At 64.6% G+C, this 55,269-nt stretch carries 55 protein-coding genes and 1 tRNA gene (1 of these 56 cut by a window edge); 28 read left to right on the top strand and 28 right to left on the bottom strand.

What is annotated here, in order from left to right; all coding sequences use genetic code 11:
- The first annotated feature begins 194 nt into the window (after positions 1–194).
- From B5V03_RS10950 to B5V03_RS10940, 3 genes are all read left to right on the top strand, one after another.
- On the top strand, positions 195–974 hold the full coding sequence (locus B5V03_RS10950; RefSeq protein WP_129270012.1) for an SDR family NAD(P)-dependent oxidoreductase: 780 nt from the start codon (positions 195–197) through the stop codon (positions 972–974).
- Positions 975–1,103: 129 nt separating this feature from the next.
- Positions 1,104–1,898 (top strand): glutamine amidotransferase, encoded by a 795-nt coding sequence (locus B5V03_RS10945; RefSeq protein WP_129270010.1) that lies wholly within the window; start codon positions 1,104–1,106, stop codon positions 1,896–1,898.
- A gap of 126 nt (positions 1,899–2,024) precedes the next feature.
- Entirely contained in the window at positions 2,025–2,837 is an 813-nt protein-coding gene (locus B5V03_RS10940) for an enoyl-CoA hydratase (RefSeq protein ID WP_129270008.1), read from the top strand.
- A gap of 73 nt (positions 2,838–2,910) precedes the next feature.
- Here B5V03_RS10940 and B5V03_RS10935 read toward each other — a convergent pair.
- A tRNA-Ala gene (locus tag B5V03_RS10935) sits at positions 2,911–2,986 on the bottom strand.
- A gap of 202 nt (positions 2,987–3,188) precedes the next feature.
- Between B5V03_RS10935 and B5V03_RS10930 the strand changes: the two genes are divergently transcribed.
- From B5V03_RS10930 to folD, 3 genes are read left to right on the top strand one after another with little or no spacing between them, the layout of a single operon-like run.
- Complete coding sequence (locus B5V03_RS10930; RefSeq protein ID WP_007598721.1) at positions 3,189–3,479, top strand: YggT family protein; 291 nt, start codon at positions 3,189–3,191, stop codon at positions 3,477–3,479.
- Between the two features lie 15 nt (positions 3,480–3,494).
- A complete protein-coding gene (locus B5V03_RS10925; RefSeq protein ID WP_129270006.1) occupies positions 3,495–3,842 on the top strand; it encodes a DUF167 domain-containing protein in 348 nt (115 codons plus the stop codon).
- A 10-nt stretch (positions 3,843–3,852) separates the two neighbouring features.
- Positions 3,853–4,737 (top strand): bifunctional methylenetetrahydrofolate dehydrogenase/methenyltetrahydrofolate cyclohydrolase FolD, encoded by an 885-nt coding sequence (gene folD, locus B5V03_RS10920; protein ID WP_129270004.1) that lies wholly within the window; start codon positions 3,853–3,855, stop codon positions 4,735–4,737.
- A gap of 128 nt (positions 4,738–4,865) precedes the next feature.
- Here the strand turns inward: folD and ppa are convergent, their stop codons facing one another.
- Both ppa and B5V03_RS10910 read right to left on the bottom strand, forming a co-directional pair.
- Positions 4,866–5,402: an inorganic diphosphatase gene (gene ppa / locus B5V03_RS10915; protein WP_129270002.1), complete on the bottom strand. Its 537-nt coding sequence runs from the start codon at positions 5,400–5,402 to the stop codon at positions 4,866–4,868.
- A gap of 178 nt (positions 5,403–5,580) precedes the next feature.
- On the bottom strand, positions 5,581–6,090 hold the full coding sequence (locus tag B5V03_RS10910) for a GNAT family N-acetyltransferase (RefSeq protein ID WP_014490714.1): 510 nt from the start codon (positions 6,088–6,090) through the stop codon (positions 5,581–5,583).
- Positions 6,091–6,356: 266 nt separating this feature from the next.
- Between B5V03_RS10910 and B5V03_RS10905 the strand changes: the two genes are divergently transcribed.
- From B5V03_RS10905 to B5V03_RS10890, 4 genes are read left to right on the top strand one after another with little or no spacing between them, the layout of a single operon-like run.
- On the top strand, positions 6,357–7,259 hold the full coding sequence (locus tag B5V03_RS10905; RefSeq protein WP_129270000.1) for a dienelactone hydrolase family protein: 903 nt from the start codon (positions 6,357–6,359) through the stop codon (positions 7,257–7,259).
- On the top strand, positions 7,256–7,723 hold the full coding sequence (locus tag B5V03_RS10900) for a DUF2269 family protein (protein ID WP_129269998.1): 468 nt from the start codon (positions 7,256–7,258) through the stop codon (positions 7,721–7,723). Before B5V03_RS10905 ends, B5V03_RS10900 begins: the two co-directional genes overlap by 4 nt.
- 8 nt (positions 7,724–7,731) lie before the next feature.
- Positions 7,732–9,051, top strand: coding sequence for an SDR family oxidoreductase (locus tag B5V03_RS10895; protein WP_129269996.1), 1,320 nt, complete (start codon positions 7,732–7,734; stop codon positions 9,049–9,051).
- A complete protein-coding gene (locus tag B5V03_RS10890; RefSeq protein WP_129269995.1) occupies positions 9,051–9,458 on the top strand; it encodes a thiol-disulfide oxidoreductase DCC family protein in 408 nt (135 codons plus the stop codon). The genes B5V03_RS10895 and B5V03_RS10890 overlap by 1 nt, the downstream gene beginning before the upstream one ends.
- 92 nt (positions 9,459–9,550) lie before the next feature.
- Here the strand turns inward: B5V03_RS10890 and B5V03_RS10885 are convergent, their stop codons facing one another.
- The 3 genes from B5V03_RS10885 to B5V03_RS10875 form a co-directional block, all read right to left on the bottom strand.
- The gene (locus tag B5V03_RS10885) at positions 9,551–10,798 is read right to left on the bottom strand and encodes a flavin monoamine oxidase family protein (protein WP_129269993.1); all 1,248 of its coding nucleotides are present in this window, start codon (positions 10,796–10,798) and stop codon (positions 9,551–9,553) included.
- A 170-nt stretch (positions 10,799–10,968) separates the two neighbouring features.
- Positions 10,969–12,795, bottom strand: a complete 1,827-nt coding sequence (typA, locus tag B5V03_RS10880; protein WP_129269991.1) for a translational GTPase TypA — start codon at positions 12,793–12,795, stop codon at positions 10,969–10,971.
- 291 nt (positions 12,796–13,086) lie between these two features.
- Positions 13,087–13,863 (bottom strand): Crp/Fnr family transcriptional regulator, encoded by a 777-nt coding sequence (locus B5V03_RS10875; protein WP_129271176.1) that lies wholly within the window; start codon positions 13,861–13,863, stop codon positions 13,087–13,089.
- Positions 13,864–14,059: 196 nt separating this feature from the next.
- Here B5V03_RS10875 and B5V03_RS10870 point away from each other — a divergent pair, with 196 nt between their 5' ends.
- Positions 14,060–14,440, top strand: coding sequence for a response regulator (locus B5V03_RS10870; protein WP_129269989.1), 381 nt, complete (start codon positions 14,060–14,062; stop codon positions 14,438–14,440).
- 4 nt (positions 14,441–14,444) lie between these two features.
- Here B5V03_RS10870 and B5V03_RS10865 read toward each other — a convergent pair whose 3' ends face one another.
- The 3 genes from B5V03_RS10865 to B5V03_RS10855 form a co-directional block, all read right to left on the bottom strand.
- Positions 14,445–15,158, bottom strand: coding sequence for a hypothetical protein (locus B5V03_RS10865; protein ID WP_129269987.1), 714 nt, complete (start codon positions 15,156–15,158; stop codon positions 14,445–14,447).
- 167 nt (positions 15,159–15,325) lie between these two features.
- Positions 15,326–16,867, bottom strand: a complete 1,542-nt coding sequence (locus B5V03_RS10860; protein ID WP_129271175.1) for an alkaline phosphatase D family protein — start codon at positions 16,865–16,867, stop codon at positions 15,326–15,328.
- A gap of 105 nt (positions 16,868–16,972) precedes the next feature.
- Positions 16,973–18,418: a TAXI family TRAP transporter solute-binding subunit gene (locus B5V03_RS10855; RefSeq protein WP_129269985.1), complete on the bottom strand. Its 1,446-nt coding sequence runs from the start codon at positions 18,416–18,418 to the stop codon at positions 16,973–16,975.
- Positions 18,419–18,568: 150 nt separating this feature from the next.
- On the opposite strand from B5V03_RS10855, the gene B5V03_RS10850 reads away from it, so the two are divergent.
- The gene (locus B5V03_RS10850) at positions 18,569–18,871 is read left to right on the top strand and encodes a 4a-hydroxytetrahydrobiopterin dehydratase (protein WP_129269983.1); all 303 of its coding nucleotides are present in this window, start codon (positions 18,569–18,571) and stop codon (positions 18,869–18,871) included.
- Positions 18,872–18,960: 89 nt separating this feature from the next.
- Positions 18,961–19,347, top strand: a complete 387-nt coding sequence (locus B5V03_RS10845; protein ID WP_164987929.1) for a YkvA family protein — start codon at positions 18,961–18,963, stop codon at positions 19,345–19,347.
- Positions 19,348–19,518: 171 nt separating this feature from the next.
- On the opposite strand, the gene B5V03_RS10840 is transcribed toward B5V03_RS10845, so the two are convergent.
- The 3 genes from B5V03_RS10840 to B5V03_RS10830 form a co-directional block, all read right to left on the bottom strand.
- Entirely contained in the window at positions 19,519–20,670 is a 1,152-nt protein-coding gene (locus B5V03_RS10840) for a TAXI family TRAP transporter solute-binding subunit (protein ID WP_129269980.1), read from the bottom strand.
- Positions 20,671–20,688: 18 nt separating this feature from the next.
- The gene (locus B5V03_RS10835) at positions 20,689–21,525 is read right to left on the bottom strand and encodes a hypothetical protein (protein ID WP_129269978.1); all 837 of its coding nucleotides are present in this window, start codon (positions 21,523–21,525) and stop codon (positions 20,689–20,691) included.
- Between the two features lie 423 nt (positions 21,526–21,948).
- Positions 21,949–22,923 carry an NADPH:quinone oxidoreductase family protein gene (locus tag B5V03_RS10830; RefSeq protein ID WP_129269976.1) on the bottom strand — a complete coding sequence of 325 codons (975 nt, stop codon included), beginning with the start codon at positions 22,921–22,923 and terminating at the stop codon, positions 21,949–21,951.
- Between the two features lie 216 nt (positions 22,924–23,139).
- Here B5V03_RS10830 and B5V03_RS10825 point away from each other — a divergent pair, with 216 nt between their 5' ends.
- The 6 genes from B5V03_RS10825 (at position 23,140) to argG (ending at position 29,083) form a co-directional block, all read left to right on the top strand.
- On the top strand, positions 23,140–23,979 hold the full coding sequence (locus B5V03_RS10825; protein ID WP_129269974.1) for an SDR family oxidoreductase: 840 nt from the start codon (positions 23,140–23,142) through the stop codon (positions 23,977–23,979).
- Between the two features lie 116 nt (positions 23,980–24,095).
- Positions 24,096–24,758: an invasion associated locus B family protein gene (locus B5V03_RS10820; RefSeq protein WP_129269972.1), complete on the top strand. Its 663-nt coding sequence runs from the start codon at positions 24,096–24,098 to the stop codon at positions 24,756–24,758.
- 198 nt (positions 24,759–24,956) lie between these two features.
- Positions 24,957–26,159, top strand: a complete 1,203-nt coding sequence (rlmN, locus tag B5V03_RS10815) for a 23S rRNA (adenine(2503)-C(2))-methyltransferase RlmN (RefSeq protein ID WP_129269970.1) — start codon at positions 24,957–24,959, stop codon at positions 26,157–26,159.
- A 166-nt stretch (positions 26,160–26,325) separates the two neighbouring features.
- A complete protein-coding gene (locus B5V03_RS10810) occupies positions 26,326–26,820 on the top strand; it encodes a hypothetical protein (protein WP_129269968.1) in 495 nt (164 codons plus the stop codon).
- A 55-nt stretch (positions 26,821–26,875) separates the two neighbouring features.
- Positions 26,876–27,652 carry a phosphatase PAP2 family protein gene (locus tag B5V03_RS10805; RefSeq protein WP_129269966.1) on the top strand — a complete coding sequence of 259 codons (777 nt, stop codon included), beginning with the start codon at positions 26,876–26,878 and terminating at the stop codon, positions 27,650–27,652.
- A gap of 93 nt (positions 27,653–27,745) precedes the next feature.
- Positions 27,746–29,083, top strand: a complete 1,338-nt coding sequence (gene argG, locus B5V03_RS10800; protein ID WP_129269964.1) for an argininosuccinate synthase — start codon at positions 27,746–27,748, stop codon at positions 29,081–29,083.
- A 164-nt stretch (positions 29,084–29,247) separates the two neighbouring features.
- On the opposite strand, the gene B5V03_RS10795 is transcribed toward argG, so the two are convergent.
- The 10 genes from B5V03_RS10795 to sdhC form a co-directional block, all read right to left on the bottom strand.
- Positions 29,248–31,392 (bottom strand): OmpA family protein, encoded by a 2,145-nt coding sequence (locus B5V03_RS10795; protein WP_129269962.1) that lies wholly within the window; start codon positions 31,390–31,392, stop codon positions 29,248–29,250.
- 186 nt (positions 31,393–31,578) lie between these two features.
- The gene (locus B5V03_RS42245) at positions 31,579–31,821 is read right to left on the bottom strand and encodes a hypothetical protein (RefSeq protein WP_164987928.1); all 243 of its coding nucleotides are present in this window, start codon (positions 31,819–31,821) and stop codon (positions 31,579–31,581) included.
- A gap of 72 nt (positions 31,822–31,893) precedes the next feature.
- A complete protein-coding gene (locus B5V03_RS10785) occupies positions 31,894–32,280 on the bottom strand; it encodes a VOC family protein (protein WP_129269958.1) in 387 nt (128 codons plus the stop codon).
- A 21-nt stretch (positions 32,281–32,301) separates the two neighbouring features.
- Positions 32,302–33,126 carry an FkbM family methyltransferase gene (locus B5V03_RS10780; protein WP_164987927.1) on the bottom strand — a complete coding sequence of 275 codons (825 nt, stop codon included), beginning with the start codon at positions 33,124–33,126 and terminating at the stop codon, positions 32,302–32,304.
- Between the two features lie 113 nt (positions 33,127–33,239).
- Positions 33,240–35,198: an ABC transporter ATP-binding protein/permease gene (locus B5V03_RS10775; RefSeq protein ID WP_129269956.1), complete on the bottom strand. Its 1,959-nt coding sequence runs from the start codon at positions 35,196–35,198 to the stop codon at positions 33,240–33,242.
- A gap of 52 nt (positions 35,199–35,250) precedes the next feature.
- A complete protein-coding gene (locus B5V03_RS10770) occupies positions 35,251–37,389 on the bottom strand; it encodes a hybrid sensor histidine kinase/response regulator (protein ID WP_129269954.1) in 2,139 nt (712 codons plus the stop codon).
- 194 nt (positions 37,390–37,583) lie between these two features.
- Positions 37,584–38,366 (bottom strand): succinate dehydrogenase iron-sulfur subunit, encoded by a 783-nt coding sequence (locus B5V03_RS10765; protein WP_129269952.1) that lies wholly within the window; start codon positions 38,364–38,366, stop codon positions 37,584–37,586.
- Between the two features lie 25 nt (positions 38,367–38,391).
- Positions 38,392–40,227: a succinate dehydrogenase flavoprotein subunit gene (sdhA, locus tag B5V03_RS10760; RefSeq protein ID WP_129269950.1), complete on the bottom strand. Its 1,836-nt coding sequence runs from the start codon at positions 40,225–40,227 to the stop codon at positions 38,392–38,394.
- A 3-nt stretch (positions 40,228–40,230) separates the two neighbouring features.
- Positions 40,231–40,635: a succinate dehydrogenase, hydrophobic membrane anchor protein gene (sdhD, locus tag B5V03_RS10755; protein ID WP_129269948.1), complete on the bottom strand. Its 405-nt coding sequence runs from the start codon at positions 40,633–40,635 to the stop codon at positions 40,231–40,233.
- Entirely contained in the window at positions 40,632–41,030 is a 399-nt protein-coding gene (gene sdhC, locus B5V03_RS10750) for a succinate dehydrogenase, cytochrome b556 subunit (protein ID WP_129269946.1), read from the bottom strand. Before sdhC ends, sdhD begins: the two co-directional genes overlap by 4 nt.
- A gap of 493 nt (positions 41,031–41,523) precedes the next feature.
- On the opposite strand from sdhC, the gene B5V03_RS10745 reads away from it, so the two are divergent.
- Positions 41,524–42,384, top strand: a complete 861-nt coding sequence (locus B5V03_RS10745) for a sulfite exporter TauE/SafE family protein (RefSeq protein ID WP_129269944.1) — start codon at positions 41,524–41,526, stop codon at positions 42,382–42,384.
- A 173-nt stretch (positions 42,385–42,557) separates the two neighbouring features.
- On the opposite strand, the gene B5V03_RS10740 is transcribed toward B5V03_RS10745, so the two are convergent.
- Positions 42,558–44,087 (bottom strand): malonate--CoA ligase, encoded by a 1,530-nt coding sequence (locus B5V03_RS10740; RefSeq protein WP_129269942.1) that lies wholly within the window; start codon positions 44,085–44,087, stop codon positions 42,558–42,560.
- 94 nt (positions 44,088–44,181) lie between these two features.
- Here B5V03_RS10740 and B5V03_RS10735 point away from each other — a divergent pair, with 94 nt between their 5' ends.
- The 4 genes from B5V03_RS10735 to B5V03_RS10720 all read left to right on the top strand — a co-directional run bounded on the left by B5V03_RS10735 (position 44,182) and on the right by B5V03_RS10720 (position 47,495).
- Positions 44,182–44,943 carry an SDR family oxidoreductase gene (locus B5V03_RS10735; RefSeq protein ID WP_129269940.1) on the top strand — a complete coding sequence of 254 codons (762 nt, stop codon included), beginning with the start codon at positions 44,182–44,184 and terminating at the stop codon, positions 44,941–44,943.
- Positions 44,944–45,330: 387 nt separating this feature from the next.
- The gene (locus tag B5V03_RS10730; RefSeq protein WP_014490676.1) at positions 45,331–45,885 is read left to right on the top strand and encodes a fasciclin domain-containing protein; all 555 of its coding nucleotides are present in this window, start codon (positions 45,331–45,333) and stop codon (positions 45,883–45,885) included.
- A gap of 183 nt (positions 45,886–46,068) precedes the next feature.
- The gene (locus B5V03_RS10725; RefSeq protein WP_129269938.1) at positions 46,069–46,698 is read left to right on the top strand and encodes a cytochrome b/b6 domain-containing protein; all 630 of its coding nucleotides are present in this window, start codon (positions 46,069–46,071) and stop codon (positions 46,696–46,698) included.
- A 14-nt stretch (positions 46,699–46,712) separates the two neighbouring features.
- The gene (locus B5V03_RS10720) at positions 46,713–47,495 is read left to right on the top strand and encodes a molybdopterin-binding protein (protein WP_129269936.1); all 783 of its coding nucleotides are present in this window, start codon (positions 46,713–46,715) and stop codon (positions 47,493–47,495) included.
- Positions 47,496–47,556: 61 nt separating this feature from the next.
- On the opposite strand, the gene B5V03_RS10715 is transcribed toward B5V03_RS10720, so the two are convergent.
- Positions 47,557–48,759 (bottom strand): YbfB/YjiJ family MFS transporter, encoded by a 1,203-nt coding sequence (locus tag B5V03_RS10715; protein WP_164987926.1) that lies wholly within the window; start codon positions 48,757–48,759, stop codon positions 47,557–47,559.
- Between the two features lie 133 nt (positions 48,760–48,892).
- On the opposite strand from B5V03_RS10715, the gene leuB reads away from it, so the two are divergent.
- Both leuB and B5V03_RS10705 read left to right on the top strand, forming a co-directional pair.
- Positions 48,893–50,005: a 3-isopropylmalate dehydrogenase gene (leuB, locus tag B5V03_RS10710; protein ID WP_129269934.1), complete on the top strand. Its 1,113-nt coding sequence runs from the start codon at positions 48,893–48,895 to the stop codon at positions 50,003–50,005.
- Positions 50,006–50,161: 156 nt separating this feature from the next.
- A complete protein-coding gene (locus B5V03_RS10705; protein ID WP_129269932.1) occupies positions 50,162–50,797 on the top strand; it encodes an acetyltransferase in 636 nt (211 codons plus the stop codon).
- A gap of 207 nt (positions 50,798–51,004) precedes the next feature.
- Here B5V03_RS10705 and B5V03_RS10700 read toward each other — a convergent pair whose 3' ends face one another.
- Both B5V03_RS10700 and B5V03_RS10695 read right to left on the bottom strand, forming a co-directional pair.
- Positions 51,005–51,388: a hypothetical protein gene (locus B5V03_RS10700; RefSeq protein ID WP_129269930.1), complete on the bottom strand. Its 384-nt coding sequence runs from the start codon at positions 51,386–51,388 to the stop codon at positions 51,005–51,007.
- A 181-nt stretch (positions 51,389–51,569) separates the two neighbouring features.
- A complete protein-coding gene (locus B5V03_RS10695) occupies positions 51,570–52,355 on the bottom strand; it encodes a hypothetical protein (RefSeq protein WP_129269928.1) in 786 nt (261 codons plus the stop codon).
- A gap of 116 nt (positions 52,356–52,471) precedes the next feature.
- On the opposite strand from B5V03_RS10695, the gene B5V03_RS10690 reads away from it, so the two are divergent.
- Positions 52,472–53,506 carry an aspartate-semialdehyde dehydrogenase gene (locus B5V03_RS10690; RefSeq protein WP_129269926.1) on the top strand — a complete coding sequence of 345 codons (1,035 nt, stop codon included), beginning with the start codon at positions 52,472–52,474 and terminating at the stop codon, positions 53,504–53,506.
- A gap of 111 nt (positions 53,507–53,617) precedes the next feature.
- On the opposite strand, the gene B5V03_RS10685 is transcribed toward B5V03_RS10690, so the two are convergent.
- A complete protein-coding gene (locus B5V03_RS10685; protein ID WP_129269924.1) occupies positions 53,618–54,262 on the bottom strand; it encodes a carbonic anhydrase in 645 nt (214 codons plus the stop codon).
- Between the two features lie 109 nt (positions 54,263–54,371).
- Here B5V03_RS10685 and B5V03_RS10680 point away from each other — a divergent pair, with 109 nt between their 5' ends.
- The gene (locus B5V03_RS10680; protein ID WP_129269922.1) at positions 54,372–55,253 is read left to right on the top strand and encodes an HpcH/HpaI aldolase/citrate lyase family protein; all 882 of its coding nucleotides are present in this window, start codon (positions 54,372–54,374) and stop codon (positions 55,251–55,253) included.
- Positions 55,254–55,264: 11 nt separating this feature from the next.
- Here B5V03_RS10680 and B5V03_RS10675 read toward each other — a convergent pair whose 3' ends face one another.
- Positions 55,265–55,269, bottom strand: the final stretch of a protein-coding gene (locus B5V03_RS10675) for a CopD family protein (RefSeq protein WP_129269920.1). 409 nt of this gene lie beyond the right edge of the window; 5 of the gene's 414 nt are visible here — the last part of the coding sequence; the start codon falls outside the window, past its right edge; the stop codon is at positions 55,265–55,267.

Here is a 55,269-nt window from a genome sequence, read left to right as displayed (position 1 = left end):
GCCACATGACGAAACTTTAATGTAAGTCCCGGCCGGCTGGTTTTCGAATTCGCCCGTAAATCCAGGGGCTTCCTGCTCTCCCTGTCGCGCGCTCAGGCCGCCATGCCGCCAGCGCCGCTTGCCTGTCGCGCACGGCCTATGCTCTCGTTCCGCCATTGCGGGGCCAAAAAACTTCAATTCAAGAGACTGCTATCGTGACTGAGCGGGTAACGTTGATCACCGGTGCGTCGGCGGGCATCGGCACGGAGCTGGCGCGTGTGTTCGCCGCCAACGGGCATCGTCTCGCGCTGACGGCGCGGCGGGCGGATCGTCTTGAGGCGCTCGCGAACGAGCTCGCCGCCAAGGGCGGCAAGAAGCCGATCGTGATCGCTTGCGATCTCCAGGAGCTAGATGCCGGCGACAAGATCGCCGCCGCACTCGCGGCCGAAGGCGTCGAGCTCGACAATCTCGTCAACAATGCCGGCTTCGGTGTGTTCGGCGACGCCATCGAGCGCGACCGCTGCGAGCAAGTCGGCATCGTGGATGTCAACGTCCGGGCTCTGACCGATCTGTCGCTGCGCTTTGCCGATCAGCTCATCAGGAACAAGGGCGGCCTTCTCAATGTCGGATCGGTCGCCGGCTTTCTGCCCGGCCCCGGCATGGCCGTCTACTACGCCTCCAAGGCCTATGTGATCTCCTTCACCGAAGCGTTGCGGGCGGAGCTCGCGCCGCGCGGTGTTCGCGTCACCGTCCTTTGCCCGGGCCCCGTGCCCACCGAATTCCAGGCGCGGGCCCGCGTTGGATCCGGGCACGATACGGCCATTCTCAACGTCTCTGCCGCCGACGTTGCACGAGAGGGCTATCGCGGCCTGATGGCCAACAAACGGGCAGTGCTGCCCGGCCTCGGCATCAAGATTGTGCCGTTCGCGCTGCGTTTCTTCCCGCGCGGCTTCATCCTGTCCGCCACCAGCCGATTCCAGCGGCAGCGGCAGTAAAGAACGATCGAAGCCTCCGTAGTGGCCCGGAGCTTGCTTCTATATCGGCGCGTGTGTGCGCAAACTCACGCGATGTTAACCAGCGCTTAGCTACGCTGGCGGCTTGAACCGATAGCACTCGCAGAGGCCATGTCGTTTCGGACGAACAGGTTTGGTGGCGCAGAAGTGGTGCCCTTCCCCAGAAGGACGCCGAGCGCCCCCGCCTCCGAAACCCGGTTGCCGGTTCTGATCGTCCTGCATCAGGAATCCTCGACGCCCGGCCGCGTCGGCAATGCACTGCGCGCGCTCGGCCATCGTCTCGACATCCGCCGTCCCCGCTTCGGTGATCCCCTGCCCGAGACGCTCGACCGGCACGCCGGTGCCGTGGTCTTCGGCGGCCCGATGAGCGCCAATGATTCCGACGACTACATCCGCCGCGAGATCGACTGGATCGAAATTCCGCTCCGCGAACAGCGGCCGTTCCTCGGCATCTGCCTGGGGGCGCAGATGCTCGCGATGCAGCTCGGCGCGCGTGTCGCGCCGCATGCGCAGGCGCTGACCCAGATCGGCTACTACCCGATTCGCCCGACCGCTGCGGGACACGCGCTCTGCCCGGATTGGCCGGCGCAGGTCTATCACTGGCATCGCGAGGGATTTGAGCTGCCGCGAGGTGCTGAATTGCTTGCGGAAGGCGATGACTTTCCGAACCAGGCGTTCCGCACGGGCAATGCTTTCGGCCTGCAATTTCACCCTGATGTGACCTACGCGATGATGCATTGCTGGACCACGCGCGGCTATGACGGCCTCAGCGCGCCCGGCGCGCGCGAGCGGCATCATCATTTTGCGGATCGCGCCGTCTACGATGCGGCGGAACGCGCTTGGCTTGATCATTTCATCGACGGCTGGCTGGCGCACCGGCCGGTGCTGGCGCAAGCCGCCGAGTAATCGCGCCTTCGCGCAGGTCCTTTGGCGCAGATCCTTGGCGCAAGTCCTTGCCTCATCCCTGAATATGCTAGGCTCGCTGCCAACGAGCGCGCGCGAACGCGTGCCGGCAAACAAAGGGAGAGCGCTGTGGCCTATGAACACATTCTCTATGACGTCAGCGACAAGGTCGCGACCATCACGCTCAATCGCCCGGATCGCATGAATGCGTGGACGCCGATCATGGAGCGCGATGTGCGCCACGCGATGGAAGCATCGAGCAACGATGACAATGTCCGCGTCATCGTGCTCACAGGCGCCGGCCGCGCCTTCTGCGCCGGTGCCGATATGGATGCGCTGAAAGGACTCGATCCCAACGACGTCAGGCGCGCATCGCATTTGCCGCCCTTCGACATGAACCGCCGCCCGGACTGGCAGACGCGCTACGGCTTCTATCCGTCGATTGGAAAGCCCGTGATCGCGATGCTCAACGGGGCGACCGCCGGCATCGGCCTCGTCCACGCACTCTATTGCGACCTGCGCTTTGCCGCCGACAACACCGTCTTCACGACAGCTTTCGCGCGGCGCGGCCTGATCGCCGAACATGGCATGTCCTGGATGCTGCCGCATATCGTCGGTCATGCCAATGCGATGGATCTCTTGCTCTCGGCCCGGCGCGTGTCGAGCGAGGAGGCGTTGCGGATCGGATTGGTCAATCGGCTCTGTTCGCCCGAGAAACTGCGCGAGGAGACCTATGCCTATGCGCGCGACCTCGCGGACATGGTTTCTCCGAGCGCGATGGCCGTGATCAAGCGGCAGCTTTACGAGGTTCCGTTCCAGACGCTGGCCGAGGCGACGATCGAGGCCAACCGGGAGATGATGGTGGCGTTGAACGGGAGTGATTTCCGGGAGGGGGTTGCGAGCTTCATGGAGAAGCGGCCGCCAAGGTTTACGGGGAGGTAGGGGCTGAGGGAGAGAAAAGAAGTCCGCCGTCGCCCTTCGGGCTATGGCAGGACAGCCTTCGCTACGCGAAGGCTGGTGGAGCCAGGCGGGATCGAACCGCCGACCTCGTCATTGCGAACGACGCGCTCTCCCAGCTGAGCTATGGCCCCTTTGCTGGCCGCTCTGGTAAACGCGGCCGACAACCGGGCGCCATTTAAGTCCCCGGAAAGGTCAAGTCAAGGACGGCTGTAACCCGGTTTTAGCCATCCGGGCACGGACTTCACTTGTTTGGGTCGGGGGGAACCGATATCTAGCAAAGGCGTCAATCCCGGCCGCCGCCAGAGTCTTCAAAAGCCAGAGTCTTAAAAAATCATGCGTGCCGTTCTCGACATCGTCATCATCGTGCTCGATCTCTACGTCTGGCTGCTGATCGCCTCCGCGATCCTGTCCTGGCTGATCGCCTTCAATGTGGTGAACACCCGCAACCAGTTCGTGTCTGCGGTGGCGGAGTTCCTGTACCGGATCACCGAGCCGGTGCTGGCGCCGATTCGCAATTTCCTGCCCAGCCTCGGCGGCCTCGACATCTCGCCGATCATCCTGATCCTGCTCATCATGTTCATCGAGCGGGTGATCCTGTATTACATCTACCCCAACGTGATCTAAGCGGGCGGGAGCGCCTTGGTCGCCAAAGAACCCTGGCGCTATGCGGCCTCTGGCATCAGCATCGCGCTGCGGGTGACGCCGCGCGGCGGCCGCGACGACATCGACGGGATCGAGCAATTGGCCGACGGCCGCAGCGTGCTCAAAGTGCGGGTGCGCGCCATTGCCGATGGCGGCGAGGCCAACAAGGCCGTTCTGGTGCTGTTGGCGAAATCGCTGGGCGTGCCCAAGGCGAGTGTAAAGCTACTATCCGGTGCCACCTCGCGGCTGAAGCAGATCGCGGTCGACGGCGATCCGGTGCGGCTCGGCGAAACCCTGCGCCGGCTCGCATCAGCCAAATCGACAGACGCCAAATCGATAGACTGAGGGAACTGACATGACCGCCAAAATCATCGATGGAAAAGTCATCGCAGCGGAACTCCGCGCCCGCGTCGCCGACGAGGTCGCCCGGGTCAAGCGCGAGCACAATCTGGTGCCGGGCCTTGCGGTCGTCCTGGTCGGCAACGATCCGGCCAGCGAGGTCTATGTCCGCTCAAAACACACCCAGACGCAGGCGGCCGGCATGGCCTCGTTCGAGCACAAGCTACCGGCCGACGTCTCGCAAGCGGATCTCCTGGCGGTCGTCGCCAAGCTGAACCGTGATCCCGCCGTGCACGGCATTCTGGTGCAGCTGCCGCTGCCGAAGGGGCTGAACACGGAGGCCGTCATCAATGCCATCGATCCGGCCAAGGATGTCGATGGCCTGCACCCGAACAATGCCGGCCGGCTCGCTGGCGGTTTCGAGGCGCTGTCGCCCTGCACGCCGCTCGGCTCCATCATCCTGACCAAGAGCGTGCATGCCTCGCTCGAAGGCATGAACGCCATCGTCATCGGCCGCTCCAATCTGGTGGGCCGTCCGCTGGTGCAGCTGCTGCTGAACGAGAACGCAACGGTGACCATCGCGCATTCCCGCTCGCGCGACTTGCCCGGGCTCGTGAAGCGCGCCGACCTCGTCTACGCCGCGGTCGGCAAGCCTGAGATGGTGCGTGGGGACTGGCTGAAGCCGGGCGCGACCGTGATCGACATCGGCATCAATCGTATCCCCAAAGAGGATGGCAAGACGCGTCTCGTCGGCGACGTCGCCTATCAGGAAGCGCTTGAAGTGGCGGGCGCCATCACGCCGGTGCCGGGCGGCGTCGGCCAAATGACGGTAGCCTGCCTGCTGGTGAATACGCTGCGTGCGGCGTGCGCGATCGCAGGGCTGCCGAAGCCGGCGGTGTAGTGAGCTCGCGTGCCCCGGACGCAGCGCAGCGTGAAACGGTGCGCTGCTGAGCCGGGGCCCAATGGGCGGCGTGGGTCCCGGCTCTGCGGCGCACCACTTCGTGATGCACCGCGTCCGGGCCGAAGAGCTCAGCCCTTCTTTTTCTTCTCGCGCTCGATGCCTTCGAGGATCAGCTTCTGCGCGTCATCCGGGCCGCCCCAGCGCAAAATCTTCACCCACTTGCCCGGCTCGAGATCCTTGTAGTGCTCGAAGAAGTGCTGGATCTGCTGCAGCGTGATGTCGGGCAGGTCGGAATAGGACTTCACTTTGTCGTAGCGCTGGGTGAGCTTCGACGAGGGCACGGCAAGAATCTTCTCGTCGCCGCCGGCTTCGTCTTCCATGAACAGCACGCCGACCGGGCGCACGCTCATGACGGCGCCGGGGATGATGGCGCGGGTGTTGATGATCAGCACGTCGCAGGGATCGCCGTCATCGGACAGCGTGTGCGGGATGAAGCCGTAGTTACCGGGGTAACGCATCGGCGTGTACAGGAAGCGATCCACCACCAGCGTGCCGGCTTCCTTGTCCATCTCGTATTTGATCGGCTCGCCGCCCACGGGGACTTCGATGATGACGTTAACGTCGTGGGGGACGTTTTTTCCGATCGAGACCGCATCGATACGCATTCAAGGCTCCGTTGTTGCCGAGGTTAAATCGCGCCCGGCAGCGATTTTGGCGCTGTCATACGCGGGCTTGGCCCGCCAATCCATCGCGTTTTTGTGAAATAATGAATCCAGCGATCACCGGCTGAGGAGGCGACGGTATCGACGGAAGGGAAGCGCTGCCGGTTAAGGTTTCAGCAGCTCAATTGGTCCAAGCGAAGGCAACCTTGTCGAGCGACTTCGGCCCGAAACGCTCGGAGGAGCGCGCCACCATGCGGCCACCCAGGGCGCGGTAGAACTCGGTGGCGGGATCGTTGTCCGAAAGGGCCCACACCACCATGCTCTTCAAGCCGCTCTGCATCAGGTCGCGGCGGGCGGCTGTGAACAGGCGACGGCCGAAGCCGAGACCCTGAAACTCGGGGCGCAGATAGAGCTCGTAGATCTCACCGTCGAAATGCAGGCTGCGGGCGCGGTTGCGACCATAATTGGCGTAGCCCGCGATCTTGTCGCCGAACACCAGCACGCTGACGCGGCTGCCCTTGCGGATCGCACTGTCCCACCACTGCGGACCGCGGCGGTTGATCAGCTTCTCCAGCTCGCCGCCGGGAATGATACCCTGATAGGCGGAGCGCCAGGCTTCGTCATGGGTGGACGCCACCGCAGTTGCATCTGCGGCTTTGGCCGGCCGGACCTCGATCAGGGTTGTGCTCATGGACGCGATCAAACCAAGTCGCCGCGCCGGCGGCAAGACCTATCGTTAATTATCGGTTAACCTGTGGACTTTCTGCATCAGTATTTTACCCATGTTGTACCGAAAAAAGACAAGACGCCATTTCGAATGGCACCGGCCTGCCACGCGTCGGTGCAAAACTGCCTTTCGGCAACCAATGAACCGCGATGGCAACGCAGAAAGTCCGCCGATAATGATTCGTTCCGACTAGTTTGGTCGTCACTCTCCGTGTTCGCCTTCGGCAATTCATGCGGCTCTTCAACACCCTTTTCAGCACCCTTGCGCTCCTGCCTCTGCTGTCCCTGCTGACCGCGCCGCCTCTGTGTGCGCAGGTCACGTTCGGTGCATCGGGCGAGGAAGGCGAGCCGTTTCGCCGGCAGCAATGGCGCGTGCCGTCGCCGGATACCGATATTGCCGCGCATGCGCTGCTGTTTCGCCCCGCAGGCGCAGGTCCGTTCCGGCTTGCAGTCATCGCGCATGCCTCGACGCAGAACGTATTGCGTCGCGCGCAAATGCCGCAGCCGGAATACCGCGCGCTTGCTGCTTTCCTGGTCACGCGCGGTTTCGCCGTGCTGGTGCCGGAACGGCTCGGCCATGGCGCGACCGGCGGCCGCTATCTCGAAGACCAAGGTGGATGTGACGAAGCGGATTACGCGCGCTCGGGCCGTGTGACCGCCGAAGAAATTTCGCTGGCGCTCGAATTTTTGCAAAAGCAGGATTTCATCCGCAAGGATGCCACGGTCGTGATCGGCCATTCCGCCGGTGGCTGGGGCGCGCTTGCACTTGCGAGTGGAAATCCGAAGATGATCTCGGCGATCACAGTGTTCGCACCGGGGCGCGGTGGCCACGCCAATGACGAGCCGAACCGGATCTGCGCGCCGCAGACGCTTCTTGCCGCGGCGGCCGGATTCGGCAAAGCCGCGCGCATTCCTGTCACATGGCTCGTTGCCGCCAATGATACTTACTTTGCGCCGAAGTTTTCGCAGTCGCTGGCGGATGCGTTTCGCGGCAGCGGCGGCAAGGTCGACTTCCACACGTTGCCGGCTGTCGGCAGCGAAGGGCACTGGATGATCGAGACTGAAACGGGTGTCAAAGCCGCCAGCAGCGAGCTCGATCGCGTGCTGAAACCGGTGGCGGTGAAGAAGCCATGACGCTGTATTTCCTGGTCAAATATCTGCATGTGCTCGGCGCCATCGTCATCCTCGGCACCGGAACCGGCATCGCCTTCTTCATGCTGATGGCGCATCGCACGAACGACGCGGCGTTCATCGCGCGCACAGCATCGGTGGTGGTGACCGCGGATGCGATCTTCACGTTCTCGGCCGTGATCTTCCAGCCGGTCACGGGCGGCCTGCTGATGATGCTCTCGGCGACGTCGATCATGGAACGCTGGATCCTTACCTCGCTGGCGCTCTACGTCATCGCAGGCTTGTTCTGGATCCCCGTCGTCTTCATGCAGATCGAGATGCGCGATCTCGCGCGCAAGGCGGCCGAGCAACGCATCGCGCTGCCGGAGCGCTACTTCGTGCTATTCCGCCGCTGGTTCGCGTTCGGCTTCCCCGGCTTCGGCGCGACCATGCTGATCCTCTGGCTGATGATCGCAAAACCGTTCTGAGGAATACGATGGGTCAGCGAACCATTTTGGTGCTTGGCGCCTCTGGCCTGATCGGCCGCTTCGTCACCGACGATCTTCGTGCACGCGGATTTCAAGTTGTCGGCGTGGCGCGCAGCCTGTCGCCTGCGCAGTCAATGAATGCACTGGACATCGAGCTGCCGATCCTCTCGCTCGATGCGGTCGCGCTGATGCATCTTCTCAACAAGCACGCCGTGGACATCGTCGTAAATTGCCTCGGCGTGCTCCAGGATGGCCCCGGCAGCGACACCAATGCCGTGCATCGCGATTTCGTCGCGCGCCTGCTTCAGGCGATCGGCGATAGCGGCCGCGCGATCCGGCTGGTGCACATCTCGATCCCCGGAGCCGCGGACGCGGACCGCACTGCCTTCTCGACGACCAAGCGCGAGGCCGAGCGCTTGATTGCGGCCTCCGGGGTCCCCCACGCCATCCTGCGGCCCGGCTTCGTGGTTGCGCCATCAGCGTATGGCGGCAGCGCCATGCTCCGCGCGCTCGCCGCCTTCCCGCTCGATCTGCCGGACAAGGAGATGGCGACGCCGTTCCAGCCCGTCGCAATCGAGGACGTCGCCGACACCATCGCCCGGCTCGCCGCGCGCGACGCCGACGATGTATCTGTGAAAGCCGTGACGTGGGACCTGATGCAGGCCGAGCCGGTTACGATGGCCGGCGTCATCAAGCAGTTCCGCCTTGCATTCGGCACCGATGGCTGGCCGCGTCTTGCGATGCCGTCCTTCATACTCGATCTCGGTGCGAAAATCGGCGATCTCGCCAACACGCTCGGCTGGATGCCGCCCATGCGTACCACCGCCATCGCCGAGCTGCGTCGTGGCGTGACCGGCGACCCCACCGCGTGGATCGCCGCCACGGGCATCGCGCCGAAGGCGCTCGCGGAGACGATTGGTCGACATCCCGCCACCATCCAGGACAAATGGTTCGCGCGCCTCTTCCTGATCAAGGCGCTGATTGTCGCCAGCCTGGTCGCATTCTGGCTCGTCTCCGGCTTCATCGCGCTGTTCATCTCCTATCGCGCCGCTGCCGGCATTTTGATGGCGCACAATTTTCCAGCCGCGCTGGTCGACCCCGTCACCATCGGCACCAGCCTGATGGATATGTCCATCGGCGTGCTGATCGCCTTCCGCCGCACCGCGGCGATAGGGCTGATTGCGGGTATTTTCGCTTCGCTCGGCTATATGTTCGGCGCGGCAATCCTGACGCCCGATCTCTGGATCGAGCCGTTAGGGGCGCTGGTGAAGACCGGGCCGGCGATCGTGCTAATGCTCGTCGCGCTGCTGATGTTGGACAATCGCTGATGGGAAAATGGCCTGACGACGACGTGATCCTGTTCGACGGCGTCTGCATCTTCTGCTCGCGCTGGGTCCGCTTCGTCGCGCAGCGCGACACGGCGAAACGATTTCGCTTCACGCCGATCCAGTCGGATTATGGGGCGAAGCTAGCACGCACATTCGGTATCGACCCGGATGATCCCGACACCAATGCCGTGGTCCATGGCGGCGAGGTATTCATGAAATCAGACGCTGCGCTGACGGTGCTGTCGCTTTTGCCGGGATGGGGCGGGGTGCGGGTGCTGTTCGCCGTGCCAAAACCGCTGCGGGACCCCGTCTACAGCCTTATCGCTCGCAACCGCTATCGCATCTTCGGAAAGTATGATGCGTGCTTCGCGCCGGATGCCGATCTGCGGGCCCGCGTGATAGAGTAACTCGTCATTGCGAGCGTAGCGAAGCAATCCAGAATCTTTCCGCGGTGGCAGTCTGGATTGCTTCGCTGCGCTCGCAATGACGGAGCGTGCCGTTATGACTTGCCTAGAGCAGCCAGCACTTCCTTCGCCGCCCGCTCCCCACTGTCCCGCGCGCCATGCGCCGTCGTGAAAAATTCCGGCGATGTCGCCTCTCCCGCGAAAAACAGCCGCCGATCGACCGGGGCAGCCAACACCGCGCGATCCCCGGCGTGGCCGGGCAGTGCATGCGAATACGATCCCCGCGCAAACGGATCATGCGCCCAACGCGATTCGCAGAGCGGCTTCAGCTTGCCGCGGATGTCGTTGCCGAGAAAACTCGCGATCTCGTCGATGCTGTGCGCGGCGATGGCGCCTTCGCCGGCGTTTTCCAGCTCGCGGGCAAAACTGCCGCCGAAAAAACCTTCGATGCAGGGCTGGCCGAACGGGCGGATGTGATAGGTGCCCATCTCGGTGCGCATGGTGGCGCCGCGCAGATTGCCTTCCCTCGGAAAGGCCTCGGCATCGCCAAGCGCCAGCGTCACCTTGTCGTCGACGCCGAGCGGCAGGCCGGCTGCGGCACCGACCTTCGCCGGGAGCGGCGGCGAGAAACGGATGGCTTCGTCCGCGATCAGATTGGTCGGCACGGTGACGATCACCTTGACGGCGGTCAGCGTGCCCCGCGACGTCTCGATGCGGACGCGCTGGCCGGAATGATCGATCAGCGTGACATTGCAGTTCAGCGCGACCGGGCAGGGCGCGCCATAGGCGGCGATCAGCGCGCCATAGCCGCGGCGGACGCGCCAGTTGAGCTCGCTGTCCTCATAGGCGTTCCAGTCCAGCGTGGACATGTCCTTCAGTTCGCAGCCGTTGATGTAGGTCGAGATCGCGTCGATCATCGGATTCCAGCGATTGCCGGGCTCCAGGCTCAGGCTCGCTGGCTCGTCCTTGCCTCTTTGCGCGGCCTGCCAGAGCCGCTCGTAGAACGCGTCCATCGCGCGCATGAAGTCGTCGCGCTCGCTTTGCGGAAAGGCGTTGCCGAAGGCGCGCTCGCGCCAGGGCGGCAGGTCTTTGTTGATCTCGAAATCGAGTTTTCGCGCGATTGGAACGAACGAATTCTTGTCGGCCGAATGCAGCCAGCCGCAGCCGACGTCGAAGGTGACTTCAGGTGAGGCCTGCACGGTCCAGGCGCGACCACCGAGCCGGTCGCGGGCCTCCAGCACGATCACGGCGAGGCCGGAGCCCGCCAGCGCATGTGCGGCACCGAGGCCGGCGGCACCGGCGCCGATGATCGCGACGTCCACGAAGGAGGGCAGGGAGGTCATGGGCGGGCTCTAGCACGTCTCTGATACGCGCTAAAGGCACCACAAATTGGGTGTCATCACCCGCGAAAGCGGGTGATCCAGTATTCCAGAGGCAGTCTACGGCCGAGAGAGCGCGGCGTACTGGATGCCCCGGTCAAGCCGGGGCATGACAGTGAGTGAGAGGCGGCGGCTTACGCCACCGCTTCCTTGGCCTTTTCCGCGCGCTTGCGCTCGTTCGGGTCGAGGTGCTTCTTGCGCAAGCGGATCGACTTCGGGGTGATCTCCACCAGCTCGTCGTCCTCGATATAGGCCAGCGCCTTTTCCAGCGTCATGCGGATCGGCGGGGTCAGGCGCACGGCCTCGTCCTTCGAGGTGGTGCGGATGTTGGTGAGCTGCTTGCCCTTGAGAACGTTGATCTCGAGATCGTTGTCGCGGGTATGCTCGCCGACGATCATGCCCTTGTAGACCTTCCAGCCGGGCTCGATCATCATCGGGCCGCGGTCTTCCAGCTTGAACATGGCATAGGCCACCGACTCGCCCTGGTCGTTCGAGATCAGCACGCCGTTGCGACGGCCCTGGATCGGGCCCTTGTACGGCAGGTAGTCGTGGAACAGGCGATTCATGATCGCCGTGCCCTTGGTATCGGTCATCAGCTCGCCCTGGTAGCCGATCAGGCCGCGGGTCGGCGCGTAGAACACCAGACGCAGGCGGTTGCCGCCGGACGGCTTCATCTCGATCAGCTCGGACTTGCGCTCGCTCATCTTCTGCACGACGACGCCGGAATGCTCCTCGTCGACGTCGATCACGACCTCCTCGATCGGCTCCAGGGTCTGGCCGGTGGCTTCGTCTTTCTGGAACACGACGCGCGGACGCGACACGGAGAGCTCAAAGCCCTCGCGGCGCATGGTCTCGATCAGGATCGCGAGCTGCAATTCGCCGCGGCCGGACACTTCCATCGCGTCCTTGTCCTGGGCTTCGACCACGCGCAGCGCGACGTTGCCCTCGGCCTCGCGCAGCAGGCGGTCACGGATCAGCCGGCTGGTGACCTTGTCGCCTTCGGTGCCGGCGAGCGGCGAGTTGTTGACGATGAACGACATCGACACGGTCGGCGGATCGATCGGCTGGGCCTGGATCGGGGTCTCGACCGTGGGATCGCAGAAGGTGTCGGCCACGGTGCCCTTGGGCAGGCCGGCGATGGCGACGATGTCGCCGGCTTCCGCGATTTCGACCGGCTGACGCTCGAGGCCGCGGAAGGCCAGAATCTTGGAGATCCGGCCGGTTTCCACCAGCTTGCCGTCACGCGACAGCACCTTCACGGCCTGGTTCGGCTTCACGGTGCCGGACGCGATGCGTCCGGTGATGATGCGGCCGAGATAGGGGTTGGCTTCGAGAATGGTGCCGAGCAGCCGGAACGGGCCTTCCTCGACCACCGGCGGCGCCACGTGCTTGATGACGAGGTCGAACAGCGGCTTCATGCCGACGTCGTGGGAGGCGTCGGGCGAGTCGGCCATCCAGCCGTTCTTGCCCGACCCGTAGAGGATCGGGAAATCGAGCTGCTCGTCGGTGGCGTCGAGCGCCGCGAACAGGTCGAACACCTCGTTGACGACTTCGGAGATGCGCGCGTCCGGGCGGTCGACCTTGTTGATGGCGACGATAGGCTTCAGGCCGAGCTTGAGCGCCTTGCCGACCACGAATTTGGTCTGCGGCATCGGGCCTTCAGCGGCGTCGACCAGCACGATCACGCCGTCGACCATCGACAGGATGCGCTCGACCTCGCCGCCGAAATCGGCGTGGCCGGGGGTGTCGACGATGTTGATCTGGGTGTCTTTCCATTGCACCGAGGTGCATTTGGCCAGAATGGTGATGCCGCGCTCGCGTTCCAGATCGTTGGAATCCATGGCGCGCTCAACCTGGCGCTGGTTGTCGCGATAGGTGCCGGATTGCTGTAGCAGCTTGTCGACAAGCGTCGTCTTGCCGTGGTCGACGTGGGCGATAATGGCGATGTTGCGGAGGTTCATGAGTGAGCTTCTTTGCGGTCGGACAATGGGTTAAGCGCGATCTCGCCGGTCAAGCCGGGACCTCTTCACGGACAACGCTGAAACGTGGAAAACGGGGCCTATTACGCCCAAAAGGGCCGCTCGGCTAGATCAACCGGGCACCCTGTGCGTTTGCAGCGCAATATAGGCAAAAACCGCCAAAAAACAATGCGTTCTTTGGGCGTTGGTTGATTGAATTTTGTCCGGGAATCTCCGGGGGTTAGGGGCAATCGAGCGCAAAATCGGCCCTTGTTCGGCTGGCGGGCGGCCCGATCAGCCCTGTGCCGAGCTGGGGCTCGCCTCCTCGGTCGGGTAGACCCCGCGTAAAACCTCCTCGAAATGCATCTTCACGGCGTCGTTGCAGAGGCAGGCGCGCAGCCGCAGGCCGTCGCGATTGCGGACCAGGATCGACCCGCGCCTGGTCTCGAGCACGCCTTCCGCCCTGAACGACTGCAGCACGCGGCTCGCATAGCTGCGTCCCACCCCGAGCAGCGTGGCGAGCTGTTCGTGGGTCAGCGGCACGCTGTTCTCGTCGCCGGTCCGCTCCATCGCCGCCAAAATCCATTTGGCGGTGCGCTGCTCGATCGAGTGGATGGCGTTGCAGGCGGTGGACTGGAAGATCTGCGCCAGCATGCAATCGGCGTAGCGGGCAAAGACATGGCGCAGCGACGGCGAGCGCTGCTTGGCAGCTTCCAGCTTGGCGACATTGAGGTGCGCAAACGGCCCGCCAAATTTCACGCAGATGCGGGTATAGGCTGGCAAATATCCTTCGCTGACGATGCCGCCCACCGCGCCTTCTCGGCCGACCAGAATGGTCTCGACATCACGGCCGTCCTCATTGGGGACAAGGAATGTCGCGAGCGATGGTCCACAGGGAAAGTGGACGACCTGGACGTCGTCGCCGGGATTGTAGAGCAGCTCGTTCGCCGCAGCGTTGTCGACAGTGACGTGCGGCGCAAGCAGCGCGTAGTCCGCCTGGCTCAAGCGCCGCAGCAGATTGTTGGCCGGCCGGCTATCGACCTCGGCTGCCTTGCTGATACGCGCATCCATCATCAACCCCGCCATGCTTCTCTCCACATTAGCGAGTTCCGTCCAAATCTTGTGTGCACAAGTGGACAGACTGGAGAACTGTGATGTGGTGGGTTTCGTTCCGGGAACCCTCCGATGCGCTGGGCGCAGGCATCGTGTCGCGGCAGTCCTGATCCGAACAACCTCACGCCCAAAACCTCACACCCAAGATCCGATCATGGCACCCGCACTTCCCGACGGCTCAGGCCGGCCTGCCGACGTTCTGATCGTCGAGGACGATCCCATCATTGCGATCGATTTCGAGGACCGTCTCCTCGGATTCGGCGTGACGAGCGTGCGGACCGTCGGCTCGGTAACCCAGGCACTGGACGCGATCGCGAAGCGTGCGCCGGATTTCGCGCTGCTCGATGTCGAGCTGATCCGCGAGAAGAGTTTTGCGATCGCCGAGCGGCTGGTCGCGCTCGAGATCCCGTTCGTCTTCGTCACCGGCTACGGCACCGACGCGCGCATTCCGCCCGAATTCGCCAGCCGACCGCGCTTGCAGAAGCCGTGTTCGAGCGAGGCGTTGGAGGCGGCGCTCCAGGTGCGGGGCACCTGACGACCTATTTGCCGGAGCGAATGCAGAGCTCGGCGAGGTCGGTTTCGACGCCCTTGAAGAAGGTGTGCGGAAGCGGCGGCGGCGACGGGATCTTTTTGATCGACGCGGCTTGCGCGGCGCCCGCCTGCTCCGACAATTGCAGAAAACGCTTCAGGGCCTTCGACCGGCTCTTGCCGGCGAATTCCTCCAACTTCTCCTCGGTGGCATCGGCGGGATTGAGGCGGAGCAGAGCCTCGTTGCCAGTGGCCAGCGGAGACACCGCCCCGAGCCTCACGCGGCTGATCAAATTATAGCGGTCGAAATGCTCGAAGATCAGATCCAGGATCTTGGCTTGGCGCATTGGCGCTTCCATCGCCAGATAGCGCTTCACATCCGCACTACTCTTCAGGCTTTCCAATTCGGCGGCGCTGGCGAACGGGTTGTCCGAGGTCTGCCGGTCGATCAGCGCGAATGCGCCGTCCAGCATGCGCGTGCCCCATGTGATGACGATATCGCGGCCACGCGGTTCGAGCTGGTCGGCAGTAAGCGCCTTGTCCGTCAGGCATGCCGGGTCGGCGCTCGCGCGCAGTGACTTGCCGAGCTCGGCGGTCAGCGCCTTGCCGTAAGGTGATGCGAAGGCCTCGCGCACCAGCATGGCTTTGTCCTGAGTCTGCGCCCATGTGGGGGACGCTGCGCTCAGCAGGAGCGCGATGACGATCGTTCGGTGGCTGAACAGCACGGCTTCAACTCGAAAATAGCTCGGACGGCATCAGTCCCGTGAAAATGCACGGACCTGCAATTGTCGCCCGGGCCGGCCGGATGGTTCACCGCCATCCGGCTCGAAAGCATGATCCGGAAAAGTGCGAAGCGGTTTTCCGGAAAGATCATGCGCGCGTTAGCTGGCCGTTACGCAAGCTTCGGATCGAGCGTGGTCGACCACAGCGCGACATCGGCGCGGTCGCGCAAGGTCACAATCATCTGGCCCGAGGCGCCGTCGATCTTGACGTGACCGAAGAACTGCATGCCGGCGGACGGCGGCAGGTTCTGGCTGTCCTTGCCCGGCGCCTTGACGAAGCGCACTTCGGGCCCAAAGGTGTTGTCGAGCGCGTTCGGACCGAATGTGCCGGCGTGCAGCGGGCCCGACACGAATTCCCAGAACGGCTCGAAGTCCTGGAATTGCGCCTTGTTCGGATCGTAATAATGCGCGGCGGCGTAGTGCACGTCCGCGGTCAGCCAAACGGTGTTCTTGATCGGTGCCATCTTGATGAAGCGCAGGATGTCGGCGATCTCGAACTCGCGGCCGCGTACCGGGCCGTCGCCCTGCGCAATGGCTTCCGAGCCGCCCTTCGGCGTGTCCGACACGACGAGGCTGAGCGGCATGTCGGAGGCGATCACCTTCCAGGTCGCGCGCGAATTGAGGAGGCCGCGCTTGAGCCAGGCGATCTGGTCCGGGCCGAGGAAGTAGCTGGCCGGGCCGTAGTCCGTTTCGAGATTGGCGCCATTCGGGCCGCGATAGCTGCGCTCATCGAGCACGAACACGTCCAGATGCGGGCCGTAGGAGATTTTTCGATAGACTCGGCCCGGCTCCACGATGCTCTCGCGCATCGGATACATCTCGTGGAAGGCGCGGCTCGCGCGTGCCGCGAGCAGCGAGATGTCGCGCACCTTGTAGGTCGCCGGCAACTCCTTCGACAGCGACCAGTTGTTGGTCACTTCATGGTCGTCCCACTGCACGAAGATCGGCACCTCGGCATTGAAGGCGCGGACATTGTCGTCGGTGAAATTGTATTTGTGCGCGGCGCGATACTCGTCCAGCGTCTCCGCGACCTTGGCCTTCTCGGGGATGGTGACGTTCTTCCAGGTCTTGCCGTCGGCGAGCTTGACCTCGGATTCAATCGGGCCGTCGGCATAGATGGTGTCGCCGGAATGAAGGAAGAAATCCGGACGGTGCTTGCGCATCGCGGAGAAGGTGACCATGCCGCCGTCATCTGGATTGATGCCCCAGCCCTGGCCGGCGACGTCGCCGCCCCAGACGAAGCTGACGTCGCGGCGGTCGGCCGGCGCGGTGCGGAAACGGCCGACCACCGGCTCGCCCTCGACCGCGGTATGCGAGAGATCGCGGAAGCGAACACGGTAGAAGATGTCCTGTCCGCCCGGCAGGTTCTCGATCAGCATTTTTGCGGTGAAGTCGCTCTCGGGCAGCGCCGCGATCGGCGGCAGCGCGCGGGCGTCCTTGAAGGACTCCGTCGTGGCGACCTCGACCAGCATCTGCGACGGGCGGTCGGCGCGCGCCCACACCACGCCGCCGTTGACGGTGACGTCGCCCGACTGCACGCCATGGGTCGCCGCCGGCCGATCGGCCGCGCGTGACAGATGAGGCATCGCGATGGCGCCGAGCGCACCTGCGCTGGTGGCGAGGAAGCGGCGGCGGGAGAATTTGATCTTCATGGCGATCTCGATATCGCGTGGCGCGACCGCCGGGACGGCAGTCGTCACGAACAAGCCAGACGCTATATTGAGACAATGTGACGCAGCGATTACGCGCGCAGGCGTTTAAGCGTTGCCGGCGGCCCTGAACTGCGCGCCCGCACGTTGCAGGTTCTGCGGCATGCTGAACAGCACGGCCTTGCGGTCGGCGACCGCCGCGTGGAACTGGTCGAGCACGATGTTGATGGCGGTGAGTGCGGCCTCTTCGATGGCGCCGTGATCGAAGCAGCGCAGCGTGTCGCGCAAGATCTCGTCGGCTTCGGTCTGCATCTGGTCGAGCTCCTCGGTCGTCTCGCTCTTGCGTGCAGCCGCAATCATGTCGAACAGCCGGTCGCGCAGATGGCTGTTGTTGTCACGCTCGTCCTTCTTCAGATAGCCCGCAAACCAGGCGCCGATCGAGCCCATGGCGGAGAGCGCCATCAGGCTCCACCAGATGTAATCGCTGTATTTGTCGAGGAAGGTCTTTTCCTCGCCATCGACGAAGGCGGCCGCACCGGGATGCACCGGGATCACCGCATCCTTGTCGGTGTCGGGCGTTTCGATCTTCGCCGCGAGCGGGAATTCCGCCACCAGCTGCTGGCGTACCGCGAAAAGCTGGCGCGTGAACGCCGCGATAGTGGTTTCGGATATACCTTTGCGCGCCACGATGTGGTGCGAGAAGCTGATGGTCTTGACCTCGTCGTCGGGACGGTCGGGCGAGCCGCCATAGGTGCCGGCGGGAATCTCCGAGGCTTCATAGACCGGATGGTTCTGCGCGATCGCATCCGCCGAATCGATCGCCAGGAAGGTCGGCGTGCCGCCGTCCTTCGCGGAGCTCGCGATTGCCTCCGCCGTGATCTTGCTATTGACCGGTCCCGCCGCGAGGTAGGCGTCGGCCTTTTGGGATTTGATCGCTTCGGCGGCCTCATTGGCAGGGAATTGGATGATCTCGACCTTGGCGGGATCGACGCCGTATTGCTGGAGGATCACCTTGAGAAGGTTGACGTTGGCCTGCGTCTTGCCGATCACCCCGACGCGATGGCCGGCCAGTTGCGGGATCTTGGTGATCTTCGCGCCCTTCTTCTTGCCCTTGCCGGGCACCGACCACAGCACCACGACGTTCTTGCGCAAGGTCGCGACCGCTTGCGCGTTCTTCGGCACGTCGACGTCGCCGCGCACGATGGCAAGGTCGGCCTTGCCTTCCGCGAGCAGATCGGCGCTGGCGGTGGCGCCGTCAGTCTGGATCGGCCGCAGCCGCACCTGGCTCTTGTTCTGCGTAAAAGCCTGCGTCAGCGCTTGCACGACCTTGAGGTCATCGCTGTTGGCCGGACCGACCGCGATCTTCAATGTCACCGGCCGCATCGCGAAATAATAACCGCCGGCGAGCGCGCCGATGATGGCCAGCACCAGCGCGAGAGACACGAGCGCGGTCTTCCGCGCCGCGGATCGCGGCGAAGGCGGAGTGGGCGCTTCGGCCAGGTCCAATCCCCCGGTCATCGATCTCCCAAACAGGCGCTTGAGGCTCAGTTTCATCTCGGCCGGCGATTTACGCCCGCAATTATAGCAAATTTCTTGTCAGGCGGGGTTACATCTCCGTCATGGTTAGCGGATGGACGAAATCCTGGTGAACCCGGACCGCAGCACGGTGTTAGGGTAAAGTTCCCCTGAAGGACGGAGACGATTATGGCAGAGCGGCTGACGGCGGAAGCACGCAAGCAGGCGCTGGGCGGTATCCCGGGCTGGACCGAGGTTCAAGGCCGCGACGCCATCGGGAAAACCTTTGTCTTCAAGGATTTTAACGAGGCTTTCGGCTTCATGACCCGTGCGGCGCTTGTGGCCGAGAAGATGGATCATCATCCCGAATGGCGTAACGTCTACAAGACCGTGGAGGTGGTGCTGTCCACCCATGATTCCGGCGGCGTCACCAAGCTCGACATCGAGCTCGCCAAGGCGATGAACGCCATCGCCAGGCTGACACCGGGCTGACATCTTGCGGGGCGCCGCCGCATCCCCATGTTGTGATCAGCACTGGATGCGGCCATCGGCCGCGCCGGGCTGGACGGGAGTTTCCAACCATGGCTGCCGAACACAGCGTCGGCTTCGAGCCGGCCGATCGGGTCGCGGAAGATCGTGATAGCGTGCGCCGACGTTTCTGGCGCAAGCTGAAGCGTGTCGTCGCCAAGCTGCCGTTCGCCGAAGATTTGCTCGCGGCCTATTACTGCGCGTTCGACCGGCAGACGCCGCGCCATGTCCAGGCGTCGCTCTTGGGAGCGATCGCCTATTTCATCCTGCCGTTCGACTTCATCCCCGATGTGATGCCGGTGCTCGGCTTCACCGATGATGCCGCCGTGCTTGCCACCGCCATCCGCATGGTCGCCGGCCATATCACGAATGAACACCGCGAAGCCGCGCGTGCTGTGCTGAAGCGCGGGGTGGGTGAGGGGGACGCGGAAGCGGCGTAGCCGCTGTCGCCTCGCATTCCCCTGTCATTCCCCGCGAAGGCGGGGAATCCAGTACGCCGCGGGCTTCTCGATTCAATCACCGGCGTCACGGAGTACTGGATCGCCCGGTCTGAACATCAAGCCGGGCGACGACACCGGATGTGTGGAAGGCGCTTGCCCCAGGCACGCCCATTACTTCTGCGCCCGCGCCTTCTCCGCGTCCCACGCCTGGAATTGCTTGAACAAGGTTTCCTTCTCCGTGTCGGACACGTTTGCGGCCGCAGGAGTTTGCTTCAAGAACGCCTCGAAGCGCTGCCGGGCCACCGGCTCGACCCCGTGTTTGTCGAGCCATTGCTGCGCCACCGGCAGTCTGCTCCAGCCGGACAGCGGTGCGGCAAGCGAGACCTCCTTCCACTTGGGATGGAACGGCGGATTCTGCAGCGCGGGGAATTTCGTGAAGAACGCGTCCACGAACAGCGCGAGCTTGCGGTAGCGCTCGGTGTTGGGCGCCCAATTATAGGCCGCGAGCACCGCGGGCACCGCGATCGTGTCCACGCTCTCGCCCTCCTTGATCAGGTTCGGATAGTCCTTGGCCGTCAGCGTCGCCGGCAGATAGTCGCTCTGGAGCGGCTTTGCGTAGTCGACCTTGGCAAGATGGAAGCGGCCGTCATTGCCGAAGGTCGAGACCGATTTGTACGGCTTGCCGCCGACCACGATGACCGCGTCGATCTCGCCGGCCTTCAGCTTCTCCATCGCGATGCGCTGCTCGACATAGACGAACTTCGCCTTGATCCCCAGCCGCTCGAACACGGTGAGCGCGGTGACGAAGGTGCCGCCGTTCGGCAGGTCCACGCTGACCGTCTTGCCTTCGAGGTCTTTCAGTGTCGCAACCGATTTCGGCGCGATCACCTGCATCTCCTCGTTGTAGAGTTTTGTCACATAGGTGAACTGCCGCTTGATGTCCTTGGCAAAGCCCTTGCGTTCGAGATAGTCGAGCGTGTCGGCGCGCACGACACCGAGATCGACGCCTTGCAGGAACAGGATGTCGGCAACGCTCTGCACCGAGCCGCGGCCGACGATCGGCAGCACGCGGATATTGTTGCCATCGTCGAGCACGGAGGCGAGGTCGGCGCCGAATTGCACATAGGTGCCGCCGATCGTGCCCGTGATCAGCGTGACGGTGTTGGCGTTAAGCGCCTGCTTGGTCGAGCTCGAGCCGAACTGGAAGATGGCCTTCAAACTGTCCGAGACTTTTGCCGGATCGTATTCGGTCTGCTCGGCGCGGGCGGCGAAGGCACAGATCGTCATGATGGCGGCAAGCGCCATTCTCAAAGCGTGATGCATAATGTCCCCTGAAGAGTTCTAGTTCGAGAGCCGGGCGAGGCGCTGTCGTGCCTCCGCCGATCCGAGGCTTGCCGCGCGCTGGTACCAGTCACGTGCGACTGATGCGTCGGCGATGATGCTCCGCGCGTCGCTGGTGCCCAGCACCGCCGGATCATAAGTCTGCGCCAGCAGAAGCGCGGCATTTGCATCGTTCGCATTGGCCGCACGTTCGAGCAGCAGGCGCGCCGCGGCGATGTCGCCGACACCGATCAGGCTCCTTGCGCGCGTCATCAGCCCCGCCAGCGTGTCGGCGTCGAGCGTTCTGACAGGCTCGGCTGGCGCGGGCTGTGCCGCGACGGGCACCGGCATCTGCGCCTGCAACGCGATCTGATGGGCGGCCGCGATGGTGTCACGGCTTGGCGGTGCCGGGAGGTCCTGCTCGTCGGCACTCGCCAGCCTCGTGTTGGTCACGCGCGCCGGATCCTTGAGCGGGGCTTCCCGTATGACCGGCGGATTGGCCGCAGCGATGGCCTGGTCGGGAGCGGCGTTCGTCGGGCTGCCGGCATTGGCCACAACGAGGCTGCGCAAATCGGACTGAAGCAGCAGCGCCAGGGTCGCAGCCGCGGATATCGCGAGCGCCGCCGCCAGAAGGCGCGCGGCGATCTTGGTTCTGCGACGCAACGTCAGCGGCGCATATTCTCGCGGGTCCGGCGGCCCGAGCGGGTCGGACAGGAACAGCGGCATGGGATCGTCCTGCGGAGGATCGACGCGGCTGGCGCGGGCACGGATGTAGGACGCGGTGGACGATTGTGATGCAGATCGATCGGAGTCGAACGCCCTCGACTCCCTGGACGGACGGTAGGCCGTCGTCTCCATGGTGATGTTCCCCATTATTGACGCAACGCAGGGACAGTCCCGGCTTCAGTCTTCTTGTTGTTGTCCAGAAGCGCCCCGCAAACTGGAACCGGTAAATCGCCGTCCGATTCAGCCCAAAAAGCGACGGCGGTTTGCGCGAATCGGGAGATATTTGGGTTTGATTACGGCGAGGCGGCGGAATGCACCGCCATTTTGCCGACGATGGTTGATGGGGATTTTACTGGGCGGATGGGAGCGCAGCGTCGCGCGAGAAGCGGGAGTTGGCCGCGCTGCTCGTCCCATATTCGGTGTCATTCCCCGCGAAGGCGGGAATCCAGTACGCCGCGGCGTCGTGGCTAAATCACTGGTCTCTCTGGAATACTGGGTCGTCCGGTCAAGCCGGACGACGACACCGAGTGTGTGGTGACCGCGTACGTCGCATCCTCACGGATGCAGGATCACCTTGCCCATGGCCTGGCGTCCCGCGAGCACCTTCAGCGCGTCCGCCGTTTGCGCCAGCGGGAAGGTGCGGTCGACATGCGATGAAATCTTTCCTTCCGCGGTCCACTTCACGAGCTTCTCGAGATTGGCGCGGTTCTTCTCCGGATTGAGCCGGGTCCATGCGCCCCAGAACACGCCACGGATGTCGCAGCCCTTCAGCAGCGCGAGGTTCAGCGGCATCTTCGGAATGTCGCCGGCGGCAAAGCCGATCACGAGGAAGCGGCCTTCCCAGGCGATCGAGCGCAGCGCCTGCTCGGCATATGCGCCGCCCACCGGATCGAAGATGATGTCGACACCCTTGCCGCCGGTGAGTTTTCGCAAGCCTTCCTTCAAATCTTCCTTGCCGTAGTTCAGCGTCAGCTCGGCGCCATGCGCTTTGGCGAATTCCAGCTTTTCGTCGGACGAGGCGCAGGCGATCACCTTCAGACCCATCAGCTTGCCGAGCTCGCAGGCGGCAAGGCCGGTGCCGCCGGCGGCGCCGAGCACCGCGAGCGTCTCGCCCGGCTTCGGGCTGGCGCGATCTTCCAGCGCATGCAGCGCGGTGCCGTAGATGATGATGATGCCGGCCGCGCGGTCATAGTCGAGATTATCAGGGATATTCACGATCGATGCCGCCGGCAGCGCGATCTTCTCGCGCGCGCCGTTGTGACCGCAGGAGGCGACGACGCGATCGCCGACTTTGAGATCAGTAACGCCGGGGCCGATGCTCTCGATCACGCCCGCAACCTCGGCGGCCGGCGAGAACGGGAACGGCGGCTTGATCTGGTACTTGCCCTGGATCATCAGGATGTCGAAGAAATTCAGCGCCGCGGCCTTGATCGCGATCACGGCTTCGCCGGGACCGGCCACCGGATCCGGCACGTCGGCGAGCACGAGATCGTCGGGCTGGCAATATTGCGAGCAGAGGATGGCTTTCATGGCGGCACCTTAGGGCGTTTCGATTATGGTTGGTTCGTTTCTGCCGGATTTAGCGCGACCCGACAATCTGGATTCTTTGTCAGAGACCATGCATCGGCCTATCCTCGTCATTGCGAGCGCAGCGAAGCAATCCAGAATCCGCGCCGCGGAAATAGCCTGGATTGCTTCGCCGCGCTCGCAATGACGGCGTGTGTGGACATATTGAGGATTCAAACGATGTTTGAAACGGGTCTGCTCAAGGACAAGCGCATTCTCGTCACCGGTGGCGGCTCGGGCCTCGGCGCCGCGATGGGGCGTCGCTTCCTCGCGCTCGGCGCCGAGCTCGTGATCTGCGGCCGCAAGCTCGACCGGCTGGACGCAACAGCAAGCGAGATGCGCGCGCAGACCAGTGGCAAGGTCTCCACCATCGCCTGCGACATTCGCGACGGCACCGCCGTCGACAGCATGATGGATGCGATCTGGCGCGAGGCGCCGCTCGATATCCTCGTCAACAATGCTGCCGCGACCTTCATCGCGCAGAGCGAGCATCTCTCCTTCCGCGCGGCGGATGCGATCCTCGCGCCGACGCTGCATGGCGCGATGTACTGCACGCTCGCCGCCGGCAGGCGCTGGATCGACGGCAAGCATGGCGGCGTCGTGCTCTCGATCCTCTCGACCTCGACCATCACTGGCCGCGCTTTCACCGTTCCCTCAGCGATGGCGAAATCGGCGGTGCTGGCGATGACCAAGAGCCTCGCGGTTGAGTGGGGGCCGAAAGGCATCCGCACCGTGGCGATCGCGCCCGGCCCGTTCCCGACCGCCGGGGCATCCGGGCAGCTTCGTCCCGAGGGTCGCGACGAGGGGTGGACGGCGCGCAACCCGATGGGGCGCACCGGGGAACATGGCGAGCTTGCCGACCTCGCCAGCTTCCTCGTCTCGGACCGCGCCGGCTACATCAACGGCGAGATGGTGGTGATCGATGGCGGCGCGCATCTGCGCAGTTCCGGCGCCGAGGATTTGCTCGGCTGGACTGACGCGCAATGGTCCGAGCAGCGTGCCGCGCGATCCCAAGGCTAGCTGTTGCCAACCCGCTAACTGCCTTCCCAAATTGGGCTTTCCCGGCTATCCCTGCTGCGGGGACAAAGCGCGGCCGGGCCATCTTCCAGTCACAATATTGAGGGAACCACTCCAGCATGTGGCGGGTGCTATTTTTGGCTTTGATGGCTGGCGTGACGGCGTGGGGAATCACGGATTCCGCGCGGGCACAGACGGCGCAACCGGTGCCCAAAGCTGCACCCAAAGAGGCTGCACCGAAAGCGGCCGCGCCGGCCGCCGCTGCGACTGCAAAGACGACGGCAAAGCCCGAGAGCAAACCGGCGGGCCCGGCCGCGGCGGTTGCGGGCGGCGCGGAGCCGACCTTGATCGGCCAGTTCGGCACCTGGGGCGCCTATTCGGCGACGCCCAACGGCAAAAAAGTCTGCTTCGCGCTGGCCAAACCCTCCTCGTCGAAGACCAACCCGCCGAACCGGCCGCGCGATCCCGCCTACGCCTTCGTCTCGACCCGGCCGGCGGAGAAGGTGAACAACGAAGTTTCGGTCATGATCGGCTATGCGCTGAAACCGGGCTCTGAATCCTCGGTCGAGGTCGGCGGCGCCGCTTTTGCGATGTATACGCAGGGCGATGGCCTCTGGATCAAGAACGCGGCCGAAGAGGAGCGGATGGTCGAAGCCATGCGCAAATCGGCCGATCTCGTGGTCAAGGGCGTCTCGGCCAAGGGCACGGAGACGACCGATACCTTCTCGCTGAAGGGCCTCGCCCAGGCGCTGGACAAGATCGCCCAGGATTGCAGGCGTTAAGGCTGCGGTCGATAAGGTCGCAATCGGCCGCCCCGGTTGCTATATAGGGGCGGTTCCACAATTTCAGCCGTCATGGCCGGGCTAAAGCGCGAAGCGCGTCTTCGCACCAGATGTCCCGGCCATCCACGCGCTGGTAACGGGCGAAAAGAACGTGTGCCCGGGACAAGCCCGGGCATGTCGAGAGATATCAGGCATCCAATGCAACCGACGACCGAGCCGCACAACGCAATCCTGGTGGAGAAAACTCCGCTCGAAACCTATGTGCCGCCGGCGAAACCGTCGCTGATCGGACTGTCGCGCACCGAGCTTGCCGATCGCCTTGGCGAGATCGGCGTGGCACCGGCGCAGCGCAAGATGCGTGTGCAGCAGCTGTGGCACTGGCTGTATTTTCGCGGCGCCCAAAGTTTTGACGACATGACCTCGGTCTCGAAGGGCATTCGCGCCGAGCTCGCGCAGAATTTCACCGTCGACCGGCCCGAGGTCGTCGCCGAGCAGATCTCCAATGATGGCACGCGCAAATGGCTGCTGCGGTTGCCGAGCGGCGACAATGTCGAGCGCGCGCATGAAGTCGAGTGCGTGTACATCCCCGAAACGGATCGCGGCACGCTCTGCGTCTCCTCGCAGGTCGGCTGCACCTTGAATTGCTCCTTCTGCCACACCGGCACGCAGCGCCTGGTGCGCAATCTCACCGCCGGCGAGATCGTCGGACAGGTGATGGTCGCACGCGATCGTCTCAATGACTGGGCCGATCGCGAGGACGGCACGCGCCGCGTCACCAACATCGTGATGATGGGCATGGGCGAGCCGCTCTACAATTTCGACGCGGTGCGCGATGCGCTGCTGATCGTCGGCGACAATGAAGGCATCGGCATCTCCCGTCGCCGCATCACGCTGTCGACCTCGGGCGTGGTGCCGAACATCGTGCGCGCTGGTGACGAGATCGGCGTCATGCTCGCGATCTCGCTGCATGCCGTGCGCGACGAGCTGCGCAACGAGCTGGTGCCCCTCAACCGCAAATATCCGATCAAGGAATTGCTTCAGGCCTGCCGCGACTATCCCGGCGCCTCGAACGCACGCCGCATCACCTTCGAATATGTGATGCTCAAGGGCGTCAACGATTCGCTCGACGATGCAAAACTGCTGGTGAAGATGCTCAAGGGCATTCACGCCAAGATCAACCTGATCCCGTTCAATCCCTGGCCTGGCACGGCCTACGAATGCTCGGACTGGGACCAGATCGAAAAGTTCTCCGAATACATCTTCAATGCCGGCTATTCCTCACCGGTGCGCACCCCGCGCGGCCGCGACATCCTCGCCGCCTGCGGTCAGCTTAAGTCGGAGACCGAAAAGCTCTCGGCCAGGGAGCGCCAGGCGCTGCGCGCCATGGCGATGACGGATTAGCGCCAGCTATGTGCGCGCTCTCGCCTCCTCGTCATTGCGAGCGAAGCGAAGCAATCCAGAATATTTCCGCTGAAACAGTCTGGATTGCTTCGTCGCATCATCGCAAAATTGCTTCGCAATTTTGTCGCGGGCTCCTCGCAATGACGACAACGGTGACTTCCGTAGCATGTCCCTGATTGGCCGCCTCATCGTCATCTTCGTCGGCTTCCTCGCTGCCTGCTTTGTCGGCGGCATGATCATCGTCATCGCGCTGCTGTTCCCGGAGTTCGCCGATCTCGGCGCCGGGCCTGTCGATCAGGGCACGATCGATATTTTGCTGGGCTTCGGCTTCATCTTCGTCTCGGGCTTTGCGCTGGTTCCGGCTGCGGTGATCGTCGCGATCACCGAGGCGCTCTACATCCGCAGTGCGCTCGCTTACGCTGTGGGCGGCGGCCTTGTCGGGCTCGCCTGCTATCTCGGCCTCATTCCCTTTCACTCCGACACGTTGCAGTTCGAGGGCATCGTGCGGCGGCATCTGGAGATCATGACCGGCGCGGGCATCGTTGCCGGCGTCGTCTACTGGCTGATCGCCGGCCGCAACGCCGGCGCCTGGCGCAACCCGCCGCCCCCGCGCATGCCGCCTCCGCCGCTGCCGTCGAATTCAAGGCCGGATGCGCGGTAGTTTGTGCTGTCATTCCGGGGTTTTCATCCCTCCTCCACTCCGCTAAACCGCGCGCATGAACCGGACTGGACTCTTCATCGCCCTGGCGCTGTGGCTCGTAATCGGCGTCGTTTTCGGCCTCTACCCCGAGCTCGATCTCAAGCTCGCCGCGCTGTTCTTCGACCCCGAGACGAAGACGTTTCCGCTCAAGCTGAACGATTGGGCAGGCTTTGCGCGTGACGCCGCGATGTGGGTCTCCTGGGCCTTCGTGGTGCCGCCGCTGGTCGCGCTCGTGGTCAAGATGGTCCGGCCGGACCGTCCCCTGATGGTGTCGGGGCGCGCGATCGTGTTCCTGCTGGTCACGATCATCATGTCGGCCGGCATCCTCACCAACCTCACCTTCAAGTCCTATTGGGGCCGGCCTCGTCCGGTGGTGGTGACGCAGTTTGCCGGCGACCAGCAGTTCGTGCCGTGGTGGGATCCGCGCGGCGACTGCGCGCGCAACTGCTCGTTCTTCTCCGGCGAAGGCGCGACCGCGTTCTGGACGGTGGCCCCGGCTGCGCTGGCGCCACCGGCGTGGCGGCCGCTCGCCTATGCCGGTGCGGTCATCTTCGGCGCCGTCACCAGCGGGCTGCGGATGGCGTTCGGCGGACATTTCTTTACGGACGTGTCGATCGCCGGCCTCGTCACTTTTGTCGTGATCTGGTTCGCCTACGCGCTGATTTACCGCTGGCCGCGGACCCGGTTCTCGGACGCGGCGGTCGATGCCGCCCTGACCCGGCTGAACATGCCCGCCTACCGGCTCCGCCAGCGCCTGTTCGGCCGCAAGACGGGGGCCGAGTCCTCGGTTTGAGCCATTAAATGGGTGCCGAGGCCTGCGAAATTTGATATTCGCCCGGTCAAGTTCGCCCTCGCATCAGCCCCTTGAGACCCGATTGGAAGCGCCATGACCACGATCCTGAAAAGCCTGCCCAAGGGTGAGAAAGTCGGCATCGCGTTTTCGGGTGGCCTCGACACCAGCGCGGCGCTGCTCTGGATGAAGCAGAAGGGCGCGCGCTGCTACGCCTATACCGCCAATCTCGGCCAGCCGGATGAAGCCGACTACAACGAGATCCCCCGCAAGGCGATGGAGTTCGGCGCCGAGAAAGCGCTGCTCGTCGATTGCCGCACCCAGCTCGTCCACGAGGGCATCGCCGCGATCCAGTCCGGCGCCTTCCACATCTCGACCGGCGGCATCACCTATTTCAACACCACGCCGCTCGGCCGCGCGGTCACCGGCACGATGCTGGTCGCGGCCATGAAGGAGGACGGCGTCAACATCTGGGGCGACGGTTCGACCTTCAAGGGTAACGATATCGAGCGCTTCTATCGCTACGGCCTGCTGACCAATCCGGGCCTGAAGATCTACAAGCCTTGGCTCGACCAGCAGTTCATCGACGAGCTCGGCGGCCGCGCCGAGATGTCGGCGTTCATGACGGCGCAGGGATTTGCCTACAAGATGAGCGCCGAGAAGGCGTACTCGACCGACAGCAATCTGCTCGGGGCCACGCATGAGGCAAAGGATCTCGAGAGCCTCGACAGCGGCATCAAGATCGTCAATCCGATCATGGGCGTGCCGTTCTGGCGCGACGACTGCGCTGTGAAGGCCGAGAGGGTCGTGGTGCGTTTCGAGGAAGGCCAGCCGGTTGCGCTGAACGGCCAGACCTTCTCTGATCCGGTCGCGCTGTTCCTCGAAGCCAACGCCATCGGCGGCCGCCACGGCCTCGGTATGAGCGACCAGATCGAGAACCGCATCATCGAAGCCAAGAGCCGCGGCATCTACGAAGCGCCCGGCATGGCGCTGCTGCACATCGCCTATGAGCGCCTCGTCACCGGCATTCACAACGAGGATACGATCGAGCAATACCGCATCAGCGGCATGCGCCTGGGCCGCCTGCTCTATCAGGGTCGCTGGTTCGATTCGCAGGCCCTGATGCTGCGCGAGACCGCACAGCGCTGGGTCGCGCGCGCCGTCACCGGCGAGGTAACGCTGGAGCTGCGCCGCGGCAACGACTATTCGATCCTCAACACCGAGAGTCCGAACCTCACCTATGCGCCTGAAAGACTCAGCATGGAGAAGGTGGAGGACGCGCCGTTCACGCCGGCCGACCGCATCGGTCAGCTCACCATGCGCAATCTCGACATCGCCGACACGCGGACGAAGCTCGGTCTCTATTCGAAGACCGGCCTGCTGTCGGGCAGCGAAGGCTCGCAGATCTTCAAGCTCGAGAGCGACAAGGGTTGACGCTGTAACCGCGACTGTCGCTTCATTCGTCATTGCGAGCGAAGCGAAGCAATCCAGAATCTTTCCGCGGTGACAGTCTGGATTGCTTCGTCGCTTCGCTCCTCGCAATGACGAAAAAAATGGCCGGGATCGCTCCCGGCCATTTTGCATTTGTGGCTATCACCTCAGCGCGGCGGCGCGGTGCCGGGCGGGGGCGGTGGCAGCGAGGCCTGGCCACCGTTGAGCAGTGGCGTGATGTTGCGGACGGTGACGCGCCGGTTGATCGCGCTCGGCCCCTGCGTCTGCTCCTTCAGGTACTGCTCGCCATAGCCCTGCGACGTCAGGTTCTCCGAGGGCACGCCGAACTGCTGGGTCAGCAATTCGGCCGCGGACTGCGCGCGGCGATCCGACAGCGACAGATTGTCGACCTCGTTGCCGACCGCATCAGTGTGTCCCTCGATCAGGAACACCACGCGCGGGTTGGCCTGGATCGCACGGTTGAGGCCGTCGGCGATCGCTTGCAGCTTCGCCGCCTGGTCCGGTGGGATCGTCCACGAACCCGTCTCGAAGGTGATCGTGTTGACGTCGATGCTCGGCATCTGCATGCGAATATTCGGGCTGTAGCGGATTTCGTCGAGCGTGTAGCGCCGACTGATCCGCTGCACCGGGGGTGCTTCCATGGTCTGGTAGATCACGTCCGGCGACGCTTCCTGGGCATCGACGATGTAGCGATCGTAGGGAATGTTCACGACCGGCGGCGGCGCGTCGACATAGAAGCCGCCGACCGACTGCGGATCACGGTAGCTGTTGTCGATGATGATGATCTCGCGCCCGCCGGGGTCTCGGCGGATTCGCCGCAGCAACCGGCCGTCCGGAGCGACCACGGTGATGATCTCGCTGCCGTCGGGACGGATAACGACGGTGCGGGTATCGCCGCCGACGATGTCGGTGCGGATGTCGCGGGCGCCGTAGCGGAATCGATAGAGATCGTTGCCGCGGACATAGGCCTGCCCGCCGGGATCGCGGATGATGATGCGATCCGGCTCGGTGTAGACGGTGCGGCCGCCTTCGACGCTCTCGCGTCGCTGGTTGTGGAGGTCGGCGATGGTCGCGCCGATCACGGCGCCGGCCACCACGCCCGCGCCGATCGCGAGCGGTGTCAGGTCACGCTGCGGCGGACGCGGCGCAGGCGGCAGCGGCGTGGTCGTCGTGGGTGCGGCGCGGAAGGCAGGGGCAACCGTCGGCGGCCTGTATTGGGCCCTGTCGGGCGGCGGCGTTGCGGCCGCGGAGCCCGGGACGGTGCTCGGTGCCGCGGCGCCAGCGGGAGGAGCCGGCGGCCGGGGTGGAGCACCCGCTTGCGGCGATGTGGGCGGAGTTCCGGCAGCGGGCGCGCCCGCGGGAGGCGTTCCACCCTGTTGGCCGGGCGTCGGCGTTGCGGTGGGAGCCGGGGTCGCGCCGGGAGCCGGCGCTGCACCGGGGCGTCCGGGCGGCGGCGTCACTGCACCAGGGGCCGGCGTAGCCGTCGGAGCGGGTGCGGCACCGGGAGCCGGTGACGGCGATCCTGCCGCCGGAGGCGTGCCGGGACGACCGCCGGGCGGCGGCGCGCCGGGGCGGCCCGGCGGCGGTGCAGCGGGCGTGCTGCCGGGAGCCGGGGTCGCAGTCGGCGCGGGCGTCGTTGTCGGTGCAGGTGTGGTTGCCGGAGCGGGCGCATTCGGCCGGGCTGCGGGCGCCGCCGTCGGAGCAGGGGGTGTCGCGGTGGGCGCAGGCGCGGGCCGTCCTGCGGGTCCTGCTGCCGGGGGCGGCGGAGGTGTCGGCGTCGGATGAGCCGCGGCGGGCGGGGGCGTCGGCGCGTGCTGCTGCGGAGCCGCGGCGGGAGGCGGGGCCGGCGGTGTCGGAGCCGGGCGCGCCGCAGGCGGGGCCGGCGGGGGTGGCGTCGGCGCATGCTGCTGCGGGGCCGCAGCCGGGGGCGGCGCGGACGGCTTGGGAGCGGCAGGCGGCGGCGGGGGCGGCGGAGGAGCCGGACGGGCTGCAGGCGGGGGCGGAGGTGGCGGCGGCGCTGCCGGGCGCGGCGGTGCGGCTGCCGGCGGAGGCGCTGCGGGCGGATGAGGCGGTGCGGCCGCGGGCGGCGGCGCGGCCGGGCGCGCGGGTGCCGCAGGCGGCGCGGCGGCCGGCGGTCCCTTCGGCGGCTGCTTCGGTTTTCCGTCAGGGCCAGTCTCTGGCTGGGCCTGAGCGACGACGAGCGGCGCGCTTTGAGCATGCGATACGGTGTTTGCCAATTGCATCGCGGTCAGAGCCGTGGTCGCAAGCAGCACGAAACGAAGGTTGGTCATGGTGGTCAACTTCCCCGGAAGGTTCTTTGACAAAGTGTTGGGATGAGCAGCTACGCGTTAGGCCGGATTGTGGCGGGCGAAGCAGTCGCGGCCCGATTTATTTCTGCATGGAAATCACGTCACTCTAGCAACGTTCATTGCGCATTCAGACGCTGGTTGCAATCGCCTCACATGTGATGCTTCGCCTCATCTATGATTTCGCGGCGGCATTGCGTCCGTCGCAGGATTTGGCGTGAGCGGGCCATTCGGCCCGCGCGATGGAATCTCTTCAGGCATGCGGCCCGGCAATTCGTCGGGCCGTGGTGGCGAGCCGGGCTCGCGCACCGGCGGTGTGATTTCAGGCTGCGGATTGCCCGGCGGAATTCCGGGCGGCGGCTCGGTCGGAGTCCCCGGTGTTGCCGGCGGAATCTCGGGCGGTTCGATCGGCATCGGCATCATCGAGATCGGTTGTCAGGAGAACGACAACGATGATGCGGCGCCGATGTTCCGCGTCTGCTCGCTCTATTCCGGCGCGTGACAGACGGCCTCGATGTTGTGGCCATCAGGATCGAGCACGAACGCGCCATAGTAGTTCACGTGATAATGCGCCCGGATGCCCGGTCCGCCATTATCGCGACCGCCGGCGGCTATCGCAGCCTTGTAAAACGCATCGACGGTCGCGCGGTCTTTCGCGAGGATCGCGACATGCACCGGCTTGTTCAGCGCGCCCTCGCCGCCGATCCAGAAGTCCGGCTTGCCGTCGGCGCCGAAACCCGCGGCCGCGTCGTGGCCGGTCTGCTCCTGCGTCACTTCCATGATCAGGCTGTAGCCGAGTGGCGCAAGCGCCTTGGCGTAGAACGCTTTGGCGCGCTCATAGTCGGAGACGGGAAAGCCCAGATGATCGATCATCACAACCTCCGTGGTTCGTTGTCAGCGCGACAGGAACGTATTGCTCCGCGTCTTGCGCGCGATCGCAAAGCCGCGCGCGACCATGTCAGCGATACAATCCTGCTGCCATTCGTTTTGTGACAGATGCTCGATCACGACTGCGCGCGGCCACAGCGATGGCGGTGCATCGCGGAAGAAGCCGATCAGCACGCGGTCCTCAAAACCCTCGACGTCGATCTTGAGCGCATCGACCTGGCCGACGCCGGCCTCGTCGAGAATGCGCGTCAGTCGCAGCGACGGGACCTTGATCGCCTCGGTGCTGGCTGTGCCGGTGACGACGTGGGTGGCGCCGAGATTGCCGCCGCCGCTTTCGATCATCAGCTCACCGTCGCTGTCGCCCGCGGCGGCCTGGATCAGCCGCACCTGCGTCGCGTTCGATGCGGCATGGTTGAACGAGAGCCGTCCGAACGTCAGCGGATGCGGCTCGATCGCGACCACCTTGCCTGTGGGGCCGACCCGTCGCGCCATCACCAGCGCAAACGTGCCGACATTGGCACCGACATCGACGAACGTGCCGCCCATTGGCGTGTGCTGGCGCAGGAAGTCGAGCTCATCGAGATTGTAGTCGGGATTGAACAGCGCGCCGCGCTCGGTCGCACTGCCCTGGTGATAGAACCGAAACGAGGCGCCCTGATACTGGACGTCAAGGGGACCGCCGCGCAGCAAATTGACCAGCCGCGACATCCATGGCCGGAATGCGCCGCGCTTCAGCCCCAATTGTTGCGTGAGGCGAATGATCGCGGCCTGTGCCGCGTTCGGCGCAAACGCACCGAACGGCGCGGACGAAAGGGCGTTGTCGGGCGTCAAGCAGGCGGTCCTCGTTGCAAACGGCGCATGCATAGCCGGTTTTGCCAGGGACTCCAATCGCCGCGAGACGCCCGTAGCCCGGATTGCGCTGCGCTCGATCCGGGCTACGGGCTTCACGCCGCCTTCTTCGGCGCCGCCTTGCGCTGGCGCAGGAAGCGACCGAGCAGCTTGCGCTTGCCCTTGCGCGGGATCAGGTCGATGTCACTGACGAGCTTTGCGCCGCCCTTGCGGCGCTCCAGCACGATCTTGCGGCTGTGGAACGCTTCCAGCTCGACGCGATGCGCGACGCTGACGATGGTCGCCTTCGGCAGCTCGTCGGTGACCATCTGCATCATCTTGTCCTGGCTCTTCTCGTCGAGCGCCGAGGTCGCCTCGTCGAGCACGACGATGTCGGGGCTGTGCAGCAGCAGCCTTGCGAAGGCGAGACGCTGTTTCTCGCCGCCGGACAGCGTCTGATCCCACGGCCCGTCTTCTTCGATCTTCTCCTTGAGATGGTCGAGGCCGACCTTGTCCAGGGCTTCGCCGATCTCCTCGACGGTCCAGTCGTCCTCGGCGCCGGGATAGGCGACCGCGCGGCGCAAGCTGCCGGACGGCACGTAGGGCCGCTGCGGCAGCATGAACAGCCGCCGGTCCGGATGGAAATTGACGCTGCCGTCGCCCCATGGCCAGAGCCCGGCGATGGCGCGCACCAGCGTGCTCTTGCCGGTGCCGGATTCGCCGGCGACCAGCAGCCGCTCGCCCGGCTCGACCACGACTTCGGTCTCCCCGACCACGGCGGTGCCGTCGTCGAGCGTGACGGAGAGATCCTTCAGCTCCAGTATCGCCTCGTTGCTGGTCTCGCCGCGCTTGATGCGGCCGATTCCGTCGCCCTGCTCGGCGCGCTCGAGCCCGTCGAGCGACATCATCAGCGAGGCGATGCGGCGGGCGCAGGCATTCCAGTCGGCGAGCCGCGGATAATTGTCGACCAGCCAGCCGAACGCGCTCTGCACGATGGTGAAGGCGGAGGCGGCCTGCATCACCTGTCCGAGCGTCATGCTGCCGTCGAGGAATTTTGGCGCGCAGAGCAAGAGAGGGACCACGGGCGCAACGAGGTTCGAACCCTGCGACACCAGCGTGGTGCGCATGTGCTGGCCGGCCAGCCGCGCCCATTGCCGCAGCACGCCGGTGAAATTGCGGTCGATGCCGCCGCGCTCTTCCTCCTCGCCGCCGAGCAGCGCGATGCTCTCGCCGTTCTCGCGCACGCGCGTCAGCGTGTAGCGGAAGTCGGCCTCGGCCTGGTTCTTGTCCTCCGAGACCTGCACGAACTGGCGGCCGATCGTCAGGATCGACCCCGATGCGATCGCGGCGTAGAGCACCGCGGCGATGACGAGGAAGCCGGGTATTGTGATGGTCGAGCCACCGAGCGTGACGGTCAGCGCACCGCCGATGGTCCAGAGCACGACGATGAAGGTCGCGGCCGACAGCAGGGCCGAGGTGACGCCGGCGAGGAAGTCCACCGGCGAGTCCGTTGCAATGCGTAAGTCCTCGGCGATCCGGTATTCCGGATTCTTGTGGTCGCCGCCGACGAGGTTGAGCTGGTAGTAGCGCCCGTTCTTGAGCCAGCGCGTCAGCACGCTTGCCGTCAGCCAGGCGCGCCAGCGCCGCTGGATGCCCATGCGCGCAAACACCTGCGCGACGCCGAGCACGATGCTGCCGATCGCGAGCGGGAAGAACACCGCGGTGAGATGAAACACGCTGGCTGCATCACGGGTCTCGATCGCGTCGAAGATCGCGCGATTCCAGACATTGATGCCGTATTGGAACGCCACGGCGAGGACGATCAGTACGCCGAGGCCGATCGAGTAGAGCCACGCCAGCCGGTCGCCGTTGCGGCCCCAGAAGCCGCGGGCGCTGATCCAGAAGCGCGTCAGCAGGTAGTCCTTGCGGGCCTGCTCGGCCTCCTCGGGCGAGAGTTCGGGATCGGGCTCGACCAGCTCCGGCGGCGGCGGGGCGACCTCATCGCCGTTCTCACCCTTGATCTCGACGATGGGCCGCTTCCTGCCCTGTTCGCGCTTTACGGCCGGCTTGCTCATGCGCGGACAACGCGAAGGAAATCAAACGGTTCCATTCGGTTCCCATGCCGAATCACTCGGCGGCGCCGTGGCGCAGCCGGCGCACCCGCGCCGCCTTGTGGAGGACGCGCGACAATTCCTCGATCGAATAGGGCTTTTGCACGAGATCGAAGCCAAGGCTTCCCTCCTGCGACAGCGCCTCGCTGTAGCCGGTGGTCAGCACGATCGGCACACCGATGCCGCGGTCGCGGATCGCATGCGCGAGATCGAGCCCGGTCATGTCAGGCATCACCACGTCCGAGAACACGACGTCGAACCGATCCGAGTCCACAACCAATTCCGCCAACGCATCGTTGGCATTGTCGACCAGCGTGATGCTGTAACCGAGCTCGGTGAGGCCATCGGCGGCGAAATTGGCGAGCTCGATATTGTCCTCGACCACCAGCACCGACATGCCGCTGCCGGCCGCCGCGGGTGCCGTGTTCGGCGCCTGCTGCTGCGGCAGCAGGTCCGCCGGCACGCGCGGCAGATAGAGCGAGAACGTGCTGCCCTGTCCGACTTCGCTCGTGACCGTCACCTCGCCGCCCGACTGCCGGGCGAAGCCGAACACCTGAGACAGGCCGAGGCCAGTGCCGTGGCCGACCTGCTTGGTGGTGAAGAACGGCTCGAAGATGCGCCCGAGCCGCGCGGCGGGAATGCCGATGCCGGTATCACTGACGGCGACACTGATGAAGCCATGACTGCACACGAGATGCGCCAGCGAGTCCGGAACGGTCGTTGCCGGTTCGATCCTGAAGGCGATCTTTCCCATGCCTTGCATGGCATCGCGCGCATTGGTCGCCATGTTGATCAGCGCCGTCTCGAACTGGCTGGCATCGGCATTGACGAGGCAGGGCTCCGCCGGCAGCCATATCGTGATCTCGATCGCCGGTCCGAGCAGCGTGGCGAGCATGTCGTGCAGCGACTGCACCCGCTCGCCGACGTCGAACACCTCGGGTTTCAGGGTCTGGCGCCGCGCAAAGGCGAGGAGCTGGGAGGTCAGCCTGGCGGCGCGCGCGACCGCGTCCGCAATCGCGGTGATGTAGCGTTGCCGCCGCTCCTCCGTCAGCTGCGGCCGGTTCAACAAATCGACCGAGGCGCGGATCACGGTCAGCAGATTGTTGAAATCGTGCGCGACGCCGCCGGTGAGCTGCCCGAGCGCCTCCAGGCGCTGGCTGTGCTTGAGCGCCTCCTCGGCCTCACGCCGCCTTGCAGCCTCAAGCTGGAGGTGCTGGGTGCGCCGGAACGCGAACGCCAGCAGCAGAAACAGCAGCGCCGTGGCCGGAATGCCGAACACCAGATGCTGGCCGATGGTCGCGTACCAGCGTGCGCGAATGGCCGAGGTCTCCAGGCCCGCGCTGATATAGATCGGATACTCGGCGACGCGCCTGTAGCCGATGCGGCGCTCGATCCCGTCCGACGGCCAGGCGACGGTCATGAGGCCATGGTCGGCGTGTGCGGCGATCTGCTGCCCGACCGGCCCGGTCGGATCGAGCCGAAGATCACGGTCGAGCCGGGGGAAATGGGTGAGCAACACACCGTCGGTGCGTCCCATCGCGAAGAAGCTGCCGGGATCCGAGCCGATCCTGGCGTAAAAGCTCTCAAAGTATTCCGGCAGGACCGAGGCCTGGATCACGCCGATGAAGCTGCCGTCGTCGGTCTCGCGGCGCCGGCTCACGCCGAAGAAGCGCGCGCCCTGATAGGGCGGGCGCGGCGTCAGCGACGCCCCGATAAAACTTCCGACGTTCTGGTCGACATGAGCAATGAAATAGTCGCGGTCCGCAAAACTCTGCTGCGGAGGCGGCGAGGCGAGACTGTTGACCAGCGATCTTCCGCTGGCATCGAAGATCCAGGCCGATTTGAGCTGAGGCAGCGCATCGGTCAGGCGCTTCAGGCGGCGGTGCAGCGCCGGCTCGCGTGCGCGGATGATGTCGTCGGGAAGGCCGCGCACCACCTCGTTGATCTCGGCAAGGCTGCGGTCGATGGTTTCGAACACCTTGAGCGCGTGTTCATGCGCGACATCGAGCGTGCGCTCGATCTCGCGGTCGGCAATGTCTTTGGTCGATGTGTAGGAGATCGTGGAAGCGATGCCGAACAGCGCAATCGGAAGCGCCAGGGATGCAGCCATCATCCACTGCAACAGTCTCAGCGAATTGCGTTGCGCGCCCTGCACGGTCGCTCCGGTCCCCCGACCGGAGAGCTTACTTGAATTTCGCGCCGGGAAGGAAGCGGCTTATGGCGGGAACCGGAGGTTGCAATCCGGTGATTCGCGCGTGGTACGGAGCAGAAGAAAAATTTCCTAAAATCCGTACCGGCTGTAGAATGCCCCGGCCATTCGGGCCGGGGATCGAGGCGTGAATGGCGACCCTAGATCTGGCGCTCGACCATCTTGAGCTTGAGCTCGGCGATGGCTTCGGCCGGGTTCAACCCCTTCGGGCAGGCCTTGGCGCAGTTCATGATGGTGTGGCAGCGATAGAGGCGGAACGGGTCCTCGAGATTGTCGAGCCGCTCGCCGGTCGCCTCGTCGCGGGAATCCTTGACCCAGCGGTTGGCCTGGAGCAGCGCGGCGGGACCGAGATAGCGGTCGCTGTTCCACCAGTAGCTTGGGCACGAGGTCGAGCAGCAGGCGCAGAGAATGCACTCGTAGAGGCCGTCGAGCTTCTCGCGATCCTCGTGGCTCTGCTTCCACTCTTTTTGCGGCGTCGGCGAGGTCGTCTTCAGCCAAGGCTCGATTGAGGCGTACTGCGCGTAGAAATTGGTGAGGTCGGGGACGAGGTCCTTCACCACCGGCTGGTGCGGCAGCGGATTGATCTTGACGGCGCCGTCCTTCACGTCGTGCATCGAGCGGGTGCAGGCCAGCGTGTTCTGGCCGTCGATGTTCATGGCGCAGGAGCCGCAGACGCCTTCGCGGCAGGAGCGGCGGAACGTCAGCGACGGGTCGATGTTGTTCTTGATCCAGATCAGGCCGTCCAGCACCATCGGACCGCAATCATGGGTATCGACGTAATAGGTGTCGACGCTCGGATTCTTGCCGTCATCAGGGTTCCAGCGGTAGACCCGGAATTCGCGCGTTTCAGTCGCGCCCGCGGGCTTCGGCCAGGTCTTGCCGCCGGTGATTTTCGAGTTCTTCGGAAGTGCGAATTCAACCATTTCGATTCAGGCCTTCGCTGTTCGCTCAGTACACGCGCGCTTTGGGCGGGATGTACTGCACGTCGTTGGTCATGGTGTAGTCGTGAACCGGGCGGTACTCGATCTTGACCTTGCCGGCATCGTCCAGCCAGGCCAGCGTGTGCTTCATCCAGTTCTTGTCGTCGCGCTCGGAGAAGTCCTCGCGGGCATGCGCGCCGCGGCTCTCGGTGCGGTTGGCGGCCGAGTTCATCGTCACCACCGCCTGCGAGATCAGATTGTCGAATTCCAGCGTCTCGATCAGGTCGGAATTCCATACCAGCGAGCGGTCGGACACCGCGATGTCGGTGATGCCGCTGTGGACCTTCTCGATCAGATTCTGGCCTTCGCTCAGGATATCGCCGGTGCGGAACACCGCGCAATTGTTCTGCATCACATGCTGCATGCCTTCGCGCAGCTTCGCGGTCGGTGTGCCACCGGAGGCGTAGCGATAGTGGTCGAGGCGGCCCAGCGCGAGGTCGGACGAGTTCGCCGGCAGTTCGGGCTGGCTGGCGTTCGGCGTGAGCTTCTCGGCGAGACGCAGCGCGGCAGCGCGGCCGAACACGACGAGGTCGATCAGCGAGTTCGAGCCGAGGCGGTTGGCGCCGTGCACGGAGACGCAAGCCGCTTCGCCGATCGCCATCAGGCCCGGGATGATGGCGTTATCGTCGCCGTCCTTCTTGGTCAGCACTTCGCCATGATAGTTCGTGGGGATGCCGCCCATGTTGTAGTGCACGGTCGGCACGATCGGGATCGGCTCGCGCGTCACATCGACATTGGCGAAGATCTTCGCGGATTCGGAGATGCCCGGCAGCCGCTCGGCCAGCACCGCGGGATCGAGATGGTCGAGATGCAGGAAGATGTGGTCCTTCTTCTTGCCGACGCCGCGGCCTTCGCGGATCTCGATGGTCATCGCGCGCGAGACGACGTCGCGCGAGGCCAGATCCTTTGCGGACGGCGCGTAGCGCTCCATGAAGCGCTCGCCCTCGGAGTTGACGAGATAGCCGCCTTCGCCGCGTGCGCCCTCGGTGACGAGACAGCCCGAGCCGTAGATGCCGGTCGGGTGGAACTGGACGAACTCCATGTCCTGCATCGGCAGGCCCGCGCGCAGCACCATGCCGCCGCCGTCACCGGTGCAGGTGTGCGCCGAGGTGCAGGAGGCGTAGGCGCGGCCGTAACCGCCGGTGGCCAAAATGACGGTCTGGGCGCGGAACCGGTGCAGCGTGCCGTCGTCGAGCTTGAGCGCGATGACGCCGCGGCAGGTGCCCTGGTCGTCCATGATCAGATCGATGGCGAAGAACTCGATGAAGAATTCGGCCGCGTGGCGCAGCGACTGGCCGTACATCGTGTGCAGCATGGCGTGGCCGGTGCGGTCGGCGGCGGCGCAGGTGCGCTGCGCCTGGCCCTTGCCGTAGTCCATGGTCATGCCGCCGAACGGACGCTGGTAGATCTTGCCGTCCTCGGTGCGCGAGAACGGCACGCCCCAATGCTCGAGCTCGTAGACCGCCTCGGGCGCGTTGCGCACCATGTATTCGATCGCGTCCTGGTCACCGAGCCAGTCCGACCCCTTCACGGTGTCGTACATGTGCCAGCGCCAGTCGTCCTTGTGCATGTTGCCGAGCGAGGCGGAGATGCCACCCTGTGCCGCGACAGTGTGCGAGCGGGTCGGAAAGACCTTGGTGATGCAGGCCGTTTTCAGGCCGGCTTCGCTGCAGCCGACCGTGGCGCGCAGGCCCGCGCCGCCGGCGCCAACCACGACGACGTCATAGGTGTGGTCTTCGATCGGATAGGCTTTGCCGTTGGTGGCGGGAGCGCCGTTGCCTTTGCCATTCGTCGCTGTGGCCATGGCTTACACTCCGGATGAAAGTTTCAGGATCGCATAGGTCGCGGCGAGCGCGACGGCGATCGAGAAGAAATTGTTGAGCATGACCGAGATGAGCTTCAGCTTCTCGTTGTGGACGTAGTCCTCGATGACGACCTGCATGCCGATCTTCATGTGCCAGGCGCTGGCGACGATGAAGAGGAGCATGATCACCGCGATCGGTAGCGAGCCGAGGATCACCTTGGCGCCGGCCTGGTTGCTGCCGAGCGTCATCATGACGATGACGATCACCGGCAGCATCAGCAGGGTCATCGCGACGGCGGTGATGCGCTGGCGCCAGAAATCGGACGTGCCGGAATGCGCGGCGCCGAGATTGCGGACGCGGCCGAGCGGCGTGCGCATGCTGCGCTTCGGGGTGTCGGGTGCGCTCATCGTACACCTCCGATCGCGTAGGCGATGATCCAGATCAGCACCGTCAGCACGATGCCGCCGATCAATGCGCCCCAGGTCAGGGCCTCGCGCTCATTGGCCTTGAAGCCGTAGCCAAGGTCCCACACGAAGTGCCGGATGCCGCTCAACATATGGTGCATCAGCGCCCAAGTGTAGCCGAACACGATCAGCCGGCCGATGATGCTGCCGGTGAATGCCTGGACGGTGGCATAGGCGTTGTGGCCGGAGGCTGCGGCGACCAACCACCAGACCAGCAGCAGGGTTCCGGCGTAGAGGGCGATGCCGGTGGCGCGATGGACGATGGACAGCGCCATCGTCAACGTCCAGCGGTAGACTTGCATGTGGGGTGAAAGCGGTCGTTCGATCCGTGCGGTCATGGGCTTTTAATGTTTATGGCGGCCCAGCAGGGCGCGCGGGGATCGCGAAAGGTCGGCTCTATTTACGGAGTCGATTTCGCCTGTGCAATCACCAAATCGCCATAAATCGAACCGCCGTTCAGCGCTAGGGCCTTGATGAAACAAGGCCAATCGCGTCTTGGTATACCAGAGCCTTGGCCTATCAACCAAAGACGGAATATATATTCGTTTCTTCAGGATCGCGCCGAAGCATTGAAATCACTATTGGAACGCATCTAAACGGACCATGCCGTCCAAACCGCCGAGAGGGGCGGTCAGTCGCCTCGCCAACCCGTCCGCCGGGCGCTGGCCTGCTCTCCGTCTGGTCCGGTCTGGATATGCGCATCCTGCAATCCACCCCAGCCGAGAGGCGCGGCGTGTCGACCGCGCGAATCAGATCGCCTAAGGCTCCGTACGCAGCTTTCCGCGCCGACGTGTTGGAGAAGTTGCGACCAGTCGCCGGGGCAGGTCAGGGGTGATTGCAGGTCTTGATATCAAGGAGATCGTCGAGCTCGCGCTGTTGCTGATTGCAACCGGCGCGCTCTCGGGATTTTTGGCCGGCGTGTTCGGCATCGGCGGCGGGGCAATCCTCGTGCCGGTGTTTTACGAATGCTTCCGCATCGCCGGCGTGCCGCTGGAGGTGCGCATGCCGCTCTGCATCGGCACCTCGCTCGCCGTGATCATCCCGACCTCGATCCGTTCGTTCCAGGCGCATTACAAGCGCGGTGCCGTCGACATGGCGATCTTGCGCGTCTGGTGGCTGCCGATCGTCATCGGCGTCATCGCCGGCAGCGTGGTCGCGCGCTACGCGCCGGAGCGGCTGTTCAAGATCGTGTTCGTCTGCGTCGCTTGGTCGGCGGCCGTGCGTCTCATCTTCGCGCGCGAGGGCTGGAAGCTCGGCGACGATCTGCCGAAGGGCCCGCTGATGCGCGTCTACGGCTTCTGCGTCGGCATTTTGTCGACGCTAATGGGCATCGGCGGCGGCCTGTTCTCGAACCTGCTGATGACGTTCTACGGCCGTCCGATCCACCAAGCGGTCGCGACCTCGTCGGCGCTCGCCGTGCTGATCTCGATCCCCGGCGCGCTCGGCTACATCTATGCCGGCTGGCCGGCGGCGGCGAGCTATCCGGCCGTCGCAGCGCTGCAAATCCCGTTTGCGCTCGGCTACGTCTCGCTGATCGGCGCCGTGCTGGTGATGCCGATGAGTCTTGTCACCGCACCTCTCGGCGTGCGAGCCGCGCATGCGATGTCGAAGCGGACGCTGGAGGTGGCGTTCGGGTGCTACCTGTTTATCGTCGGCAGCCGGTTTGTGATGAGCCTGTTGGGCGGGCAGTAACAGGTTTGGAGCACGCGCGTCCTACACCCTCAGTGTCATTCCCCGCGAAGGCGGGGAATCCAGTACGCCGCAGCCTCTCGGTTCTGTCCTAGCCGTCTCTGGAATACTGGATGCCCCGCCTTCGCGGGGCATGACAGCGCGTCGTATGGTGGCTCCTCGACGAGTCCACGCCCCTATTTCTTCGCGTAAATGTCCTTGTACGCATCCCGCAGCACGTTCTTCTGCACCTTGCCCATCGTATTGCGCGGCAACTCATCGACGACGAACACCCGCTTCGGCATCTTGAATTTGGCCAGCCGCCCGTCGAGCGCCTTCAGCACCGCGGCCTCAGTGACATCGGCGCCCTTGTTGCAGACCAGCACCGCGGTGACGCCCTCACCGAAATCGGCATGCGGCACGCCGATCACGGCGGATTCGACCACGCCGGGCATGGCGTCGATCTCGCTCTCGATCTCTTTCGGATACACATTGAAGCCGCCGGAGATGACGAGATCCTTGCCGCGGCCGAGAATGTGGACGTAGCCCTTGGCGTCGATCTTGCCGAGATCGCCGGTGATGAAGAAGCCGTCGGGCCGGAATTCGGCCTTGGTCTTCTCCGGCATCCGCCAATAGCCCTTGAACACGTTCGGGCCCTTCACCTCGATCATGCCGATCTCGTCGCGCGGCAGCTCCTTGCCGGTCTCCGGCTCGGTCACGCGCACGGAAACGCCGGGGAGGGGAAAGCCGACTGCGCCGGGCACGCGCTCGCCCTCATACGGGTTCGACGTGTTCATGTTGGTCTCGGTCATGCCGTAGCGTTCGAGCACGGCGTGGCCTGTGCGGGCCGACCATTCGCGATGGGTTTCGGCGAGCAGCGGCGCCGAGCCCGAGATGAACAGGCGCATGTGCTTCGTCGTCTCGCGCGACAGGGCGGAGTTCTGGAGCAAGCGCGTGTAGAAGGTCGGCACGCCCATCAGCACGGTGGCGCGCGCCATCAGCTTGATGATCAAATCCGGGTCGAGCTTCGGCAGGAAGATCATCGACGCCCGCGCAAACAGCGTCACGTTGGTCGCCACGAACAGGCCGTGGGTGTGGTAGATCGGCAGCGCGTGGATCAGCACGTCCTTGCCGGTGAAGCGCCAGTAGCCGACCAGTGAGAGCGAGTTCGACGCGAGATTGTCATGCGTCAGCATCGCGCCCTTGGAGCGGCCGGTGGTGCCCGAGGTGTAGAGGATCGCGGCGAGATCGTCGTTTTCGCGCGGCACCGTCGTGAATTCGCTGCTGGCCTTGTCGGCGGCCTCGGTGAGCGAACCTTTGCCGTCAGGTCCGAGCGTCTCGACCCTGGCCTTCACCTTGGCTGCTATCGCCGTGAGGCCTTCCGCCTTGGAGGGATCGCAGACCACCAGCGACGGCTCGGCATCGCCGATGAAGTAATCGAGCTCGTTGAGCGTATAGGCGGTGTTGAGCGGCAGATAGACCGCGCCGGCCCGCACGGTGCCGAGATACAGCACGATATTGGCGACGGATTTCTCCACCTGCACCGCGACGCGGTCGCCGGGCTTCACGCCGCGGGCGACCAGTACATTCGCCATCTGCCCGGCCCGCGCGATCAGGCCCCCATAGCTGATATGGGCCCCGTCCTGCGTCTCGATCGCGAGGCGTTTCGGATCGTCCAGACCGTCGAACAGGCGGGAAAACAGATTGGCGTTGGCAGCTTGGTTCATGCAAGATTTCCTCGACCGCAAGGCAACAAGGCCGGTCAAAACCGAGGGCTGGATTAGCAAAAACCGCCCCAATGAAGCAACGGAGACAGTTGGCATGACCAAAAACGGGAAACGCGTGGCCTGGGTCACGGGCGGCGGCAGCGGGATCGGGGAGGCCGGCGCCGAGGCGCTCGCGGCCGACGGCTGGATCGTCGTGGTCTCGGGCCGGCGCAAGGACGCCCTGGATACCGTGGTTGCGAAGATCACCAAGGCGGGCGGGGCGGCCGAGGCCGTCGCGCTGGACGTGGCGGTCGCGGCCGATGCCCAGAAGGCGGCCGATCAGATCGTCGCGAAGCACGGCCGTATCGACCTGCTGGTCAACAACGCCGGTATCAATGTCCCCAAGCGCAATTGGAAGGACATGGAACTGGACGGCTGGGACAGACTGGTCCAGGTCAACCTCAACGGCGTGCTCTATTGCATGCGCGCGGTGCTGCCGACGATGCGCAAGCAGCAGGACGGCTCGATCATCAATGTCTCGTCCTGGGCCGGCCGCCACGTCTCGAAGATGCCGGGCCCGGCCTACACCACCACCAAACATGCGGTGCTGGCCCTGACCCATTCCTTCAACATGGACGAATGCGTCAACGGCCTGCGCGCCTGCTGCCTGATGCCGGGCGAGGTGGCCACTCCGATTTTGAAACTGCGCCCGGTGGTGCCGAGCGAGGAAGAGCAGGCCAAGATGCTGCAATCCGAAGACCTCGGCCGCACCATCGCGTTCATCGCGAGCATGCCGCCGCGCGTCTGCATCAACGAGCTCCTGATCAGCCCGACACATAATCGCGGATTCATCCAGACGCCGAACAACAGGGATTGAGGCGCAGCGCGCGCTGCAATCTCTCCTCGTCGTCCCGGGGCGCGACGAAGTCGCGAACCCGGGACCCATAACCACAGGGAGAAATTGTCGCGTGAGAGGGGCACACCGAGTCTTCGCCAAACGTCATCCTGTGGTTATGGGTCCCGGATCGGCGCTTCGCTTGTCCGGGACGACAGCGGAGTGTGTGGCGCGCGCTCGACCACACGGCCACGCCGCCCCATAGTTTCACGCATCACAAAGAATTTTTCCCCGAAACCGCATCGCGAACCCTCCCGTAGTTCGGTCCAACGACGGCGCTGCTGCTTCACGTCAAACCGCCGCAGCCGCCCTCGTTGTCCAACGCAAACGCCGGCCATCGCCGGTCACAATCCAATCGGGAGACTCTCCATGTCGAAGCGTATTGCCTATCTCGCTGCCGCCGCCTTCAGCGCGCTCGCCATCACCGCGACCGTCGTCGCGCCTGTCCGCGCCGAGGAGAAGACCGTCATGGTCGGCGGCGCCGCGATGTTCCCGTCCAAGAACATCGTCCAGAACGCGGTCAACTCCAAGGATCACACCACGCTGGTCGCGGCGGTGAAGGCGGCCGGCCTGGTGCCGACGCTGGAAAGCAAAGGCCCGTTCACGGTGTTCGCGCCAACCAACGCGGCCTTCGGCAAGCTGCCGGCCGGCACCGTCGACAATCTGGTCAAGCCTGAGAACAAGGCGACGCTGACCAAGATCCTCACCTACCATGTCGTGCCCGGCAAGCTCGAGGCCTCCGACCTCACCGACGGCAAGAAGATGAAGACCGCCGAAGGCGAGGAACTGACCGTGAAGAAACAGGACGGCAAGGTCTGGATCGTCGACGCCAAGGGCGGCACCTCGATGGTCACGATCTCCAACGTCAACCAGTCGAACGGCGTCATCCATGTGGTCGATACCGTGCTGATGCCGGCGACGTAACACCGCGCCCCCCTGTTTAGTCCCCCCCGACGGGGATGTGCGGCAAAGCGAGCCGGGGCACCCGGCTCGCTTTATTGTGACCACGGTCGCCCGCAGACTGGATTCGCCGTCGTGCGGGGGCGTAACGAAAGCGGAAGCATCGGCGTATACTCATCGACACACGACGTTCAGGACGGAACCATCATGTCGAGCCTCACTGTCACCGACGAGCAGGCCAGCGCCACCCCGGCCAAAGTGATCCAGCCGGCCTGGGTTCGAATCATGCACTGGATCAATGCGTTGGCCATGATCCTGATGATCCTGTCGGGCTGGCAGATCTACAACGCCTCGCCGCTGTTCGGCTTCAGCTTTCCGCGCGAGTACACGCTCGGCGGCTGGCTCGGCGGCGGCCTGCTCTGGCACTTTGCGGCGATGTGGCTCTTGATGATCAACGGCCTCGCCTATCTCATCACCGGCTTCGCCACCGGCCGCTTCCGCAAGAAACTGCTGCCGATCACGCCGTCCGGCGTGCTGCACGATGTCAGGGCTGCCCTGACCTTCAAGCTCGGCCATGACGATCTCACCGTCTACAATTACGTGCAGCGCGTACTCTATGCCGGCATCATCGTGGTCGGCGTGCTGATCGTGCTGTCGGGCCTGTCGATGTGGAAGCCGGTGCAGCTCTATTATCTCGTGATGCTGTTCGGCGATTATCCGACCGCGCGCTATGTGCATTTCTTCTGCATGGCAGCGATCTGCGCGTTCCTCGTCATTCACGTCCTGCTTGCGCTGCTGGTGCCGAAGAGCCTGCGCGCGATGATCATTGGCCGCTGAGTAGGAGAACCATCATGGCCAAGCGCTCATTCCTGATCCCCGGCGTCGACAAGCGGTTGCTGATTAAGGACTCCATCAAGGCGATGCCGGATTTCACCCGCCGCCGCTTCATCGCGGGCGGCGCCAGCCTGGGTGCGCTCACGCTGCTCACCGGCTGCGATGTGGTGGATTCATCCTCGGCCGACACGTTGCTCGCGAAGGTCTCGAAATTCAACGACGCCGTGCAAGCCTTCATTTTCAATCCCGACGCGCTGGCACCGACCTTCCCGGAGAGCGCGATCACAAAACCTTTCCCGTTCAACGCCTATTACGATCTCGACGACGCCCCCGAGGTCGACGGCAAAGACTGGAAGCTCGAAGTGCGCGGCCTCGTCGACAACAAGAAGTCCTGGACGCTGGACGAGCTCTACAAGCTGCCGCAGGTCACCCAGATCACCCGCCACATCTGCGTCGAGGGCTGGAGCGCGATCGGAAGCTGGACCGGCACGCCGCTCCGCGATTTCCTCAAGCTCATCGGCGCCGACACCCGCGCGAAATACGTCTGGTTCCAGTGCGCCGACAAGGACGGCTACAACTCGCCGCTCGACATGCGCAGCGCGCTGCACCCGCAGACGCAGATGACGTTCAGATACGCCAACGAGATCTTGCCCCGCGCCTATGGCTTCCCGATGAAGATCCGCGTGCCCACAAAGCTCGGCTTCAAAAACCCGAAATACGTAGTCTCGATGGAAGTCACCAACGACTACAAGGGCGGCTATTGGGAAGACCAGGGGTACAATTCGTTCAGCGGGAGCTGACACAGCGAGTAGCGAATGGGGAATGGCGAGTAGATAAACGCACTGGGCGGCTCAAAATTCGCTATTCGCCATTCGCCGCCTTCGGCCCCACCTTCCGCTGACACAACGCCGCCGCCGCCCCCAGCGCCAACAACGCCGCCGACACATTCAGCGCGTAACTCAAGCTTCCCAGCGCATCCGTGATCGCGCCGACCACGATCGGCCCCAGCGTCTGGCCGACGCCGAACGAGATCGTCATCGCGGCGATCGCGGTCGGCCACACCTCCGGCGGATAGTTGAAGCGCACGAAAGCCGTGGTCGAGCCGACGACGGCGAAGAAGGCGACGCCGAACACGACGGCCGAGACCGCAAGCCACGCCGGCGAATGTCCGAGCATCGGCAACGCCGCGCCGAGCGCGTTGGTGCCGAGGATGATCGCGGTGGCCAATCCGCCGCGGTCGAGCGCGAGCACGCGACGCCAGAACCACGGCGTGACGAACGCGCTCAGACCGATCAGGCCCCAGAATCCCGCTTGGGCCGCGGCTCCGCCGCCGCCGTCGCGGACGTAGGCGATCATGAAGGTCATGTAGGCGATGTAGCCGGCGCCGAACAGGAAGTAGGCCGCGAGATAGATCAGCACGGGACGAATCGCGAGGGCGGCGTGGCTGCCTTCCGAGAAACGCGCGCCGCTCTCGATGCGGCTCATGAACAGTGGCACGGTCATGATGGCCGACAGCAGCGTCAGCGCCCACCACACCAGCCACCATGAGCCCGGTCCGAAATATTGCAGCGTGAAGGGGGCGATCAGCCCCGAGGCGAGGATGCCGATGCCGGGTCCGGCATAGAACAGGCTCAGCAGGAAGTTGGCCCGCTCCGGACGGGATTGCGCGATGGTCGCGGCCAGCGCGCCGCCGGCGACGAAGCCGGCCGCCGCCCCCAAGCCCAGCACGAGCCGCGCCAGGCTCAGCGCGATGAAATTCCCCGTCAGCGCGCAGGTGGCGAGCGCGGCCAGGCACGCCAAAGTTCCGCCGCGGATGGCCGCCGCCCAGCCGACGCGCTGGATGAGCCGGGACGCCACCAGCGCGCCCACGAGATAGCCGACGGCGTTGATGGTGTTCATGAACCCGGCCGCCGAGTAGGACCAGCCGAGGTCCTCCCGCATGTCGGGCAGCACCAGCGCATAGGCAAAGCGGCCGATACCGAGCCCGACCGTCGCCGCCAGCGACAGGGTCAGGATCAGCCGCGCGGGGTGTGCGTCGGGCGGGGGACGGTCAGGCGCGTGCAACAGGGGTACTCCGGCCCGCGTAATGTGGCAGGCCCTGCCCGCCTTGCACAGCCGCGCCCCGGCAATGGTGTCTTGCCAAGCGCGCAACGCCGCTCTAGCACTCCGGCCGAATTCGATCTCAGAGGATACGACCATGGCGACCCACAAACTGCTGCTGCTCCCCGGCGACGGTATCGGCCCCGAGGTGATGGGCGAGGTGAAGCGGCTGATCGATTGGCTCAATTCGGCCGGGATCGCCAAATTCGAGACCGATACCGGCCTGGTCGGCGGCTCTGCCTATGACGCCCACAAGGTGTCGATCTCCGAGGGCGACATGGCCAAGGCGCTTGCCGCCGACGCCATCATCTTTGGCGCGGTCGGCGGACCCAAGTGGGATGCGGTGCCCTACGAGGTACGCCCCGAAGCCGGCCTGCTGCGCCTGCGCAAGGATCTCGCTCTGTTCGCCAACCTCCGTCCCGCCGTGTGCTATCCGGCGCTGGCGGATGCCTCGAGCCTGAAGCGCGAGGCGGTCGAGGGTCTCGACATCGTCATCGTGCGCGAGCTCACCGGCGGCGTCTATTTCGGCGAGCCCAAGACCATCACCGATCTCGGCAACGGCCAGAAGCGCGCCGTCGATACCCAGGTCTACGACACCTATGAGATCGAGCGCATCGGCCGCGTCGCCTTCGAGCTGGCCCGGAAGCGCAAGAACAAGGTGACGTCGATGGAGAAGCGCAACGTCATGAAGTCGGGCGTGCTCTGGAACGAGGTCATGACGGCGGTCCACAAGCGCGAATACCCTGATGTCATGCTCGAGCACCAGCTCGCCGATTCCGGCGGCATGATGCTGGTGAAGGCGCCGAAGCAGTTCGATGTCATCGTCACCGACAATCTGTTCGGCGACATGCTGTCCGACATCGCGGCGATGCTGACGGGATCGCTCGGCATGCTGCCCTCGGCCTCGCTCGGCGAGGTCGACGTCAAGAGCAAGAAGCGCAAGGCGCTGTACGAGCCCGTGCACGGTTCGGCGCCCGACATCGCAGGCAAGGGTCTGGCCAATCCCATCGCAATGATCTCGTCGTTCGGCATGGCGCTGCGCTATTCCTTCGACATGGGCGATCTCGCCGACAAGGTCGACGCCGCGATCGCCGCGGTGCTCGCCAGCGGCCTGCGCACCGCCGACATCAAGTCGGAGGGCACCACGGCCGCCTCGACCACGCAGATGGGCGAAGCGATCCTGAAGGAATTGCAGAAGCTCCACGCGTAAGGCGGGCACCGCAATCGTAGGGTGGGTTAGCCCTGCGGACTGCGCGAAGCGCAGACCGCTTGGCGTAACCCACCACTTCTGTTGCCGCGGAAATCAAAGAGGTGGGTTACGCCTTCGGTGAACCCACCCTACGGCACCTGCTCCCGGAGCTACCTCATGGACGCGCCCCGCCCCAAGATCGCGGAAACCATCATCCACGAAACGGTGCGCCAGCGCGAGGCGCAGATCGGGCGGCGCTGCGAGATCCTCAGCCATACCCGCATCGAATATGCCTCGCTCGGCGATTACTCCTATCTCGGCGAAAACTGCGAGGTTGCCGATGCGCTGATCGGAAAGTTCACCGCCATCGCCAATTCGGTGCGGATCGGTGCGCCCAATCATCCGATGGGCCGGCCGTCGCAGCATCGCTTCACCTATGTCCCGGAATATTACGAGGCGAGCGCAACGCGCGACCGCGACTTCTTCGCGGATCGCCGCGGCGACCGCGTCATCGTCGGCAATGATGTCTGGATCGGTCATGCCGTCATCCTGCTGCCGGGCGTGAATGTCGGAGATGGCGCGGTGATCGCGGCAGGCGCGGTCGTCAGCCGCGATGTCGCGCCCTACACCATCGTCGGCGGCGTTCCCGCACGTCCCATCCGCAAACGCTTTGATGATTCCGTTGCGGAGAGCCTGCGCCGCATCGCCTGGTGGGATTGGCCGGATGAGCTCATCTTCGCGCGCCTCGGCGATTTCCGCTCCGAGGCGATCGAGGAGTTTTGCCGGCGCTATGACCCGGCAGCTAATGCATAGCCTCAGCCGTCATTGCGAGGAGCCCGCGTCAAATTGCGAAGCAATTTTGCGCTGGCGACGAAGCAATCCAGAATCTTTCCGCCGAGGGACTCTGGATTGCTTCGCTGCGCTCGCAATGGCGATGGAGAGGCAGATGTGCCCTACGGCACCTCCCGAAACAAAAAGGCCGGGCATGAGCCCGGCCTTTTGATTCGGTAACTGCGCCGCTCAGTACAGCGGGAAATTCTGCGGATAGCCGCCGAGATCGGCCGGCGTGGGGAGCGGCTGGCGATCGATCGGGCGGTTGTTGTTCTCGCGAGCGAAGGACGGATAGCCCACGGCCGGCGGGAAAGCGTAGTCGGAGAACTTGCGATCGCCCGGATTGACCTCGGTGCCGCCGTCGAGCCAGGAGCGCTTGCTCACATAGAGGCGGGTGCGTCCCTGCTGATAGACCGCGTTGGGTCCGCTCGGGCCGTAATAGGGCCGGCCGCGCTCGTCATGGCGCTTGGTCTTGTTGTCGGCCGAAGCCGGCGTCGCGAAGGCCGCGGCAATCACGGCGCCCGCCGCCAGCCAGGTCGCCAATTTGGTTGCCGCAGAAAATTTCGAGCTCATCACGTCCCCTTCAGGCGGCAAGCCGCCAGTCGATTTCGCTCCATACTAGCCCGGCCGGGGTGTCCGCAACTAGGTCTATTGGGTCACACCACGCCTGAATAATCGTGCGCGCCGGCAAAAGTTGCATGCAAACCAGCCACTTGAGCTTGATGCAGATCCTTGATGCAAATCCTTGATACCGTCAAAGTGCTCCGCGCAATTGCGCATTCGCGGCGCCCAGCAGCCAGTCCGACGAGTCCGCGGGGGCGCAGGGCCGGCGCTTGAGCTCGGCATGGGCGAACAATTCGGCGAGCTTCGGCTCGTTGCCGGAGGCGAGCTGCGTCAGCCGGTTCAGTGTGCAGGCGACCGCCGCGCGCTGGGCCGGCAAGCTATCGCCCTGGCATGAGAAGCCGGAGATCTGAAGCGCCGGCTCCTCGCTGCGCTTGAGATAGCCGAGGCAGGACGGTGCCCCCGTCGTGCCTGATGGCCGGAACAGGGTGACGGGGCCGAATTTCGTGTCGATCAGGCCCGCCTGCTCGAACGGGGTGGCTGCCGCCAGGCCCATCCGGATGGCCAGTCCCTCGGCCGCCGGGCGCGTCACGTCGAACTCGCCGCCTTCCCGGTAAATTTCGAGCTCAGCCAGCGGCTTGTCCGCGTCGCCAGCCCAGCGCAGCACATCCCTGCGGCCGCCCTCGGGATGCCTCAAGATGGTGTAAGAGACTGTTTTATCTGATGAATCAAGCCGGCTGACAGCGAAGGCCGGCTGCGAGCGGGAGGCCTCGGTCCAGCCCGGCTTTTCGGTGGGCTCATCGTCGCGCAGGCTGGGCAGCTGGCCGAGGCCCGCGAGGCCCAGGATGGCAAACAGCACAAGAATCCCCACATAGGCGAACAGGCGGGCCAGCGTGCCGACCACCTCGTCGGCGAAATTGGCGAGCGCCAGATGGATCTGGGTGGGGCTAACGGCCGTGCTGGTCTCAGGCGACTGCATCCACGTCCCTAAGGCATGGTCCAACGTTGTCTTGAGGCCGGTTCTCGCATAGAAGCGCTGCTCTTCCTGTTTAAGCGTCAGCTTCAGGAACGGGCTTTTTCATCGGAGAGTGAACGATGGGTTACAAAGTCGCAGTCGTCGGCGCGACCGGCAATGTCGGACGGGAAATGCTCAACATCCTCGATGAGCGCAAATTTCCCGCGGACGAGGTCGTGGCCCTGGCGTCACGCCGCAGCGTCGGCGTCGAGGTCTCCTACGGCGACCGTACCCTGAAGTGCAAAGCGCTCGAGCATTACGACTTCTCCGACGTCGACATCTGCCTGATGTCGGCGGGCGGCGAGGTGTCGAAGGAATGGTCGCCGAAGATCGGCGCCGCCGGCACGGTCGTGATCGACAATTCGTCGGCCTGGCGCATGGACCCGGACGTACCGCTGGTCGTGCCGGAGGTGAACGCGGACGCGGCCGCCGGCTTCAAGAAGAAGAACATCATCGCCAACCCGAACTGCTCGACCGCGCAGCTCGTGGTCGCGCTGAAGCCCTTGCACGACAAGGCGACCATCAAGCGCGTCGTGGTCTCGACCTATCAATCGGTCTCGGGCGCCGGCAAGGACGCGATGGACGAGTTGTTCTCGCAGACCAAGGCCGTCTACACCAACAGCGAGCTGATCGCGAAGAAATTCCCCAAGCGCATCGCCTTCAACGTCATCCCCCACATCGACGTCTTCATGGAGGACGGCTACACCAAGGAAGAGTGGAAGATGATGGCGGAGACCAAGAAGATTCTTGATCCCAAGATCAAGCTGTCCGCGACCTGCGTGCGCGTGCCTGTGTTCGTCGGCCATTCCGAGGCCGTCAACATCGAGTTCGAGAACCCGATCAGCGCGGACGAAGCGCGCGACATCCTGCGCAAGGCGCCCGGCTGCCTCGTCATCGACAAGCAGGAGCCCGGCGGCTACGCGACGCCTTACGAAGCGGCCGGCGAGGACGCGACTTACATCAGCCGTATCCGCGAGGACGCGACAGTCGAGAACGGTCTGGTGCTCTGGTGCGTGTCGGACAATCTGCGCAAGGGCGCAGCCCTCAACGCGATCCAGATCGCGGAAGTCCTGATCAACCGCAAGCTGATCAGCGCGAAGAAGAAGGCGGCGTAAGAAGCTGCAGTAGGGTGGGCAAAGGCGCAAAGCGCCGTGCCCACCACCTCGCCATGATTACGAACGAATGGTGGGCACGCTTCGCTTTGCCCACCCTACGAGAGCGGTGCGTTACACCACGCTCCGTGCGTTCCTGAATTCCTTCGCGACCTGGTCCAGCACGAACAGAGATCCCTCCGCGACGCCGAAATAGGCGCCGTGCGTCTGCATCTGGCCGGCATCCACCGCCTTCTGCACGAAGGGGAACGTCATCAGGTTTTCCAGGCTGCGGAACACCGCGGCCTTTTCGATGCGCTCGACGAACTGCGCCATGCTCTCGTGGTCGCGCTGCTCGACCACCTCGCCCGGCTTGATGAACATCTGCATCCATTTGCCGATGAAGTCGCCAGGCGTCAGCGGCTCGATCTTGTCGACGAAGGCGCGGATGCCGCCGCATTGCGCGTGTCCGAGCACGACGATGTGCTTCACCTTCAGCACCGTCACGGCATATTCCAGCGCGGCGGAGACGCCGTGCGCATTGCCGTCGGGCTGATACACCGGCACCAGATTGGCGATGTTGCGCACCACGAACAGCTCGCCCGGGCCGACGTCGAAGATCACCTCGGGCGAGACGCGGCTGTCACAGCAGCCGATCACCATCACTTCCGGGAACTGCCCCTTCACCGACAGCTCGCGATAGCGGCTCTGCTCGGTCGGCAGCCGCTGGGTGGCGAAGGCCTGGTAGCCTTCCAGCAAATGCTTCGGGAATGTGATCATGGCCTATGCCTAACCATAGACCAGAGGGGCGAACAAGCCTTTCGAATAGGCAGGCCAAATGCTATCGGCTTCAGTCAGAACATCTGGGGAAATCGGAAGGACCACTCGCATGACCCGCCCGCGCCGCAGCCATCTGTTCATGCCCGGCTCCAACCCCCGCGCGCTGGAAAAGGCGCGTAATCTCGCCGCCGACGGCTTGATCCTCGATCTCGAGGATTCCGTCGCCCCCGACCTCAAAGGGGTGGCGCGTGACGGCATCGCCGCCGCGATCGCGGACAAGGGGTTTGGCAAGCGCGAGATCCTGATCCGGACCAACGGACTCGATACACCCTGGTGGGCCGATGACGTCGCGATGGCCGCGAAGGCCTCGCCGGACGGAATTCTGGTTCCGAAAGTTTCAAGTATCGAAGATCTCCAGACCATCGGCCATCACCTCGCCGAACTAGGCGCCGCGCCGACCGTGAAAGTCTGGGCCATGATCGAGACCGCGCGCGCGGTGCTGCATGCCGAGGAGCTGGCGACCGCCGGGCGCGATCCGAAAACCCGGCTCTCCGGCTTCGTGTTCGGGCCCAACGACATCTCGCGCGAGACCCGCATCAAGATGCTGCCGGGCCGCGCCGCGATGATCCCGATGATCACCCATTGCATCCTGGCAACGCGCGCCCACGGCCTCGAAATCCTCGACGGCCCTTACAGCGACATCGCCAATTCCGACGGCTTCGCCACCGAATGCGCGCAGGGCCGCGACCTCGGCTTCGACGGCAAGACGCTGATCCATCCCTCGCAGATCGACGCCTGCAACGCGATCTTCACGCCGCCCGAAGAAGAAGTCGCGCGCGCGCGAAAAATCATCGCGGCGTTCGAATTGCCGGAGAACGTCTCGCGCGGTGCAATCCGGCTGGATGGCGCGATGGTGGAGCGGCTGCACGCCGACATGGCGCGGCGCACGATCGAGATCGCGGATGCGATCGCTGCGATGGGAAAGGGCTGAAGGCTGAGACCTCATG

The sequence above is a fragment of the Bradyrhizobium betae genome (assembly GCF_004123905.1).
Lineage (GTDB): Bacteria > Pseudomonadota > Alphaproteobacteria > Rhizobiales > Xanthobacteraceae > Bradyrhizobium > Bradyrhizobium betae_A.
This window is presented reverse-complemented; position numbering and strand designations above follow the sequence as displayed.

Excerpts from the sequence above, each read along its gene's own strand:
- B5V03_RS10895 (WP_129269996.1), top strand. The coding sequence starts at position 7,732 with ATGGGTCAGCGAACCATTTTGGTGCTTGGCGCCTCTGGCCTGATCGGC.
- B5V03_RS10720 (WP_129269936.1), top strand. The coding sequence starts at position 46,713 with ATGGCCAAGCGCTCATTCCTGATCCCCGGCGTCGACAAGCGGTTGCTG.
- B5V03_RS10910 (WP_014490714.1), bottom strand. The coding sequence starts at position 6,090 with ATGAGCACAACCCTGATCGAGGTCCGGCCGGCCAAAGCCGCAGATGCA.
- typA (WP_129269991.1), bottom strand. The coding sequence starts at position 12,795 with ATGAACCTCCGCAACATCGCCATTATCGCCCACGTCGACCACGGCAAG.
- B5V03_RS10890 (WP_129269995.1), top strand. The coding sequence starts at position 9,051 with ATGGGAAAATGGCCTGACGACGACGTGATCCTGTTCGACGGCGTCTGC.
- B5V03_RS10740 (WP_129269942.1), bottom strand. The coding sequence starts at position 44,087 with ATGAACCAAGCTGCCAACGCCAATCTGTTTTCCCGCCTGTTCGACGGT.
- B5V03_RS10700 (WP_129269930.1), bottom strand. The coding sequence starts at position 51,388 with ATGAGCTCGAAATTTTCTGCGGCAACCAAATTGGCGACCTGGCTGGCG.
- B5V03_RS10685 (WP_129269924.1), bottom strand. The coding sequence starts at position 54,262 with ATGATCACATTCCCGAAGCATTTGCTGGAAGGCTACCAGGCCTTCGCC.
- B5V03_RS10820 (WP_129269972.1), top strand. The coding sequence starts at position 24,096 with ATGTGGCGGGTGCTATTTTTGGCTTTGATGGCTGGCGTGACGGCGTGG.
- B5V03_RS10810 (WP_129269968.1), top strand. The coding sequence starts at position 26,326 with ATGTCCCTGATTGGCCGCCTCATCGTCATCTTCGTCGGCTTCCTCGCT.
- B5V03_RS10725 (WP_129269938.1), top strand. The coding sequence starts at position 46,069 with ATGTCGAGCCTCACTGTCACCGACGAGCAGGCCAGCGCCACCCCGGCC.
- B5V03_RS10705 (WP_129269932.1), top strand. The coding sequence starts at position 50,162 with ATGGACGCGCCCCGCCCCAAGATCGCGGAAACCATCATCCACGAAACG.
- ppa (WP_129270002.1), bottom strand. The coding sequence starts at position 5,402 with ATGCGTATCGATGCGGTCTCGATCGGAAAAAACGTCCCCCACGACGTT.
- B5V03_RS10855 (WP_129269985.1), bottom strand. The coding sequence starts at position 18,418 with ATGAAACTGAGCCTCAAGCGCCTGTTTGGGAGATCGATGACCGGGGGA.
- B5V03_RS10900 (WP_129269998.1), top strand. The coding sequence starts at position 7,256 with ATGACGCTGTATTTCCTGGTCAAATATCTGCATGTGCTCGGCGCCATC.
- argG (WP_129269964.1), top strand. The coding sequence starts at position 27,746 with ATGACCACGATCCTGAAAAGCCTGCCCAAGGGTGAGAAAGTCGGCATC.
- B5V03_RS10905 (WP_129270000.1), top strand. The coding sequence starts at position 6,357 with ATGCGGCTCTTCAACACCCTTTTCAGCACCCTTGCGCTCCTGCCTCTG.
- B5V03_RS10840 (WP_129269980.1), bottom strand. The coding sequence starts at position 20,670 with ATGCATCACGCTTTGAGAATGGCGCTTGCCGCCATCATGACGATCTGT.
- leuB (WP_129269934.1), top strand. The coding sequence starts at position 48,893 with ATGGCGACCCACAAACTGCTGCTGCTCCCCGGCGACGGTATCGGCCCC.
- B5V03_RS10930 (WP_007598721.1), top strand. The coding sequence starts at position 3,189 with ATGCGTGCCGTTCTCGACATCGTCATCATCGTGCTCGATCTCTACGTC.
- B5V03_RS10875 (WP_129271176.1), bottom strand. The coding sequence starts at position 13,863 with ATGGATGCGCGTATCAGCAAGGCAGCCGAGGTCGATAGCCGGCCGGCC.
- B5V03_RS10945 (WP_129270010.1), top strand. The coding sequence starts at position 1,104 with ATGTCGTTTCGGACGAACAGGTTTGGTGGCGCAGAAGTGGTGCCCTTC.
- B5V03_RS10735 (WP_129269940.1), top strand. The coding sequence starts at position 44,182 with ATGACCAAAAACGGGAAACGCGTGGCCTGGGTCACGGGCGGCGGCAGC.
- B5V03_RS10680 (WP_129269922.1), top strand. The coding sequence starts at position 54,372 with ATGACCCGCCCGCGCCGCAGCCATCTGTTCATGCCCGGCTCCAACCCC.
- B5V03_RS10835 (WP_129269978.1), bottom strand. The coding sequence starts at position 21,525 with ATGGAGACGACGGCCTACCGTCCGTCCAGGGAGTCGAGGGCGTTCGAC.
- B5V03_RS10690 (WP_129269926.1), top strand. The coding sequence starts at position 52,472 with ATGGGTTACAAAGTCGCAGTCGTCGGCGCGACCGGCAATGTCGGACGG.
- B5V03_RS42245 (WP_164987928.1), bottom strand. The coding sequence starts at position 31,821 with ATGCCGATCGAACCGCCCGAGATTCCGCCGGCAACACCGGGGACTCCG.
- sdhA (WP_129269950.1), bottom strand. The coding sequence starts at position 40,227 with ATGGCCACAGCGACGAATGGCAAAGGCAACGGCGCTCCCGCCACCAAC.
- B5V03_RS10885 (WP_129269993.1), bottom strand. The coding sequence starts at position 10,798 with ATGACCTCCCTGCCCTCCTTCGTGGACGTCGCGATCATCGGCGCCGGT.
- B5V03_RS10850 (WP_129269983.1), top strand. The coding sequence starts at position 18,569 with ATGGCAGAGCGGCTGACGGCGGAAGCACGCAAGCAGGCGCTGGGCGGT.
- B5V03_RS10870 (WP_129269989.1), top strand. The coding sequence starts at position 14,060 with ATGGCACCCGCACTTCCCGACGGCTCAGGCCGGCCTGCCGACGTTCTG.
- B5V03_RS10830 (WP_129269976.1), bottom strand. The coding sequence starts at position 22,923 with ATGAAAGCCATCCTCTGCTCGCAATATTGCCAGCCCGACGATCTCGTG.
- B5V03_RS10805 (WP_129269966.1), top strand. The coding sequence starts at position 26,876 with ATGAACCGGACTGGACTCTTCATCGCCCTGGCGCTGTGGCTCGTAATC.
- B5V03_RS10730 (WP_014490676.1), top strand. The coding sequence starts at position 45,331 with ATGTCGAAGCGTATTGCCTATCTCGCTGCCGCCGCCTTCAGCGCGCTC.
- sdhD (WP_129269948.1), bottom strand. The coding sequence starts at position 40,635 with ATGAGCGCACCCGACACCCCGAAGCGCAGCATGCGCACGCCGCTCGGC.
- B5V03_RS10785 (WP_129269958.1), bottom strand. The coding sequence starts at position 32,280 with ATGATCGATCATCTGGGCTTTCCCGTCTCCGACTATGAGCGCGCCAAA.
- B5V03_RS10775 (WP_129269956.1), bottom strand. The coding sequence starts at position 35,198 with ATGAGCAAGCCGGCCGTAAAGCGCGAACAGGGCAGGAAGCGGCCCATC.
- rlmN (WP_129269970.1), top strand. The coding sequence starts at position 24,957 with ATGCAACCGACGACCGAGCCGCACAACGCAATCCTGGTGGAGAAAACT.
- B5V03_RS10695 (WP_129269928.1), bottom strand. The coding sequence starts at position 52,355 with ATGCAGTCGCCTGAGACCAGCACGGCCGTTAGCCCCACCCAGATCCAT.
- B5V03_RS10825 (WP_129269974.1), top strand. The coding sequence starts at position 23,140 with ATGTTTGAAACGGGTCTGCTCAAGGACAAGCGCATTCTCGTCACCGGT.
- folD (WP_129270004.1), top strand. The coding sequence starts at position 3,853 with ATGACCGCCAAAATCATCGATGGAAAAGTCATCGCAGCGGAACTCCGC.
- B5V03_RS10765 (WP_129269952.1), bottom strand. The coding sequence starts at position 38,366 with ATGGTTGAATTCGCACTTCCGAAGAACTCGAAAATCACCGGCGGCAAG.
- B5V03_RS10860 (WP_129271175.1), bottom strand. The coding sequence starts at position 16,867 with ATGAAGATCAAATTCTCCCGCCGCCGCTTCCTCGCCACCAGCGCAGGT.
- B5V03_RS10845 (WP_164987929.1), top strand. The coding sequence starts at position 18,961 with ATGGCTGCCGAACACAGCGTCGGCTTCGAGCCGGCCGATCGGGTCGCG.
- sdhC (WP_129269946.1), bottom strand. The coding sequence starts at position 41,030 with ATGACCGCACGGATCGAACGACCGCTTTCACCCCACATGCAAGTCTAC.
- B5V03_RS10795 (WP_129269962.1), bottom strand. The coding sequence starts at position 31,392 with ATGACCAACCTTCGTTTCGTGCTGCTTGCGACCACGGCTCTGACCGCG.